Source organism: Nonomuraea sp. NPDC001636, assembly GCF_040298265.1.
Lineage (GTDB): Bacteria > Actinomycetota > Actinomycetes > Streptosporangiales > Streptosporangiaceae > Nonomuraea.
The window spans coordinates 166,839-223,420 of record NZ_JBEOZT010000014.1; the positions used below are offsets into that span (position 1 = coordinate 166,839).

General features: G+C 71.3%; 51 protein-coding genes (2 of these 51 cut by a window edge). 26 read left to right on the forward strand and 25 right to left on the reverse strand.

Translation table 11 applies throughout. The features are described from left to right. Positions 1–158: the beginning of a DinB family protein gene (locus ABT158_RS25830; protein ID WP_352357494.1), read on the reverse strand. Its footprint begins 358 nt before the window's first position; 158 of the gene's 516 nt are visible here — the first part of the coding sequence; the start codon lies at positions 156–158; its stop codon lies off the left edge, out of view. An 89-nt stretch (positions 159–247) separates the two neighbouring features. Here ABT158_RS25830 and lysS point away from each other — a divergent pair, with 89 nt between their 5' ends. The 4 genes from lysS to ABT158_RS25850 are packed head-to-tail and all read left to right on the forward strand — an operon-like array spanning position 248 to position 4,185. Continuing rightward, the gene (gene lysS / locus ABT158_RS25835; protein WP_352357496.1) at positions 248–1,861 is read left to right on the forward strand and encodes a lysine--tRNA ligase; all 1,614 of its coding nucleotides are present in this window, start codon (positions 248–250) and stop codon (positions 1,859–1,861) included. A gap of 13 nt (positions 1,862–1,874) precedes the next feature. After that, positions 1,875–2,414 carry an AAA family ATPase gene (locus ABT158_RS25840; RefSeq protein WP_352357498.1) on the forward strand — a complete coding sequence of 180 codons (540 nt, stop codon included), beginning with the start codon at positions 1,875–1,877 and terminating at the stop codon, positions 2,412–2,414. Between the two features lie 60 nt (positions 2,415–2,474). Beyond that, positions 2,475–3,203: a glycosyltransferase family 2 protein gene (locus ABT158_RS25845; RefSeq protein WP_352321313.1), complete on the forward strand. Its 729-nt coding sequence runs from the start codon at positions 2,475–2,477 to the stop codon at positions 3,201–3,203. 19 nt (positions 3,204–3,222) lie between these two features. Then, on the forward strand, positions 3,223–4,185 hold the full coding sequence (locus ABT158_RS25850; protein ID WP_352357500.1) for a ketopantoate reductase family protein: 963 nt from the start codon (positions 3,223–3,225) through the stop codon (positions 4,183–4,185). On the opposite strand, the gene ABT158_RS25855 is transcribed toward ABT158_RS25850, so the two are convergent. Further along, positions 4,160–4,687, reverse strand: coding sequence for a DUF6886 family protein (locus ABT158_RS25855; RefSeq protein ID WP_352357502.1), 528 nt, complete (start codon positions 4,685–4,687; stop codon positions 4,160–4,162). The genes ABT158_RS25850 and ABT158_RS25855 overlap by 26 nt on opposite strands. A gap of 74 nt (positions 4,688–4,761) precedes the next feature. Here ABT158_RS25855 and ABT158_RS25860 point away from each other — a divergent pair, with 74 nt between their 5' ends. After that, the gene (locus tag ABT158_RS25860; RefSeq protein WP_352357504.1) at positions 4,762–5,217 is read left to right on the forward strand and encodes a hypothetical protein; all 456 of its coding nucleotides are present in this window, start codon (positions 4,762–4,764) and stop codon (positions 5,215–5,217) included. 2 nt (positions 5,218–5,219) lie between these two features. Here ABT158_RS25860 and ABT158_RS25865 read toward each other — a convergent pair whose 3' ends face one another. Further along, the gene (locus ABT158_RS25865; RefSeq protein WP_352357506.1) at positions 5,220–5,633 is read right to left on the reverse strand and encodes a hypothetical protein; all 414 of its coding nucleotides are present in this window, start codon (positions 5,631–5,633) and stop codon (positions 5,220–5,222) included. 116 nt (positions 5,634–5,749) lie between these two features. Between ABT158_RS25865 and ABT158_RS25870 the strand changes: the two genes are divergently transcribed. Then, complete coding sequence (locus ABT158_RS25870) at positions 5,750–7,597, forward strand: sensor histidine kinase (RefSeq protein WP_352357508.1); 1,848 nt, start codon at positions 5,750–5,752, stop codon at positions 7,595–7,597. Here ABT158_RS25870 and ABT158_RS25875 read toward each other — a convergent pair. Genes ABT158_RS25875 through ABT158_RS25890 form a run of 4 tightly spaced genes read right to left on the reverse strand, consistent with a single transcriptional unit; the run spans position 7,556 to position 9,828 of the window. Further along, positions 7,556–8,038, reverse strand: a complete 483-nt coding sequence (locus ABT158_RS25875; RefSeq protein WP_352357510.1) for an NUDIX domain-containing protein — start codon at positions 8,036–8,038, stop codon at positions 7,556–7,558. The two genes, ABT158_RS25870 and ABT158_RS25875, sit on opposite strands and share 42 nt — an antisense overlap. Positions 8,039–8,048: 10 nt before the next feature. Continuing rightward, positions 8,049–8,915 carry a TolB family protein gene (locus ABT158_RS25880; protein WP_352357512.1) on the reverse strand — a complete coding sequence of 289 codons (867 nt, stop codon included), beginning with the start codon at positions 8,913–8,915 and terminating at the stop codon, positions 8,049–8,051. A 24-nt stretch (positions 8,916–8,939) separates the two neighbouring features. Then, positions 8,940–9,677 (reverse strand): MBL fold metallo-hydrolase, encoded by a 738-nt coding sequence (locus ABT158_RS25885; RefSeq protein ID WP_352357514.1) that lies wholly within the window; start codon positions 9,675–9,677, stop codon positions 8,940–8,942. 10 nt (positions 9,678–9,687) lie between these two features. Continuing rightward, positions 9,688–9,828 carry a hypothetical protein gene (locus ABT158_RS25890; protein ID WP_352321299.1) on the reverse strand — a complete coding sequence of 47 codons (141 nt, stop codon included), beginning with the start codon at positions 9,826–9,828 and terminating at the stop codon, positions 9,688–9,690. 390 nt (positions 9,829–10,218) lie between these two features. On the opposite strand from ABT158_RS25890, the gene rho reads away from it, so the two are divergent. From rho to ABT158_RS25905, 3 genes are all read left to right on the forward strand, one after another. Beyond that, complete coding sequence (gene rho, locus ABT158_RS25895) at positions 10,219–11,331, forward strand: transcription termination factor Rho (protein ID WP_352357517.1); 1,113 nt, start codon at positions 10,219–10,221, stop codon at positions 11,329–11,331. A 20-nt stretch (positions 11,332–11,351) separates the two neighbouring features. Then, complete coding sequence (locus ABT158_RS25900; RefSeq protein ID WP_352357519.1) at positions 11,352–12,362, forward strand: putative RNA methyltransferase; 1,011 nt, start codon at positions 11,352–11,354, stop codon at positions 12,360–12,362. A 145-nt stretch (positions 12,363–12,507) separates the two neighbouring features. Further along, positions 12,508–14,274, forward strand: a complete 1,767-nt coding sequence (locus ABT158_RS25905; protein WP_352357521.1) for a S9 family peptidase — start codon at positions 12,508–12,510, stop codon at positions 14,272–14,274. A gap of 50 nt (positions 14,275–14,324) precedes the next feature. Here ABT158_RS25905 and ABT158_RS25910 read toward each other — a convergent pair whose 3' ends face one another. Beyond that, positions 14,325–15,527 (reverse strand): PP2C family protein-serine/threonine phosphatase, encoded by a 1,203-nt coding sequence (locus ABT158_RS25910; RefSeq protein ID WP_352357523.1) that lies wholly within the window; start codon positions 15,525–15,527, stop codon positions 14,325–14,327. A gap of 462 nt (positions 15,528–15,989) precedes the next feature. Between ABT158_RS25910 and ABT158_RS25915 the strand changes: the two genes are divergently transcribed. After that, positions 15,990–20,183, forward strand: coding sequence for a HAMP domain-containing protein (locus ABT158_RS25915; protein ID WP_352357525.1), 4,194 nt, complete (start codon positions 15,990–15,992; stop codon positions 20,181–20,183). Between the two features lie 3 nt (positions 20,184–20,186). After that, positions 20,187–20,816: a response regulator gene (locus tag ABT158_RS25920; protein WP_352357527.1), complete on the forward strand. Its 630-nt coding sequence runs from the start codon at positions 20,187–20,189 to the stop codon at positions 20,814–20,816. Between the two features lie 70 nt (positions 20,817–20,886). Here ABT158_RS25920 and ABT158_RS25925 read toward each other — a convergent pair whose 3' ends face one another. Together ABT158_RS25925 and ABT158_RS25930 are read right to left on the reverse strand one after the other, a co-directional pair. Beyond that, the gene (locus ABT158_RS25925) at positions 20,887–22,134 is read right to left on the reverse strand and encodes an NYN domain-containing protein (RefSeq protein ID WP_352357529.1); all 1,248 of its coding nucleotides are present in this window, start codon (positions 22,132–22,134) and stop codon (positions 20,887–20,889) included. 186 nt (positions 22,135–22,320) lie between these two features. Continuing rightward, on the reverse strand, positions 22,321–24,657 hold the full coding sequence (locus ABT158_RS25930; protein ID WP_352357531.1) for a sigma-70 family RNA polymerase sigma factor: 2,337 nt from the start codon (positions 24,655–24,657) through the stop codon (positions 22,321–22,323). 111 nt (positions 24,658–24,768) lie between these two features. Between ABT158_RS25930 and ABT158_RS25935 the strand changes: the two genes are divergently transcribed. Both ABT158_RS25935 and pyrE read left to right on the forward strand, forming a co-directional pair. Then, positions 24,769–25,467 (forward strand): hypothetical protein, encoded by a 699-nt coding sequence (locus ABT158_RS25935; protein WP_352357533.1) that lies wholly within the window; start codon positions 24,769–24,771, stop codon positions 25,465–25,467. 10 nt (positions 25,468–25,477) lie between these two features. Next, positions 25,478–26,011, forward strand: coding sequence for an orotate phosphoribosyltransferase (gene pyrE, locus ABT158_RS25940; RefSeq protein ID WP_352357535.1), 534 nt, complete (start codon positions 25,478–25,480; stop codon positions 26,009–26,011). On the opposite strand, the gene ABT158_RS25945 is transcribed toward pyrE, so the two are convergent. Further along, entirely contained in the window at positions 25,986–26,246 is a 261-nt protein-coding gene (locus ABT158_RS25945; RefSeq protein ID WP_352357537.1) for a hypothetical protein, read from the reverse strand. The two genes, pyrE and ABT158_RS25945, sit on opposite strands and share 26 nt — an antisense overlap. Positions 26,247–26,348: 102 nt before the next feature. After that, positions 26,349–27,059: a DedA family protein gene (locus ABT158_RS25950; protein WP_352357539.1), complete on the reverse strand. Its 711-nt coding sequence runs from the start codon at positions 27,057–27,059 to the stop codon at positions 26,349–26,351. A gap of 126 nt (positions 27,060–27,185) precedes the next feature. Between ABT158_RS25950 and fbaA the strand changes: the two genes are divergently transcribed. The 3 genes from fbaA to ABT158_RS25965 all read left to right on the forward strand — a co-directional run bounded on the left by fbaA (position 27,186) and on the right by ABT158_RS25965 (position 30,065). Further along, a complete protein-coding gene (gene fbaA, locus ABT158_RS25955; RefSeq protein WP_352357541.1) occupies positions 27,186–28,208 on the forward strand; it encodes a class II fructose-bisphosphate aldolase in 1,023 nt (340 codons plus the stop codon). Between the two features lie 34 nt (positions 28,209–28,242). Beyond that, a complete protein-coding gene (locus ABT158_RS25960; protein WP_352357543.1) occupies positions 28,243–28,653 on the forward strand; it encodes a DUF3151 domain-containing protein in 411 nt (136 codons plus the stop codon). Between the two features lie 128 nt (positions 28,654–28,781). Next, complete coding sequence (locus tag ABT158_RS25965; RefSeq protein WP_352357545.1) at positions 28,782–30,065, forward strand: adenylosuccinate synthase; 1,284 nt, start codon at positions 28,782–28,784, stop codon at positions 30,063–30,065. A gap of 96 nt (positions 30,066–30,161) precedes the next feature. Here the strand turns inward: ABT158_RS25965 and ABT158_RS25970 are convergent, their stop codons facing one another. Next, complete coding sequence (locus ABT158_RS25970; RefSeq protein ID WP_352357547.1) at positions 30,162–30,737, reverse strand: GNAT family N-acetyltransferase; 576 nt, start codon at positions 30,735–30,737, stop codon at positions 30,162–30,164. 266 nt (positions 30,738–31,003) lie between these two features. On the opposite strand from ABT158_RS25970, the gene ABT158_RS25975 reads away from it, so the two are divergent. Then, on the forward strand, positions 31,004–31,912 hold the full coding sequence (locus ABT158_RS25975) for a glycerophosphodiester phosphodiesterase family protein (RefSeq protein ID WP_352357549.1): 909 nt from the start codon (positions 31,004–31,006) through the stop codon (positions 31,910–31,912). A 63-nt stretch (positions 31,913–31,975) separates the two neighbouring features. Here ABT158_RS25975 and corA read toward each other — a convergent pair whose 3' ends face one another. Further along, positions 31,976–32,992 (reverse strand): magnesium/cobalt transporter CorA, encoded by a 1,017-nt coding sequence (gene corA, locus ABT158_RS25980; RefSeq protein ID WP_352357551.1) that lies wholly within the window; start codon positions 32,990–32,992, stop codon positions 31,976–31,978. A gap of 462 nt (positions 32,993–33,454) precedes the next feature. On the opposite strand from corA, the gene purD reads away from it, so the two are divergent. From purD to ABT158_RS26000, 4 genes are all read left to right on the forward strand, one after another. Continuing rightward, positions 33,455–34,672, forward strand: coding sequence for a phosphoribosylamine--glycine ligase (gene purD, locus ABT158_RS25985; protein WP_352357553.1), 1,218 nt, complete (start codon positions 33,455–33,457; stop codon positions 34,670–34,672). Continuing rightward, the gene (locus ABT158_RS25990) at positions 34,669–35,505 is read left to right on the forward strand and encodes a phosphoribosylaminoimidazolesuccinocarboxamide synthase (RefSeq protein ID WP_352357555.1); all 837 of its coding nucleotides are present in this window, start codon (positions 34,669–34,671) and stop codon (positions 35,503–35,505) included. Before purD ends, ABT158_RS25990 begins: the two co-directional genes overlap by 4 nt. 78 nt (positions 35,506–35,583) lie before the next feature. Continuing rightward, the gene (gene murA, locus ABT158_RS25995) at positions 35,584–36,849 is read left to right on the forward strand and encodes a UDP-N-acetylglucosamine 1-carboxyvinyltransferase (protein ID WP_352357557.1); all 1,266 of its coding nucleotides are present in this window, start codon (positions 35,584–35,586) and stop codon (positions 36,847–36,849) included. A 201-nt stretch (positions 36,850–37,050) separates the two neighbouring features. Further along, positions 37,051–38,340 carry a GTP cyclohydrolase IIa gene (locus tag ABT158_RS26000; protein WP_352357559.1) on the forward strand — a complete coding sequence of 430 codons (1,290 nt, stop codon included), beginning with the start codon at positions 37,051–37,053 and terminating at the stop codon, positions 38,338–38,340. 367 nt (positions 38,341–38,707) lie between these two features. Here the strand turns inward: ABT158_RS26000 and ABT158_RS26005 are convergent, their stop codons facing one another. Next, on the reverse strand, positions 38,708–39,166 hold the full coding sequence (locus ABT158_RS26005) for a rhodanese-like domain-containing protein (RefSeq protein WP_352357561.1): 459 nt from the start codon (positions 39,164–39,166) through the stop codon (positions 38,708–38,710). Positions 39,167–39,324: 158 nt separating this feature from the next. On the opposite strand from ABT158_RS26005, the gene ABT158_RS26010 reads away from it, so the two are divergent. Further along, on the forward strand, positions 39,325–40,263 hold the full coding sequence (locus ABT158_RS26010) for an EamA family transporter (protein WP_352357562.1): 939 nt from the start codon (positions 39,325–39,327) through the stop codon (positions 40,261–40,263). Here the strand turns inward: ABT158_RS26010 and hisC are convergent. From hisC to ABT158_RS26045, 7 genes are all read right to left on the reverse strand, one after another. Further along, positions 40,260–41,318 carry a histidinol-phosphate transaminase gene (gene hisC / locus ABT158_RS26015; RefSeq protein WP_352357564.1) on the reverse strand — a complete coding sequence of 353 codons (1,059 nt, stop codon included), beginning with the start codon at positions 41,316–41,318 and terminating at the stop codon, positions 40,260–40,262. The two genes, ABT158_RS26010 and hisC, sit on opposite strands and share 4 nt — an antisense overlap. Before the next feature lie 62 nt (positions 41,319–41,380). Beyond that, positions 41,381–41,878, reverse strand: coding sequence for a GNAT family N-acetyltransferase (locus ABT158_RS26020; protein ID WP_352357566.1), 498 nt, complete (start codon positions 41,876–41,878; stop codon positions 41,381–41,383). Further along, positions 41,875–42,531 (reverse strand): NUDIX hydrolase, encoded by a 657-nt coding sequence (locus ABT158_RS26025; protein WP_352357568.1) that lies wholly within the window; start codon positions 42,529–42,531, stop codon positions 41,875–41,877. Before ABT158_RS26025 ends, ABT158_RS26020 begins: the two co-directional genes overlap by 4 nt. Positions 42,532–42,562: 31 nt before the next feature. Further along, positions 42,563–44,362: a DUF4434 domain-containing protein gene (locus tag ABT158_RS26030; RefSeq protein ID WP_352357570.1), complete on the reverse strand. Its 1,800-nt coding sequence runs from the start codon at positions 44,360–44,362 to the stop codon at positions 42,563–42,565. 43 nt (positions 44,363–44,405) lie between these two features. Next, complete coding sequence (locus ABT158_RS26035; RefSeq protein WP_352318038.1) at positions 44,406–45,494, reverse strand: glycosyltransferase; 1,089 nt, start codon at positions 45,492–45,494, stop codon at positions 44,406–44,408. Between the two features lie 19 nt (positions 45,495–45,513). Then, positions 45,514–46,776, reverse strand: coding sequence for a nucleotide sugar dehydrogenase (locus tag ABT158_RS26040; protein ID WP_352357573.1), 1,263 nt, complete (start codon positions 46,774–46,776; stop codon positions 45,514–45,516). Positions 46,777–46,891: 115 nt separating this feature from the next. Further along, positions 46,892–48,445 carry a glycosyltransferase family 4 protein gene (locus ABT158_RS26045; protein WP_352357575.1) on the reverse strand — a complete coding sequence of 518 codons (1,554 nt, stop codon included), beginning with the start codon at positions 48,443–48,445 and terminating at the stop codon, positions 46,892–46,894. A 176-nt stretch (positions 48,446–48,621) separates the two neighbouring features. On the opposite strand from ABT158_RS26045, the gene wecB reads away from it, so the two are divergent. After that, positions 48,622–49,752 carry a non-hydrolyzing UDP-N-acetylglucosamine 2-epimerase gene (gene wecB, locus ABT158_RS26050; protein WP_352357577.1) on the forward strand — a complete coding sequence of 377 codons (1,131 nt, stop codon included), beginning with the start codon at positions 48,622–48,624 and terminating at the stop codon, positions 49,750–49,752. Positions 49,753–49,806: 54 nt separating this feature from the next. Further along, positions 49,807–51,843, forward strand: a complete 2,037-nt coding sequence (locus ABT158_RS26055; protein ID WP_352357579.1) for a glycosyltransferase family protein — start codon at positions 49,807–49,809, stop codon at positions 51,841–51,843. Between the two features lie 3 nt (positions 51,844–51,846). On the opposite strand, the gene ABT158_RS26060 is transcribed toward ABT158_RS26055, so the two are convergent. From ABT158_RS26060 to ABT158_RS26070, 3 genes are all read right to left on the reverse strand, one after another. After that, positions 51,847–52,494 (reverse strand): hypothetical protein, encoded by a 648-nt coding sequence (locus ABT158_RS26060; RefSeq protein ID WP_352357581.1) that lies wholly within the window; start codon positions 52,492–52,494, stop codon positions 51,847–51,849. Between the two features lie 107 nt (positions 52,495–52,601). Continuing rightward, positions 52,602–54,161: an SPFH domain-containing protein gene (locus tag ABT158_RS26065; protein WP_352357583.1), complete on the reverse strand. Its 1,560-nt coding sequence runs from the start codon at positions 54,159–54,161 to the stop codon at positions 52,602–52,604. Between the two features lie 11 nt (positions 54,162–54,172). After that, positions 54,173–54,373: an NfeD C-terminal domain-containing protein gene (locus tag ABT158_RS26070; RefSeq protein ID WP_352357585.1), complete on the reverse strand. Its 201-nt coding sequence runs from the start codon at positions 54,371–54,373 to the stop codon at positions 54,173–54,175. Positions 54,374–54,579: 206 nt separating this feature from the next. On the opposite strand from ABT158_RS26070, the gene ABT158_RS26075 reads away from it, so the two are divergent. Together ABT158_RS26075 and ABT158_RS26080 are read left to right on the forward strand one after the other, a co-directional pair. Further along, positions 54,580–55,968, forward strand: coding sequence for a hypothetical protein (locus tag ABT158_RS26075; RefSeq protein WP_352357587.1), 1,389 nt, complete (start codon positions 54,580–54,582; stop codon positions 55,966–55,968). Next, a protein-coding gene (locus tag ABT158_RS26080) for a PrsW family intramembrane metalloprotease (protein WP_352357589.1) crosses the window boundary here: on the forward strand, positions 55,965–56,582 show its 5' portion. The gene runs 240 nt beyond the window's last position; 618 of the gene's 858 nt are visible here — the first part of the coding sequence; its start codon is at positions 55,965–55,967; its stop codon lies beyond the right edge, outside the window. The genes ABT158_RS26075 and ABT158_RS26080 overlap by 4 nt, the downstream gene beginning before the upstream one ends.

Below are 56,582 nucleotides of genomic sequence, written 5' to 3' on the forward strand. Positions count from 1 at the left end.
GTCATCAGGGGCGAGGTCGGCAGGACCGGCCGGTGGGCGTCGGCGTCCGACAGCCCCTCGCACTTCCAGTGGACGATCGCGCGCTGCATGTCGAGCCAGCCGACGAGCTGGGTACGTTCGTCGGCCACGAAGGGCGGACGTACACGGGGTGGCGTCATGCGCCGGAGGCTACTGCAGGGCTCACCGGCAACGCACCGGATTATCGGCTGGTTCGCGTATGACCCGGGCGAGCCGCGACAATGGCTCGATGGCGGAAAGTGCAGAGGCCGACTGGGTCTCCAGGTTCGCGGACGAGGTGATCTCCGAGGCGGAGCGTCGCGCCCCGGGCAAACCGATCGTCTGCGCCTCCGGGCTCAGCCCCTCGGGCCCCATCCACCTGGGCAACCTGCGCGAGGTCATGACCCCCCACCTCGTGGCCGACGAGATCAGGCGGCGCGGCCTCGACTGCGTGCACCTGTTGTCCTGGGACGACTACGACCGGTTCCGCAGGGTGCCCGCGGGCGTCGACCCGTCCTGGGCCGAGCACATCGGCAAACCGCTGACCTCGGTGCCCGCCCCGCCGGGCAGCCCGCACGCCAACTGGGCCGAGCACTTCAAGGCGCCGATGACCGCCGCGCTGGCCGAGCTGGGCGTCGACTACCGGGGCATCAGCCAGACCGAGCAGTACACCTCGGGCGCCTACCGGGAGCAGATCCTGCTGGCCGTGCGCGAGCGGTCGCGGATCGACGCGATCCTGGCGGCGTACCGGACCAAGGACGGCGGCCGGGAGGTGGCCGGCTACTTCCCGTACAAGCCGTACTGCGAGCTGTGCGAGCGCGACCTCACGAAGGTCACCGCGTACGACGACGAGACGACCGAGCTGGCCTACACCTGCGAGTGCGGGTTCGGCGAGACCGTGCGCCTGGCCGAGCACGACCGCGGCAAGCTGGTGTGGAAGGTCGACTGGCCGATGCGGTGGGCGTACGAGGGCGTGGTCTTCGAGCCGTCGGGCGTCGACCACCACTCCCCCGGCTCGGCCTGGATCGTCGGCGGCCAGATCGTCGGCGAGGTGTTCGGCGGCGAGCAGCCGATCGGCCCGATGTACGCCTTCGTCGGCATCACCGGCATGGCCAAGATGAGCAGCTCCAAGGGCGACGTGCCGACCCCGGCCGACGCGCTGGAGATCATGGAGGCGCCCGTGCTGCGCTGGCTGTACGCCCGCCGCAAGCCCGCCCAGTCCTTCAAGATCGCCTTCGACCAGGAGATCCAGCGCCTCTACGACGAGTGGGACGCCCTGGCCCGCAAGGTCGCCTCCGGCCAGGCCCAGCCCGCCGAGCTGGCCGCCCACGCCCGCGCCGTGGGCACCGCCGCCGGGCCGCTGCCGGCCACGCCGGTTCCGGTGCCCTACCGCACGCTGGCCTCGATCCTCGACATCACCACCGGCCACGACGAGCAGGCGCTGCGCATCCTGCGCGACCTCGACGCCGTCGACCGGCTCGACCAGGCCCGCCCCCGGCTCGACCGGGCGCAGCGCTGGGTGACCAACCACCTGCCCGCCGACCAGCGCACCCACGTGCGCGAGACGCCCGACCAGGACCTGCTCGACTCCCTCGGCCAGACCGAGCGCGAGTCGTTGCGGCTGCTGGCCGACGGCCTCGACGACTGGACGCTCGACGGCCTCACCAGCCTGGTCTACGGCGTGCCGAAGCTCCAGGCCGGGCTCGACGCCGACGCCAAGCCCACGCCGGAGCTGAAGGCGGCCCAGCGCGCGTTCTTCGTCCTGCTCTACCGGCTGCTGGTGGGCCGCGACACCGGGCCGCGGCTGCCCACGCTGCTCATGGCGGTGGGCGCCGACCGGGTGCGCAAGCTGGTCGGCGGATGAGGGGCGGCCGCGGGTGAAGGGCGTCGTCCTGGTCACCGGGATCTCGGCCGCCGGCAAGTCCACGGTCGCCCAGGCGCTGGCCGAGCGCCTGCCGCGGTCGGCGCACGTCCGGGGCGACGCCTACCGCCGCATGGTCGTGGGCGGCCGGGCCGAGATGGCGCCCGGGTCGGAGGAGGAGGCGGTGCGCCAGTTGCACCTGCGCTACCGGCTCGCGGCCCAAACGGCGGACTTGTATTTCGACGCCGGATTCACAGCAATTGTGCAAGATGTGGTGCTCGGAGAGGACTTGGAGCGGTTCACCGGGTGGATCCGCAGCCGTCCGCTCCGGGTGGTCGTGCTCGCCCCCGACGCCGCCGCCGTCGAGCGCCGCGAGCGCGAACGCGCCAAGACCGGCTACGGCGCCTGGACGATCGCCCAGCTCGACGCCGCCCTGCGGGCCGAAACGCCGCGCATCGGCCTGTGGCTGGACACCTCCGCCCAGTCCCCCGCCGAGACCGTCGAGGAGATCCTCGCGCGGGCGGACGAGGCATTGGTCGGTGGAGATCGCATATAAGTAGGATCACTGCAAGGCAGTGTCAAGTGGGCTGCATGTGTGCAGGTGCACCTTGTACCCATGAACAAGCAGCCCTTCGCCGCCAGTGTCAGTGTCATCGTCCCCGCGATGAACGAAGCCGAGAACCTTCCCCACGTCTTCGCCACGCTGCCCGACTGGATCGACGAGGTGATCCTGGTCGACGGCAACTCGACCGACGACACCGTCGCCGTCGCGCGCAGGCTGCGCCCCGACCTCCGGGTCGTCGTGCAGAGCCGGCGGGGCAAGGGCAACGCCCTCATCGAGGGCTTCCAGGCCGCCCGGGGCGACATCATCGTCATGATCGACGCCGACGGTTCCACCGACGGCAAGGAGATCCGCTCGTTCGTCGAGACCCTCATCGACGGCGCCGACTTCGCCAAGGGCTCCCGGTACGCCCCCGGCGGCGGCTCCGACGACCTCAGCCCCATCCGGTCGCTGGGCAACAAGTTCCTCACCGGCCTGACCAACATGCTGTACGGCACCCGCTTCACCGACCTGTGCTACGGCTACAACGCCTTCTGGCGCGACCACCTGGACGTCATGGAGCTCGACTGCGACGGCTTCGAGATCGAGACCCTCATGAACGTCCGGGCCGCCCAGGCCGGCCTGGTCATCCACGAGGTGCCCAGCCACGAGCGCTCCCGGATCCACGGCGCGAGCAACCTGCACGCGGTGCGCGACGGCTGGCGCGTGCTGAAGACGATCATGCGCGAGCGTACGCGCGGGACCGCCCTGATGCCGCAGACCGAGGTGGCGCTCGCGAAGTAAGAAGTGACATTCTCGGACAATGCGCTACATAGTGATCGGAGCAGGAGCAGTCGGCGGCACCATCGGCGCCCGCCTCCACCAGGGCGGGCACGAGGTCGTGCTCGTCGCGAGAGGCGCGCACCACGAGGCGCTCAAGCGTGACGGACTCCGCCTGATCACCCCCGATTCCGACGAGACCCTGCGCATCCCCGCGGCCTCCGGCCCGATCCCCACCCGCGACGACGACGTGCTGATCCTGGCCACCAAGTCCCAGGACACTTTGGCCGCCCTCGATCCCTGGCCGACGGACCTGCCGGTCGTGTGCGCGCAGAACGGCGTGGCCAACGAGCGCACCGTCCTGCGCAGGTCCGAGCAGGTCTACGGCATGTGCGTGTGGCTGCCGTCCCAGCACCTCGAACCCGGCGTCGTGGCCGCCCACGGCCACCCGTACTCGGGCCTGCTGCACGTCGGGCGCTATCCCCCGGGTGTGGACGACCTCGCCGGGCGAATCGCCGACGACCTCGGCAAACACGGCCTCCTCGCCCGCGCCACCCCCGACGTCATGCGCTGGAAGCACGGCAAGCTGCTCAACAACCTCGGCAACGCCGTCGAAGCCCTCGTCGGGCACGCCGACGGCATGGCCGAACTGGCCGACCGGGCCCGCGCCGAGGCCATGAGCGTGTTCGAGCACGCGGGCATCCCCTACTCCACCGCCGAGGACGAGCGCCGGGTCCGCGGCCACCAGGTGGACGTCGTGCCGATCGAAGGCGTCCGGCGGGGCGGCGGATCGTCCTGGCAGAGCCTGGCCAGGGGCAGCGGCTCGATCGAGGCCGACTACCTCAACGGCGAGATCGTCCTGCTCGGCCGCGAGCACGGCGTGCCCACGCCGGTCAACGAAGTGCTGCGCCGCGAGGCCAACCGGGTCGCCCGCGAGAAGCTGCCGCCCGCCTCGATGCCGGTGGCCGAGCTGACCGCGCTCATCGACGCGCGTTCCGCAGCCTGATCCCGCTGAACTCCATGCTGCTGCCGGTCACCTCGTGCCAGAACGGCCACAGGTTGTCCAGCACGCGCAGCTGGATCCCGGCCTGCTCGTGCAGCTCGAACAGGTCGCCCACCGGCTCGGGCGGCCCGATCGGGACGACCGGCTCCCTCGACACCACGGCGTGCGGCGGGTCGCCGATCGGCGCGAACCCGGCCGCGGGCAGGCGGTAGGCGTACAGGCGGACGTCCATGATGGCCTTGAGCCAGGCGTACTCGACGGCGTGCACGCGGTCGCCGCAGCCCGCGCCGGCGATCCTGGCCACGTCCTCGTCGGTGGTGTCCGGCCCGCGCCAGGCCATCGCCCGCGGGCAGGCGCGCGGGAACCAGTGGTCGGGGCAGCGGTCGTGGCCGACCGCCCACACGTACGGCTCGCCGAGCGAGGACGTCACCGCGGCATGGGGCACGAACCGCTCGATGGTCGGGTCCTCGGAGAAGTGCAGCACCTGGCCGGGCTCGGGTCTCATACCCGCCATCATGCGCATACCCCGTCTCCGTCAGGGCAGAAGAAACGCGCTCTGACGACAAGGGGTGAGTTCGGATGGTCTTATTGGGTCTGATCCTGGTCCTGCTCGCCGGCGGCGCCGTCGCCTTGGTGGCGACGGAGGAGAGTTCCAGGTACATCCTGTTCGGCAACACCTACCAGCTCGACCACGTCCAGATGTTCCTCGCCGGAGCGGTCGTCGCGGCCGCCCTGCTGGCGGGGATCTGGCTGATCGGCGCCGGGTCGCGCAGGACCGCCAGGAAGCGCCGCAGGCTGCGGGCCGCCCGCGCGGAGGAGTCCGACCGGGTCTCCCGCCTGGAGGACGAGAAGCGCGACCTCGAACGGCGGCTCGAACGCGACCGCAACCGCGCCGCGCACGACGGCGTGACGGACGGCGGAACGGACGGCCGCGTCGCGCACGAACGGGTCGCGAGCGAGCGAGCCGCGCACGAACCGGTGGACGGCGACCGGCTGGTGGCCGGCGGCGGCCGCCCCGACGACACCAGGCCGTGAGCTCATGGGCGCGAGGGCAGCAGCTTGCCCTCGCGCCAGAGCGCGAACCCCGTGACCAGCGCTCCCACGCCTTCCCAGAGCCCCACGCCGAAGAACTCGCCCGGCGCCGCCCCCGTCAGCACCAGCGTCGTGAACACCGCGAACGTCACCAGCCGGAACGGAACGGTCCACCGGAAGAACGGCGTGTAGTCGGCGGATGCCGCGAAAACGTAATAGACCCCCATGTTCACCGCCGCCATCGACGAAGCCGCCATGTAGACCAGCGTGTAGTCGCCGGACGGGCGTACGTCGAGCACCTCGAAACCCAGCAGGACCAGCAGGGAGTCCGGCGACAGCAGCCCGACGAGCCCGAGCGCGAAGGCGAGCACGCCGAAGACGCCGATGGTCCAACCGGCGGCGGAACGCGGAAGACGCACAGAAATCCTTCCAAAGGGGGGTGTAATCTGCGAGGCGATCTCATCATGCACCCGGAGGTCGCATGCCCCCCACGCGTGGCCGTCCCATTGCTCTGAAGCTCCTGATCCTCCTGCTCGTGCCCTTGCTGTCCCTGGTCGGGCTGTGGGCGTTCGCGGCGGCCCTGACCGGCGGCGACGGCCTGCGCCTGCTGGAGATCAACAAGCTGGCCTCCAACCTGGCCACGCCGTCGGAGCGGATCAACGCCGAGCTCCAGGACGAGCGGCTGGCCTCGGTCGAGTTCCTGGCCACCCACCGCGGCGCGGACAAGCTGGCCAGGCAGCGCGGGCAGACCGACCGGGCCGTGGCGGCCTTCCGCAAGCTGGCCAAGGACGAGCGCGGGATGTCGCCCGAGATGCGCACGCAGCTCGACGCCCTCAACGCCAAGCTCGACCTGCTGTCCGGCATCCGCGCCGAGGTGGACGGCAACACGGTCGCGCCGCTGGCCGTGATCGACGGCTACAGCCAGATCGTGGACGCCTCCTTCCGCATGTACGACGCGATGGTGCTGGTGCCCGACATGTCGCTGTACCGGCAGGCGCGGGCCGTCACCATGCTCGGCGAGGCCAAGGACCTGGTCTCGCGCGAGCGCGCGATGATCGTCGTGGTGCTGGCCAGAGGGCGGGTCGAGGCCGTCGAGCGGGAGGCGTTCACCGGGATGGTGGCGACCCGGCGGCTGCTGTACTCGCAGGCGCTCTCGCACCTGGACGGCGGCCTGCGCGGCCCGTACGCGCAGCTGGCCACCTCGCCCGTCTACAAGGAGTTCCTCGACGCCGAGGACGCCATCCGGGGCCAGGCCGCGATGAACGGACTGCCCGCCACCGCCGCCACCTGGGAGATCGACGGCCAGAACCTGTGGGCCGTGCTCGAACGCGACCAGGGCCAGGCCGTGGAGGGCATCGTGGCCCGGGTGACGCCGGCCGCCGGCAGCATCCTGATCAAGATCGGCGTGGCCGGCGGCGTGGGCCTGCTGGCCGTGCTCGCCTCGATCCTGCTGTCGCTGCGCTTCCGCAGGCGGCTGGTCCGCGAGCTGGCCGGGCTGCGCGACGCGGCCACCGAACTGGCCGAGGTGCGGCTGACCGGGCTGATCGAGCGGCTGCGCACGAACACCCGCCCGCCCACGGCCGCCGAGGTCGCGCCGCTGGAGGTCAGGACGGAGACCTCCGAGGTCGCCGACATCGTGCGGGCCTTCAACCACGTGCAGTCCACGGCCGTGGAGGCCGCCGTCGACCAGGCCAGGCTGCGGCACGGCGTCAGCCAGGTCTTCGTGAACCTGGCCCGGCGCAACCAGTCGCTGCTGCACCGCCAGCTGCTCCAGCTCGACAGCATGGAGCGGGCCACCGAGGAGCCCGACCTGCTGGCCGACCTGTTCAAGCTGGACCACCTCACCACCCGCATGCGCAGGCACGCCGAGAGCCTGATCATCCTGTCCGACCAGGCCCCCGGGCGCGGCTGGCGCAACCCGGTGGCCGTCCTCGACGTGCTGCGCGCGGCCGTCGCGGAGGTCGAGGAGTACGAGCGCGTCGAGATCCTGCCGCCGCCGCAGACCGCGCTGCTCGGCGCGACCGTCACGGACGTGGCCCACCTGCTGGCCGAGCTGGTCGAGAACGCCACCCTCTTCTCACCCCCGCAGACCAGGGTGGACGTGCGCAGTTCGAGCACCCCGAACGGCCTGATGGTCGAGATCGAGGACCGCGGCCTCGGCCTGCCCCGCGTCGAGCTGGACGAGCTCAACGAGCGGCTGGCCAAGATGCCGGAGTTCGACCTGGCGCAGAGCGACCGGCTGGGCCTGTTCGTGGTCGGCCGGCTGGCCGCCCGGCACGACATCAAGGTCACCCTCGCGCCCTCGCCCTACGGCGGCCTGACCGCGATGGTCTTCCTGCCCTCAGCCCTCCTGGCCGACCAGCCGGTCCTCGCCGGGAGCTAGGTAGGCCGTCCCGCCCGAGGCCCGCGCCCGCGCGGCCGCCAGCAGCCGCCGGTGGCCGTGGGCGGGCAGCAGGCGGGCGGCCTCCTCGTGGGTGTAGAAGCCGTGGTCGTCCAGCTCCTCGGCCTGCAGGGTGATCACCGCGTCCGGCGGCAGCTCGCCGCAGTCGAACATGAAGTTGACCATCGCGTACGGCACGTAGGACAGGCCGTCGACCCAGCTCACGGCGAGCAGCCGGCCGACCTCCAGCACCAGGCCGAGCTCCTCGGCGACCTCCCTGGCGCACGCCTGCGCCGGGTGCTCCCCGGCGTCGATGATGCCGCCGGGGAAGGACCAGTGGTCGCGGTAGTTGGGCTTGACGAGCAGGGCCCGGCCCCGCTCGTCGGTGATGTAGGCCGCGGCCCCGGTGACGACCCGGTTGACGGTGGACCAGAAATCGTTCACCGGGCCAACGTTACGGCAGCACCTGCAGCAGCGCCTGGGTCCTGGCCCTGGCCGGCTCCTCGATCCGCTGGCTCTCCTTGCCCGCCGCGTCCAGCACCACCAGGGTGTTGTGCGCGCCGCCCGCCACGCGGACCACCAGCCGCCCGTCGGCCAGGTAGAACGCGCCGATCAGCCGGCCCTTGACGGCCGGGGTGAGCTGCCGGCCGGTCACCAGGTCGACCACGGCCGGCTTGAAGGCCGCCGGCCAGCTCCCGTCGCCGAGCGCGGCGGGATCGGCGGGGACCGCGACGACCGCGTTGCGGCCGTTCGGCGACAGGCTCTGCACGTGGGTGACGAGCTTGACGCCCTTGCCCCTGGCGGCCTTCCCGGTCTTGACGTCGAGCCGGTAGACGGCGTCGGCCTCGCCGGTGTAGCCCGCGAGGTAACGGCCGCCCGCCGCCCACGCCAGATGGCACACGCCCTTGGACGTGCCGAGCCTGCGCCTGCCGGTGCCGTCGGCCTTGACCGCCATGACGGTCTCGCCCTTGCCGACGTAGGCGACCTGCGTCGAGTCGGGCGACCAGACGGGGGTCAGGCACGGCGTGCCGCCCTGGAGCTTGGTGGCCGCGGTGACGGTCTTGGCGCCGTCCTTGACCTGGAGGTCGCCGCCGTCGGTCACCCAGGCGGCCTTCCTGCCGTCCGGCGAGACGGCGAACTGCGGCAGCGCGCCGATCTTGGCGATGGTGCTCCACTCCCCGCCTTCGTAGCGGGCGAGCCGGTGGCCGTCGTCGGCGTAGACGGCGGCGCCCGAGAGCTCGGGCGCGGTGGCCGCCGACGCCGGGGCGGGGGCCAGCAGCGCGGCGCCGAGGGCGACCCCGGCCACAACACGAATCTTCATGACAGCCAATGGTGCCGTAACGGATCAAAGACGCATGAAAGGCTCGCTGAAGTGCGCGGTGGCGATCGTCGCCCGCTCGGCCCGCAGCGCCGCCAGGACGTCGATGCGCGTGCGCGCGGCCGTCTCCTGGTCGTCGTCGTAGGCGTAGTGGATGCCCGGGTCGGCCAGTTGCACCGGGTGGAGCACGAGGTCGCCGGTGATGGCCAAGTCGCCGACCCTGGCGATCTGGTGGCCGGGGGTGTGGCCGGGCGTGTGCTGGACGTGGATGCCCGGCGCGATCTCGGCCTGCCCCTCGACGACGTGGAGCTGGTCCTTGAGCGGGGTCAGCAGGTCGGACATGGCTCCGGAGGCCGCGTCGACCTCGGCCCGCTGGAGCACGTGGCGGGCGTTCTCGAACACCGGCCGGCCGCCTGCGACCGCGCCGCTCGCGTGGTCGCTGTGCAGGTGAGTGAGGACGACGGTGCCGATGTCGGCGGGCGCGACGCCCACCGCCGCCAGCTCGTCCGTCAGGACGCCGGGCACGGGCGCCCAGCCGGCCGCCGGGGAGTCCTCCCCGCCGATGCCGGTGTCGACGAGGGTGAGGCGGCCTGCGCCGTCACGCAGCAGGTAGCAGTGGAAGTGCAGGACCCACGGATCGTCCGCCGGGCCGGATCCGGGGAACATCTCGGCGAGCGGGAGGCGGATCGCGGGGCCCATCGGGCCCACCGCGTCGCAGAGCGGCGTCACCTCGACGCCGGAGACGGTGATGGGGCTGTGCTTCATCCCGCCTAGGTTAGGCGGCGACGGGCTGCCGCGGAACGTACTCGTTCTCCAGGTCGGCGGCGTAGACGGCGCGGCAGCAGTGGGCGCACCGGTACATGATCGGGCCCTCGTCGAGCGTGTGCTGGCACTGAGGGCAGTGGACGGTGTTCATGGCGTTCCCCCAAGGAGCTCGGATGTGTCCATGGAACCCCCGCCGAGTTGCAGGGGTCCTGCATGTCACTTGACACGGTGCCGCTGCGCTGATGGGGGTTGTGCGTCTTCGCCGCACCGCCGGCCGGGGGTCTTCCGCACGGCCGGGTGCGATGAAGAACATTGTCACGCGTACGGGCCGGGACACGCGGCAGAACACACCAGAACCGTCCGGGAATAGTCCAAGAGGGCTAGGCGTTTGATGGGGCGGAACGTGTGGTATCTTCCCCACAAGCGTTGAGCTTCCGCTCCGCTGGTTCTGCTCCAGCCCCGCCCAGGTTTTCTCCGGGCCCGGCTTCTTCATCGAACTCGCCGATCTCTGGTCGGCGCATCTCCCCCAAAGGGGCTCATCATGTCTGTTCACACCATTCCGCAACAGCGCGCGGAAACGCCCGCAGGGCAGGTGAGCGGCCTCCTCGACGTGCAGGAGAAGTCCGCCTTCATCCGCGCGGAACACCTTCCCGGGCCGGGCGACGTCCGCGTGCCCGCCGACCGGGTCAGGCAGCTCGGGCTGCGGCGCGGCGACCGCGTCGTGGCCACCGTGGCCGGGAACAAGCTGGCCGGCGTCCAGTCCGTCAACGGCCTGACCGAGTGGCGGGACCGGCCGCGGTTCGAGGAGCTGACGCCCGTCCACCCGGACGAGCGGCTGGTCATCGAGACCGGGTCGCTCAGCACCCGGGTCATCGACCTGGTCGCGCCCATCGGCAAGGGACAGCGCGGTCTCATCGTGGCGCCGCCCAAGGCCGGCAAGACGATGGTGCTGCAGGCGCTGGCCGCCGCGGTCACCCGCAACCATCCCGAGGTGCACCTCATGGTCGTGCTCGTGGGCGAGCGGCCCGAGGAGGTGACCGAGATGCGGGCCTCCGTCCAGGGGGAGATCTTCGCCTCCACCTTCGACCACCCCGACCGCGACCACGCCGCCGTCGCCGAGCTGGCACTCGAACGCGCCAAGCGTCTGGTGGAGGGCGGCCGCGACGTCGTGCTGCTGCTCGACTCGCTGACCCGGCTCGGCCGGGCCTACAACAACCTCGCGCCCGGCGGCGGCCGGGTGCTCACCGGCGGCATCGACGCCCGCGCCCTCTACCCGCCCAAGCGCTTCTTCGGCGCGGCGCGCAACGTCGAGGGCGGCGGCTCGCTGACCATCCTCGCCAGCGCCCTCGTGGACACCGGCTCCCGCATGGACAACAGCCTGTACGAGGAGTTCAAGGGCACCGGCAACATGGAGCTTCACCTCGCCCGCGACCTGGCCGAGCGACGTCTGTTCCCGGCGGTCGACCTGGAGGCCTCCGGCACCAGGCGCGAGGAGATGCTGCTGCACCCGCAGGAGCGGCAGGTGATCTGGCGGCTGCGCCGCACGCTGGCCGGGCTGGACCGGCAGCAGGCCCTGGAGACGCTCGTCGGCAAGCTGCGCGCGACGCCGTCCAACGCCGCGTTCCTGCTGGAGGCGCTGCGCGCGGCGGCGTGAGGCCGCTGGAGAATGGGCGCATGCTGGCCGACATCGTCGAACACCTGATCTGCCCCGTCTGCCACGCGGACGTGGAGCTCGCCGAGGGCGCACTGCGGTGCGCGCGTGGGCACTCCTTCGACGTGGCCAAGCAGGGGTACGTCAGCCTGCTCACCGGGTCACGCCCGCCCGGCACCGCCGACAGCCCCGCGATGGTGGCCGCGCGGGCCGAGTTCCTGGCGGCCGGTCACTACGCCCCGCTGGCGCAGGCGCTTGCGGAAACCGTACGCGTACGGGTGGCGGCCGGAGAAAAACGTGAATCTTCTACTGAATCGAATGACGAAACCGGGCCGGAAGCGTACGGTGGGGCGGGAGTGGAGGCCGGTCCGCAGGGTGGGCCGGTGACCGTCGAAGGTCTCGGCGCGGCGGGCAGGGTCGCACCGCTGATCGTCGACGCCGGCACGGGCACCGGGCACTATCTGGCGGCCGTGCTCAATGCGGTGGACGATGGCATCGGGATGGCGTTCGACGTCTCCAAGCACGCCGTACGGCGGGCGGCGCGGGCGCATCCGAGGCTGGGGGCGTTCGTGGCGGACGTGTGGCGGCCGCTCCCGATCCGGCATGGGGTGGCCGATGTGGTGATCGATGTGTTCGCGCCCAGGAACGGGCCCGAGTTCCGGCGGATCCTGCGCCCTGGAGGGGCGGCCATTGTCGCGACCCCCGCGGCGGCGCACCTGAGCCCGCTGGTCGAGGAGCTGGGGCTGCTCTCGGTGGACGAGGAGAAGGATCGCCGGGTCGCCCGCAGCATGCAGGGGTTCGCCCGGGCCGGGCGGCGCACGATCGAGTTCGACATGGAGCTCGGACCGGACGAGCTGGTGCAGGTCGTGGGAATGGGCCCGAGCGCGTGGCACACTGATTCCGCCGAGCTGGCCGCCCGCATATCCGGTTATTTCAGCCGGCATGCCAAGAATGGCCAGAATAAAGTTACGGTCAGAGCCGCGTTTCATCTGTCTATCTTCGAGCCTGAGCCCCGTTCAAGACCTGTTCCTTGACGGGCATCTGCGACTGGTGTTACTGATGGGGCATTTAGTCCGAAATTCCCCCACATTCCCCGAGTATTTCCCCGACTCAGGCGCAATACTGGACGGCATCCCGCACCCAGAGGGCGTGGGCCATCGATGGGAGGGGGCGCGCCGGATGAAGGCGGAGGAACGCTGGCAGGCCAGGTTCCGCGCGTCGCGCATGACGTTGCCGGCCTGGGCCCGCCAGGCCCCGAACCGCTCCATCTACCGCTCCAACGCCACCGGGACGTGGGAGGTCTACGCCTGGGACCGGGCGACGGGCGCCGTGCGCCAGGTCACCGACCGGCCCAAGGGCACCGCGCACGCGGCGATCGACCCGGCGGGACAGTGGATCTACTGGTTCGCCGACACCGACGGCGACGAGTTCGGCACCTGGTGGCGCCAGCCGTTCACCGGCGGTCCGAGCGAGCCGGCCGCGCCCGGCCTGCCGCCGGGCCAGCCGGGCGGCATCGCGTTGTCGGCCACCGGCCTGGCCGCCATCAGCCTGGCCAGCGAGGGCACGTTCCGGATCCACCTGGTACGCCCCGGCGCGCCGGCCGAGCTGCTGTACGAGCACGCCGAGGCCGCCTGGGTGACCGACATGTCCCTCGACGGCTCCCTCATCGCCATCAACCACGGCGAGTACGGCGACTTCCGGCGTCCGGCGCTGCGCGTCGTCGACCAGCACGGCGAGACCGTCGGCGAGCTCTACGACGGCCCCGACAAGGGCGTGCACGGCCTCCGCTTCGCCCCGGTGCTCGGCGACCGCCGCCTGCTGACCCTGCACGAGCGCCGCCAGCGCCACGAGCCCCTGGTCTGGGACCCGGTCACCGACGAGCAGCGCGAGATCTGGCTGAAGGACCCCGGCGACCTGGCCGCCGAATGGTTCGACGACGGCCGCGGCCTGCTGATCGTGCGCGACCACCGCGCCCGCAGCTATTTGCACCGCTACGACCTGGCGGGCGGCGTCCTGACGCTCATCGACACCCCGCACGGCGTGATCGACGAGGCCGCGCCGCGGCCCGGCGGCCACATCGAGTACTCCTGGTCCAGCGGCTCGCGCCCGCCGGTCATCCGGTCGAGCAACGGCCAGGTCGTGCTGCACGCGGCCGGCCCGTCGGCGCCGCCGAGCGTCCCCGTCGAGGACCTCGACGTCGAAGGGCCCGGCGGGCGCATCCACGCCCTGGTGTCCAAGCCCGAGACCGGCGCGGCGCCCTACCCTGCGGTCTTCCTCATGCACGGCGGCCCGACCGACCACGACCGCGACGCCTTCTCCCCCGAGGTCGCGGCCTGGGTCGACGCGGGCTTCGCCGTCGTCCGCGTCAACTACCGCGGCTCGACCGGCTACGGCTCGGCCTGGCGGGACGCGCTGCACGGCGACGTCGGGCACATCGAGCTGGCCGACATCGCCGCCGTCCGCCAGGCGCTGGTGGACCGGGGCACGATCGACCCCGCCCGGCTGATCCTGGCCGGCACCGCCTGGGGCGGTTACCTCTCGCTGCTCGGCCTCGGCGTCCAGCCGGGCCTGTGGGCCGCGGGCATCGCCGCGGTGCCCATCGCCTGCCACCAGACCTGCTACGAGGACGAGGCAGAGAGCCTGCGCGCCTACCAGCGCGCCCTGCTCGGCGGCTCGCCCGACGAGCAGCCCGAGCGGTACGCGTTCTGCTCGCCGATCACGTACGTGGACCAGATCAAGAGCCCGCTGCTGATCCTCGCCGGCGAGAACGACACCCGCTGCCCGCTGCGCCAGATCGAGAAGTACGTGGCCAAGCTCGCCGAGCACGGCCGCGAGCACGAGCTGTACACCTACGGCGCCATCCGCGGCTCGCTCGTGGTCGCCGAACGCATCGCGCAGACGGCCCTGCAACTGGAGTTCGCCCGCAAGCACGTGCACGCCGGCTGACCTCTCGCGCACGTCGTGGGAGCGCTCCTGCGGGGGCGCTCCCGCGCGGGTCAGCGCGCGCGCAGGACCACGATGGCGAGGTCGTCGGCGCTCGGCTCGGCGGCGAACTCCGCCGCGCCCCTGCGGATGCGCTCGGCCACCGCCCTGGCCGACAGGCCGGCGCACTCGGCCAGCAGCTTGGCCAGACCGCCGTCGTCGTCGAGCAGCCGGCCGCCCGAGCGCCGCTCGGTCACGCCGTCGGTCACCGCCAGCAGCACGTCGCCGTGGTCGAGATGGATGGTGTCGGCCTCGAACACGACCTCGTGGAAGACGCCGAGCAGCGACTGCGGCGTGGTCACCGCCTCCACCTTGCCGCTCGGCCTGAGCCGCAGCGCCTCGGGATGGCCGGCGGACACCAGCCGCACCTCCAGGCCGGACTCCACGGGCGTGATGTCGCCGTGGAGCAGCGTGAGGAACCTGGCGCGCTCGCCCTCCTCCAGGATCGCCTGGTTGAGCCGGCCGAGCACCGCGGCGACGCCGTAGCCCTCGCGGGCCAGCAGGCGCAGCGTGTGACGGGCCAGGCCGGTCACCGCGGCGGCCTCGGGGCCGGTGCCGCAGACGTCGCCGATGGCGAAGCGCCAGGAGTCGTCGCCCGCCTTGAACAGGTCGTAGAAGTCGCCGCCGACCTCGTTGGCCTCGCCGGCGGGCTCGTAGATGACGCCGTAGTCGAGGCCGGGCACCTCCGGCTCGTTGGGCGGCAGGAGGCTGCGCTGCAGCGCCCGGTTGGCCGCGGCCTGCTGGGCGTAGAGCCGGGCGTTGTCCATGGCCAGCGCGGCGCGCCTGCCGATGTCGTCGGCGAACTGGATGACCTCGTCGGGGAAGCGGTCGGACCGGCCCAGGCACATCATGCCGAGCCCGCGGCCGCGCGCGGTGAGCGGCACGGCCAGCACCTGGGAGTCGTTCAGGTGGATGACGGACGTGGCCCTGGTGTCGGCCGCGCCGACGTCCATGTCCGTGAGCTGCTCGCGCAGGCCGTCGATGCGGGCCTCGTCGGCGTGCCAGAGGTAGACCAGCCGCAGCGGGCCGCCCGAGTTGCCGGCGGTGTAGACCGCGCACCAGCTCGCCAGGCGCGGCACGACGATCTGGGCGATGATCGCCGGGACCATGTCGGGGTCGAGGGTGCCGGCCAGCAGGTCGCTGGCGTCGGCCAGGAAGCCGAGCCAGTGGGGGCCCCGAGCGCTCTCCTCCGCCCATTCGGCGGCCACCTGGTCCACGGAGCCGGGTAGCGTGAGCCTTGCCCAATGGACACGGGAATCGCCCGCGAAGGTGACTCCCCACTCCTCCACGTTCACGGAAGGAGCTTTCGGGTCACCGTGCGCGGTGATCCGCTGCCGCAGTTCGACCTGGACTGCGTCCCCGTAATGCTTCCAAATCACCTCAAACGGCTCGTCAGAGACCTGCTCCGCCAGATCACCGGCCACCTGCTCGGCGGTATGGAGCACGCTGACGGTGGCCCACGCGGTCATCACCTCGCGCGTGAACCTCATCGCAGCCGTCACAGCGGTATCGCCAGGCGCGAAGGTCGCGGCCAGGACCGCGTGGGGAGAAGCAGTCATCCCATCGTGCCTACCACACTTCTCACTGACTTGGGGTAAATCCAAGGGCAGGACTACGAGCTACTCATCGTGACAGACTTGAATCACTCGCCGGGACCCGTCGCGAGTGAAGGAGGCCCCATGACCACGGCCAAGGCCGCATCGAGCCCGGAGGAGCGGACCTATACAGAATCGGATCTCGTTCCCGTGCTGGAGACACTCTTCTCCTGGCGTGACGGCGATTTCCGGCGTCGGGTCCCGCACGCTCCTCCCGGCATCCTCAGCGAAGTGCGCCTGCTGCTGAACGAAGTGGCCGACCGCCGCGAACACCTCGCGAACGAGCTGGCGAGAGTTCGCAAAGAAGTCGTCAAGGAAGGGCGCTTCGGCGAGCGGCTGACGCCCGGCCCGGGCGTCGGGGCGTGGTCCGAGAGCGTCGAGTCGGTCAACATGCTGATCGACGCCCTGGTGAGCCCGGTCAGCGGCGCGGCCGACGTGATCGACGCGGTGGCCAAGGGCGACCTGTCGCGGCGCATCGACCTCGACCGGTCGGCCCGCGGCGAGGTGCGCCGCCTGGGCAAGGCCATCAACGGCATGGTCGACCAGCTCGCCCTGTTCAACTCCGAGGTCACCAGGGTCGCCCGCGAGGCGGGGACCGAGGGCCGGCTGGGCGGCAGCGCCAACCTGCGGGGCATGTCGGGAAGCTGGCGCGACCTCACCGAGGCCGTCAACACGATGTCCTCGCGCGTGGCCGCGCAGGTCCGCGACATCGCCGTGGTCACCACGGCGGTCGCCAAGGGCGACCTGAGCCGCAAGGTCACGGTCGACGCCGTGGGCGAGATGTTCGAGCTGAAGAACACCGTCAACACGATGGTCGACCAGCTCTCGGGCTTCGCCGAGGAGGTCACCCGCGTGGCCCGCGAGGTCGGCACCGAAGGCCAGCTGGGCGGCCAGGCGCAGGTCACCGGCGTGTCGGGCGTCTGGAAGGACCTCACCGACAACGTCAACTTCATGGCCAACAACCTGACCTCGCAGGTGCGCTCGATCGCCACCGTCGCGACGGCGGTCGCCCAGGGCAACCTGTCGAAGAAGATCACGGTTGACGCCGAGGGCGAGATCCTGCAGCTCAAGGACACCCTCAACACGATGGTCGACCAGCTGTCGTCCTTCGCCGACGAGGTCACCCGCGTGGCCCGCGAGGTCGGCACCGAGGGCAAGCTCGGCGGGCGCGCCGAGGTGAAGGGCGTGTCGGGCGTCTGGAAGGACCTCACCGACAACGTCAACTCGATGGCCAACAACCTGACCTACCAGGTGCGCAACATCGCCCAGGTGACCACGGCCGTGGCCAACGGCGACCTCACCCGCAAGATCGACGTCGACGCCCAGGGCGAGATCCTCGAACTCAAGTCGACCATGAACACGATGGTCGAGCAGCTGTCCTCGTTCGCCTCCGAGGTCACCCGCGTGGCCCGCGAGGTGGGCACGGAAGGCCAGCTCGGCGGGCAGGCGCAGGTGCGCGGCGTGTCCGGGGTCTGGAAGGACCTCACCGACAACGTCAACTCGATGGCCAACAACCTCACCTCGCAGGTGCGCCAGATCGCGGCCGTCTCGTCCGCGGTGGCGCAGGGCAACCTGTCGAAGAAGATCACCGTTGACGCGCAGGGCGAGATCCTGCAGCTCAAGGACACCCTCAACACGATGGTCGACCAGCTGTCGTCCTTCGCCGACGAGGTCACCCGCGTGGCCCGCGAGGTGGGCACGCAGGGGCAGCTCGGCGGCCAGGCGCGGGTGCAGGGCGTGTCGGGCGTGTGGAAGGACCTCACCGACAACGTCAACTTCATGGCGAACAACCTGACCTATCAGGTGCGCAACATCGCCGAGGTCACCACGGCCGTGGCCAACGGCGACCTCACCCGCAAGATCGACGTCGACGCCCAGGGCGAGATCCTGGCGCTGAAGACCACCATCAACCGGATGGTCGACCAGCTGTCCTCCTTCGCCTCCGAGGTCACCCGCGTGGCCCGCGAGGTGGGCTCGGAGGGCCAGCTCGGCGGCCAGGCCCGGGTCGAGGGCGTCGAGGGCACCTGGAAGCGGCTCACCGAGAGCGTCAACGAGCTGGCCGGCAACCTGACCACGCAGGTGCGCGCCATCGCGACCGTCACCAGCGCCGTGGCCCGGGGCGACCTGACCCGGTCGATCGCCGTCGAGGCGCAGGGCGAGCTGGCGGAGCTGAAGGACAACATCAACTCGATGGTGGCCAACCTCCGCGAGACCACCCAGGCCAACCAGGAACAGGACTGGCTCAAGTCCAACCTGGCCCGCATCTCCCGGCTCATGCAGGGCCACCGCGACCTGTTCGAGGTGGCCAAGCTGACGATGAGCGAGCTGACCCCGCTGGTCTCGGCCCGCTACGGCGCCTTCTACGGCATCGACCCCGAGGGCGACCACGAGCTGACGCTGATCGGCGGCTACGGCGTGCGTCCCGACCGGGGGCCGCGCCGGCGCTTCGCGATCGGCGAGGGCATCGTCGGCCAGGCGGCGGCCGAGGGCAGGCACATCATCCTCGACGACGTGCCGCCGCAGTTCATCACCATCGACAGCGGGCTCAGCCAGTCCACGCCCGCGCAGATCGTCGTGCTGCCGATCCTGTTCGAGAACCGCGTGCTCGGCGTGCTGGAGCTGGCCTCCTTCACCCCGTTCGGCGAGGTGCACCTCGACTTCCTGACGCAGCTCGTCGAGACCATCGGCGTCACGATGAACACGATCATCGCCAACTCCCGCACCGAAGACCTGCTGACCGAGTCCCAGCGGCTCACCCGCGAGCTGCAGGAGCGCTCCGACGAGCTCCAGCGGCAGCAGGAGGAGCTGCGCAGGTCCAACGCCGAGCTGGAGGACAAGGCGGCGCTGCTGGCCAAGCAGAACCGCGCGATCGAGATCCAGAACTTCCAGATCGAGCAGGCCCGCCGCACCCTGGAGGAGCGCGCCGAGCAGCTCGCGGTCTCCTCGCGGTACAAGTCCGAGTTCCTCGCGAACATGTCCCACGAGCTGCGCACGCCGCTCAACAGCCTGCTGGTGCTGGCCAAGCTGCTGACCGAGAACGCCGAGGGCAACCTGACGTCCCAGCAGGTCGAGTTCGCCCGCACGATCCACAGCGCGGGCTCGGCGCTGCTGCAGCTCATCAACGACATGCTCGACCTGTCGAAGGTCGAGGCGGGCCGGATGGACATCCATCCGATCCAGGTGTCGCTGCCCAAGATGGTCGACCTGCTGGAGGCGGCCTTCGCGCCGCTGGCCCAGGACAAGGGGTTGTCCTTCGGCGTCGAGGTGGCCTCCGACGTGCCGAGCGAGCTGCGGGCCGACGAGCAGCGCCTGCAGCAGGTGCTGCGCAACCTGCTGTCCAACGCGGTGAAGTTCACCCCGAAGGGCGAGGTCAAGCTGCGGGTCGCGGCGGCGCCCCGAGGGGTCGACTTCGACGACGACACCCTCCACGACGCCACCGACCTGCTGGCCTTCCAGGTGATCGACACCGGCATCGGCATCGCGCCCGACAAGCGCGAGGTCATCTTCGAGGCGTTCCGGCAGGCCGACGGCACCACCAGCCGCAAGTACGGCGGCACCGGCCTCGGCCTGGCCATCTGCCGCGACATCGCCCGGCTGCTCGGCGGCGAGATCCACGTCGAGAGCGAGCTGGGCAAGGGCAGCACGTTCACCCTCTACCTGCCGGCCTCCTACACCGGCCCGCTGGCCGCCACCGACGGCAGCACGGCCCCGCGCCGGCAGCTCATGACCTCGCCCGCCGAGGAGCAGGCCGCCGCCGCGACCCTGCCCGAGCCGCCGCCGCCGCTCGACATGCCGATGCCCGAGCTGGTCGAGCCGCCGGTGGAGACGCCCGTCCAGTGGCAGGGCGACGACCCGCTCAACGGCGCCAAGATCCTCATCGTCGACGACGACATCCGCAACGTGTTCGCCCTCACCAGCGTGCTGGAACGACACGGATCGACGGTCGTCTACGCCGAGAACGGCCGCGAGGGGATCGAGCAGCTCGAACGGAACGAAGACGTCGCGCTCGTGCTGATGGACATCATGATGCCGGAGATGGACGGCTGGGCCACGACCTCGGCCATCCGGCGCATGCCCCAGTTCGCCGACCTGCCGATCATCGCGCTGACCGCTAAGGTCATGCGTGGTGATCGCGAGAAGAGCATCGCCTCGGGCGCGTCCGACTACGTGCCCAAGCCGGTCGACGTCGATCGCCTGCTCGAACGGCTGCGCGGCTGGCTCAGCCGTGGGCGGGGAGCCACGACCGACTCGTCGCCCTCAACCGCTGAAGGGTCGTGATCGATGCCGGACCGTGCAAAGATTCTCCTGGTCGACGACCGCGAGGAGAACCTGATCGCCCTGGAGGCGATCCTCAGCTCGCTCGACCTGGTGCCCGTACGCGCCAGGTCCGGCGAGGAGGCGCTCAAGGCGCTGCTCAACACCGAGTTCGCGCTGATCCTGCTCGACGTCCGGATGCCGGGCATGGACGGCTTCGAGACGGCCGCCCACATCAAGCGGCGGGAGCGGACCAGGAACATCCCGATCATCTTCCTGACCGTGGTCGACAGCGCCCCCGACTACGCCTTCCGCGGATACGCGGCGGGGGCGGTCGACTATCTCACCAAGCCGTTCGACCCCTGGGTGCTGCGGGCGAAGGTGTCGGTGTTCACCGAGCTCTACAACATGAACAAGCGCCTGGCCGAGCAGGCGTCGTTGCTGCGCGAGCGGGTGACCGGCGAGCTGCCGCCCGGAGCGGGTGACCACGCGTCGGTCCTGCCGGAGTTGTCCCGGCGGCTGACGGCGGTGGAGGACGAGCTGGCCCGGGTGCGGGAGCTGGCCCGCAAGTCGCAGGATCCGGCGCTTTCCGTGCCGCTGGCCGACCTGGGCGATCGGGTCGCCCACCTGCGCGCCGGCTTCGACGCGCTGTCCTGATCTCGTCCCGTCCGACGCCCGGGTCGCCGCTCATGGCGCCCGGGCGTCTGGCTTGCCGTGCGGGAGAGGGTCAGTGGCGGGCGCGTTCGAGGGCGTCCCAGAAGCCGCGGCGCAGGGCGTGGCGGACCTCGTCGTGCAGGAGGAAGTCGATCGGCAGCGACGAGCCCTGCAGGAGGCGGGCCTCCAGGTCGGAGGGCATGCGCGGCTTGCGGGCCAGCACCGCCTCCAGCCACAGCGCGGGCGCGTCGCGGGCCACGGACTCGCCGAAGTCGTGCCCTTCGCGATGGGCGGCCTTCACGGCGTCGGCCAGCGTGGTGGCCCCGGCGGTGGCGGCGGGCGGCGGGGAGACGGGCGCGGCCTGCGGCCCGGTGTACGGCCCGAGCTGCGCCGGCTGGTAGGCGCCCCCCGAGGACGGCGTGGCGAACTGCCCGGTGCTGGGCGAGGCGGACTGCGGCTGCTGCAGCGGCCCGGTCGCCGGCGCGGCCGGCGGCACGGACGGCGGGATCGACGGCGGCTGCTCCTGGTACCCCGAGTACGAGGGCAGCACCGGCGGCGTGGCCGACCGCCCGCCCGAGGACGCCTGCCCGTTGGCGGACGAGGCGCCGGAGGAGGGGGCCGCGTGGCTCCCGGAGTGCTGCCCGGCCGCGTGGCTGCCCGAGGACGACGCCGGCGGCAGCGAGGCCGTCGGGGTCGCCGGGGTCGCCGGGGTCGCGGGCGGCAGCGAGGGGGCGGCGTGCCCGTTGCTGAGCGGCTGGTGGTGGCCGTTGGAGGACTCAGTGACGCCGCTCACCATCGTGACGTAGGGCCGCAGGTGGGCGTTGCCCAGCTCGACCAGGTCGTCGCACTCCTGCCGCAGCGACCGGGACACGGCCCACCCGCCGTCGGCGGCGATGTGGATGACGGTGACCCTGATGCCGAGGTCCTGGGCGTCGCACACCACCTGGGCGAGGTCTTCGTCGCCGCTGACGACGACGGCGTCGCAGATGGCGTTGTTGCGGGCGAGGGTCATGAGGTCGCGATGGACCTGGGCGTCGACGCCTTCGCGGCGGCCCGGCCGGATGCGCGACAGCCTGAGCTTGAGGCCCGGGATGTCGGCCAGCGCGTCGTGCTCCGGGGTGCGGCGGCCCTCGACGGTCGCCTCGTACCAGTAGCACCGCAGCAGCGGCAGGCCCGTGCGTTCGCGCGACAGGTTGGTCATCAGCTGGAGGAGCCCGGGATAGTCCCAGGCGACGGCCTCTCGATGGCGAGTGCCGTGCACGGCCATCGCTCCGTCTGCCAGCAGATAGCCGGCGTCCACGAACAGCGCACAGCGATCCACTGACACCGCCCCTTTCCTGGTGGTCCGACCTTGCTGGCTCTGCACCGTCAGAGACCGGACTCGGCGGCCCTCTTTCAGGGTAATGAAAGCAGGTGATCGCGCGAGGGTGAATCCCGACGATTCGACCGCGGGCCGCCGTGCAGCCAGACCATTTAGGCAGACCGTACCAGTTCGTCCTGTTTGCGGTCATGAGCGTGCCCTGACGGTCAGCGCGGCCGCTCCGAAGAGCACGACGTCCTTGTCGGTCACGATCGTCAGCGCCGGATCGCGGCCCAGCTCGGCCTCGACCGTGTCGACGTCGACGCCGAAGGTCATGCCACTGGCGCCGTTGGCGGAGCCGTCGAAGACGTTGCCGCGCTCGCGGTCGCCGCCCTCCGGGACGATCGCGCCGGTGCCGAGCGAGACCTTGTCGCCCTGAAGATCGGCGTCGCCCTCCCAGGTCACCAGCTCGGCCCTGGCCGGCGCGGCGGCCGGGCCCAGGCCGCCGAGCGGCATGCGCACCTTCCTGTCCGCGCCGCCGATCACGGTCGCCGTGTCGAGCACCACGGCCTGGCTGTACGGCTGCCGCGGCCCGGTCACGACCACCACCAGGCTCCACCCGGCGTGGCTGGAGGCCCCCTCCGCCATCGGCGCGTCGGCCGCCCACCACAGGCCGCCCTGCCGCGCCTGCCCGGCCAGCGCCGTGACGTCGGCGAACGCCTGGTAGGCCGGGCCCAGCGGCATGTCGAGGGCCGTGACGTGGTCGGGACGGACCGACACGTACGTGCGCCGGCCCGGCGCCCTGACCTTGACGGGCCCCGCCGCCGCGCCGCTCGCCGACCAGTAGAGGCCGGCCCACACGACCCGGCTGTCCTTGGGCAGAGTGAGCCGGGCCGCGCTGGAGGCGCTGGTGGCCGGGCTGGCGTCCTGGTCGAGGGGGGTCATCGGCCACAGGTCGTTGTCGCGCTGGTCGCCCTGGCGGCGCCTGGCCTCGGGACAGCCGTCGTGCTCCTCGGGACAGCTCAGCAGCGTGTTGCCGATCGCCCGGACGGCCACCCTGCCCTCGGTGGCGAACCTGGCCGACGCCCCCACCGTGCGCACGCCCTGCGCCGCCCGCGCGTTGACGTGAAGGTCGTCGGCGTCGACGCGCACGGCGGGCCCGGCGCCCTCCGGAGCCAGCTCCGACACCAGCACGCGCAGGAACACCGCCGTGCCCTGCCCGGCGGCCAGCGGCTGCCTGGCGCACCGCGCGCCCTGCCCGGCCTGCCGGCAGGACCAGCCGTCGACCGTGCCCACGGGTTCGAGCAGCGCCACGCCGTGGCCGCGCCTGGCCGGCGGCAGGAGGGTCACGCCGGGCGGCAGCTCGACGGTCGCGGCCAGCTCGCCGCTCGGGCCGTCGCCGTCGTTGCGCAGGCGCATGCCGACGATGCCGGGCTGGGCGCGGACGAGGGCGCCGAGCGCGCCGATCGTGGCCCGCAGCCGCGCCCTGCCCCGCGGCTCCCTCCGCGGCGGCGGGACGCGCGCCGGCGACTCGCTCGCCACGGGCAGCGGCACCGGCCGCACCGACACCGGGGACTGGGCCACCGGCGTCGGCGTGGCCACCGGCCGCTCGGCCACCGGCGACTCCCCCGACACCAGCACGAACGCCGCCACCGCCGCGGACGCGACCGCGACACTGCCCGCCGCCACGACCTGCTGCCGCGAGGGCGCCCGCCGCAACCAGCCGAACAGCCGCAGCAGCCAGCCCGCTCCGCCGCCGGCCGCGCCCGCCTTGGCCAGCGCCGCGGCGTAGCCGCCGAACACCGGGCCGGCGATCAGCGGGCCGACGATGACGCGCAGGCCGCGGTTGACGTCGGTCAGTTCGAGCAGGACGCCGTGGCACTCCTCGCAGTCGTTGACGTGGTCGTCGACCGCGCGCGAGTCGCGCCTGGCCAGGCCGCCCCTGACGTAGGCGCCCATCTTGCCGAGCACCGGACGGCACTCGTGCTGCGGCGCCGCGCGCAGGTGCATCTGCAGGTACGCCTGCCGCAGCCCCTCGCGCGCCCGGTAGGCCAGCGCCGCCACCCCGTTGGCCGACAGGCCGAGCAGCGGCGCGACCTCGGCGGGCTTGCACTTCTCCACCTCGGTGTGCCAGAGCACCGCCCGCCACCGCTCGGGCAGCGACAGGAACGCGCGCGAGATCATCGACCGCTCCAGGCCGACCAGCGCGGGATCGACGAAGGGCACGCCCGCGTCGTAGCGCTCGATCTCGCCGGTGGTCACCTGGCGGCTCTCGACCCGGCCGCGGTCGTAGACGGTACGGCGCACGACGGTCAGCAGGTACGTGCGGAACCCCGACTCGGGCCCGCCTCCCCTGCCCACCAGGTCGAGGATCTTCGTGAACGACTCGGCCACGACGTCCTCGACCTCGGACTCGCCCCTGACGAGCTGCCTGGCCAGCGCGCGGGCCGCGGCCACGTGACGCTCGTAGAGCCGTCCGTACGCGGTCGCGTCGCCGGCGCGGACCTCCTTCAGCAGGTCCGCATCGCTTCGCGGCGATTCCACACTCATTGTGACCTCACGATTACAGGGGGTTGCCCCGCGCAATCATTCCGCATTCTCCGTCATGACTAAACCGGAGCGCCGTCTTTACCTCTGAGGACCACGGGAGGACGCATGGACGAGGACGTGCTGTCGCGCTGGCGCGGACGGAGCATGACGGAGGGCTGGTCGCTGGCCGACGACTGGTGGACCCCGGCGGTGGCGTACGCGATCAAGGCCGTGACGGACGGCGGCGACCTGCCGCGCGCCTGCGAGGAACTGGGCGCGGCGCGGGCGGGAGCCGGGGTGGGGATCACCGAGGGGCTGGGCGACCTGGCGGCGCTGTTCGCCGTCACCGATCGAGGAGAGCCGACGTTCCCGCTGGTGCGGGCGTACGCGGCCGGGTGGGCCGAGCAGAGCTTCGCGCCCATGAACGACCTGCAGTGCGAGGACCCGCTGACCGGCCTGGCCACGGTGGCCTACCTGCGGACCAGGCTGGGCGAGCTCTACCGGGGGGCGGTCGCGGGCGGGCACCTGCTGGTGGTGGCCGAGCCGTACGGGCAGATCGCCGAACTGGCCGAGCGGCTGGCGGCGGCGCTCAACCTGGCCACGGCGCTGCGCAAGGCGTTCACCGGCGACGAGACGCTGGCGCTGCTCGCGCCCACCCGCGTCGGCGCGGTGACCAGGGAGGACGATCGGCTGGCCGGCAAGGTCGCCGACCTGCGCGCCACGGAGATCCTGCACGGCCGCCACCCCCGCGTCCGGGTGCGCCGGCTCCCCCGCGCGCACGCGCAGGCCCTGGCTCTCATCAGGACGCTGAGCCTGGGACCCTAAGCTTGGGCGCATGACAGACCGCGACAACCTGCTGGCCGAGATCAAGCGCAAGGCCGTCGTCCACGGCAAGGTCACGCTCTCCTCGGGCAAGGAGGCCGACTTCTACCTCGACCTGCGGCGGATCACGCTCGACGGGGTGGCCGCGCCGCTCGTCGGCAAGGTGATGCTCGACCTGACGGACGATCTCGACTTCGACGCCGTCGGCGGGCTCACGATGGGGGCCGACCCGGTGGCCTGCGCGATGCTGCACGCGGCGGCGGCGCGCGGGCGCACGCTCGACGCGTTCGTGGTGCGCAAGGCGCAGAAGTCGCACGGCATGCAGCGCCGGATCGAGGGGCCCGAGGTGAAGGGCCGCCGGGTGCTGGCCGTGGAGGACACCTCGACGACCGGCGGCTCGCCGCTGACCGCCGTGGAGGCGCTGCGGGAGGCGGGCGCCGAGGTGGTGGCCGTGGCCACGATCGTCGACCGGGGCGCGGGCGCGCGGATGGCGGAGGAGGGGCTCGACTACCGCACCGCCTTCACCCTCCAGGACCTCGGGCTGTGAAGGCCTCCCTCGCGCCCTGCTCGCCGGGCGCGCGGGGGCTGCCGTTCTCGATGCGCACGGTCGGCGCCCGGCCCTCGCTCGCCCGCGCGACCGCTGACCCTGCCGTGGAGGCCGGCCGCTCCGGCTGCGCGCCGGACGAGCCGGACGAGCCGATCAGGGCGCGCACGCCGACGACCGCCAGCGTCACCACGGCCCCCACCGCGAGGACGACGAGGGCGGATCGGGCGATTCCCATCGGATCTGACCTGTGGCGTCCCACGGGGGGCACTGTACCCGGTGGTCACTCAAGGGCCCTGGTCAAGCGCCGGGGGCCCTTGGCTGGTGTCAGTGCTGGGGGTCAGTGCTGGGGGTCGGTGCTGGAGGGCACGCGGTGGTGCTTGCCGTTGGGCAGCGGCAGCCGCTTGCGCTCGCGGCGCTTCTTGACGACCTCGATGATGATCGGGATCAGCGAGATGAAGACGATGATGAACACGCCCGGCAGGATGTACTTGTCGATCTGCTTGGGATCGACCTTGCTGCCGAGGAAGTAGCCGAGCAGCACCAGGCCCTCGACCCAGACCACGCCGCCGATGACGTTCCACACGAAGAAGCGCCTGGCGGGCATCTCCAGGACGCCGGCCACCGGGTTCATGAACGTGCGGACGATCGGCACGAACCGCGCCAGCACGACCGCCCGCGCCGGGCCGAACTTCTGGAAGAACTCCTCGGCGCGGGCCACGTGTTCGCGTTTGAACAGCCGCGAGTCGGGCCGGTCGAACATCTTCCTGCCGAACCTGGCCCCCAGGAAGTGGCCGAGCTGGGCGCCCGCGATGGCGCACAACGGTGTGCCGATCACCAGGACGGGGAAGGAGATCGGCGGCGGCTCGCCCACGACCAGCGACGCGGAACTGAAGATCCCCGCCGCCACCAGCAGCGAGTCGCCCGGCAGGAAGAAGCCGAGCAGCAGACCCGTCTCGGCGAAGATGATCGCCAGGACGCCGATGGTGGCGAAGGCGCCGAGGATGGTGAGCCACCACGTCGGGTCGAGGAGATTCCAGAGCCAGTCCACCCCGTGAGCCTACCTGGAGCCGAGCGAATCGGATGTGGCCATCCGGCACGCGTTGTCACTACCAGTTGTGGTGAGGAGCCGGGATACTGGGCAGGCGCGAAGCCGTACTTCTCAGGGAGATGACTCATGCCCATCGCGACTCCAGAGGTCTACGCCGAGATGCTCGACCGTGCCAAGGCGGGCGGGTTCGCCTATCCGGCGATCAACGTGACCTCTTCTCAGACCTTGAACGCCGCGCTGCGCGGGTTCGCCGAGGCCGAGAGCGACGGCATCGTGCAGGTGTCCACCGGCGGCGCCGAGTTCCTCTCCGGCACGACGGTCAAGGACATGGTGACGGGCGCGACCGCGCTGGCCGAGTACGCGCGGGTGGTGGCCGCCAAGTACCCGGTCACGGTGGCGCTGCACACCGACCACTGCCCGAAGGACAAGCTCGACGGCTACATGCGGCCGCTGATCGACATCTCGCTGGAGCGGGTGTCCAAGGGCCTCGACCCGCTCTTCCAGTCGCACATGTGGGACGGCTCGGCCGTGCCGCTGGAGGAGAACCTGGAGATCGCCAAGGAGCTCCTGGACAAGTGCGCCCGCGCCCGGATCATCATGGAGATGGAGATCGGCGTCGTCGGCGGCGAGGAGGACGGCGTCGTCGGCGAGATCAACGAGAAGCTCTACACCACCGCCGAGGACGCGCTGGCCACGGCCGAGGCCGTCGGCGTCGGCGACCGGGGCCGCTACATGCTGGCCGCCACGTTCGGCAACGTGCACGGCGTCTACAAGCCGGGCCACGTGAAGCTGCGGCCGAGCGTGCTGAAGGAGATCCAGGACGCGGTCGGCGCCAAGTACGGCAAGGACAAGCCGTTCGACCTGGTCTTCCACGGCGGCTCCGGCTCGCTGCTGGAGGAGATCCACGAGGCCATCTCCTACGGCGTGGTGAAGATGAACGTCGACACCGACACCCAGTACGCCTTCACCAGGCCGATCGCCGACCACATGTTCCGCAACTACGACGGCGTGCTGAAGGTCGACGGCGAGGTCGGCAACAAGAAGGCCTACGACCCGCGCGCCTACGGCAAGAGCGCCGAGACCGGCATGGCGGCCCGCGTGGCGGAGGCCTGCCACAACCTCAAGAGCAGTGGGACGAAGATCTCCTAGCCACTTGGGCGGCACGGCGGGTATGACTTGTCCTATGGATAACCTTCTCGCCGGGCCGCCCCCGACTCACCTGCCGGACCTGCCCGAGGCCAGGGAGGCGCTGGAATCCGGGGCCAAGGCCGCCGACGTGGCCGCCCGCTTCCCCGCCCACCCGGCGGCCTGGGCCGCGCTCGCGGAGGAGTACTTCGCGCAGGGCCATGCCGTCACCTCCTACGCCTTCGCCCGCACGGGCTACCATCGCGGCCTCGACCAGCTGCGCAGGAACGGCTGGAAGGGCCACGGCCCCATCCCTTGGGAGCACGAGCCCAACCGCGGCTTCCTGCGCTGCCTGCACGCCCTGTCCAGGGCGGCGCAGTCCATCGGCGAGAAGGACGAGGCCGAGCGCTGCCTGCAGTTCCTCAAGGACAGCAGCGAGACCGGATATGAGGCGCTGACCAGGAGTTAGCAGCGCATTGGGCCCGCATTGGGCCCACGCGCCTTGGGACGAATGGGCAGACTCGGGTAGTCTCTCTACGCAAGAGCCCCTGTCGCACTTGCGCCAGGGGTTTCGTTTTGTGCTCGGGAGACTGAACAATGCCGGCTGCCGTTCTCGTTGGGGCCCAGTGGGGCGATGAGGGCAAGGGCAAGGCCACCGACCTGCTCGGTGGCGACGTCGACTACGTCGTCCGTTATCAGGGTGGCAACAACGCGGGACACACCGTCGTCATCGGTGACCAGAAATACGCTCTGCATCTTCTGCCGACGGGGATCCTGTCGCCGGACGTCGTGCCGGTGATCGGCAACGGTGTGGTGATCGACCCGGGGGTGCTGCTGAGCGAGATCGACGGGCTGGCCGCGCGGGGCATCTCCGCCGAACGCCTGCTGATCTCCTCCAACGCGCACCTGATCATGCCGCACCACAAGGCGCTGGACAAGGTCACCGAGCGCTATCTGGGCAAGGCCAAGATCGGCACCACCGGACGCGGCATCGGCCCCGCGTACGGCGACAAGATCGCCCGGATGGGCGTGCGGGTCCAGGACCTGCTCGACCCGGGCATCCTGGCCAAGAAGATCGAGGTCGCCCTGACCGAGAAGAACCAGGTGCTGACCAAGGTCTACAACCGGCGCGGCATCGACCCGGCCGCCGTGCTGGAGGAGTACCTGGCCTACGCCGAACGGCTCAAGCCGCACATCGCCGACACCTCGCTGGTGCTCTCCAAGGCGCTGGACGAGGGCAAGTTCGTGCTGCTGGAGGGCGGTCAGGGCACGCTGCTGGACATCGACCACGGCACGTACCCGTTCGTCACCTCCTCCTCGCCGACGTCCGGGGGCGCGTGCGCCGGGGCGGGCATCCCGCCGAACCGGCTCACGAAGATCATCGGGATCCTGAAGGCGTACACCACCCGCGTGGGCTCGGGGCCGTTCCCGACCGAGCTGACCGACGAGACGGGCGAGTGGCTGCGCAGGACCGGCGGCGAGTACGGCGTCACCACCGGCCGCGACCGTCGCTGCGGCTGGTTCGACGCGGTGATCGCCCGCTACGCGACCCGGATCAACGGGATCACCGACTACTTCCTCACCAAGCTCGACATCCTGTCGGGGCTGGAGCGCATCCCGGTGTGCGTGGCCTACGAGGTCGACGGCGTGCGGTTCGACGAGATCCCGATGACCCAGACCGACTTCCACCACGCGGTCCCGGTCTACGAGGAGCTGCCGGGCTGGAAGGAGGACATCTCCAACGCCAAGTCGTTCGACGACCTGCCGCCGAACGCGCAGTCGTACGTGCGGGCGCTGGAGGAGATGAGCGGGGCGCCCATCTCGGCGATCGGCGTCGGCCCCGGCCGCGACCAGACCGTGGTGGTGCGGTCGCTGGTCTGACCGGCACGTGACGAGGGGCCCGGCGCGAGAACGCGCCGGGCCCCTCGCGTGTCAGGGGCCCACGGCCGGACGGCGGGCTCCCCGCATGCCGCCGGACTACGGCCGGACGGCGGGCTCGTCCTTCGCCGGGCCCTCGGCGGTGAGGACGGCGGCGGTCATCGGGGTGTGCAGGGTCCAGCCCAGGGTCTCGTACAGGGCCTGGCCCGCCTCGGTGGCGACCAGGATGCCCGTGCGGGCGCCCCGGGAGACGGCGGCGGCGGCGAGCGCGGCCATGACGACCGTGCCGAGGCCGCGCCGGCGGTGTTCGGCGGCCGTCTCCACCTGGTCGATCACGGCGGCCCGGTCCGCGACGGCGAACTGGCCGCGCGCCGCGACCTCGCCCGCGGCCGTGAGCAGCCGGGCCACGGTCACCCCCGCCCTGGTGGTGATCGCCAGGGTGTACCCCGCGGGGGCCTTCGGGGTGGTCCGGGCCAGGGACGCGGTGGTCATCATGTACTCCTGCTCCTGCACGGACCACCGCGGGGGCAGGGAGGGGGCGACCGCCTCGGCTGGGGCGCAGAGCTTGAGCCAGGTGCCGGGGACGATGAGGGTGCCGGTCAGATGGTCCAGGATCTCCGCGGTAGGGGTGGGGACGACGTGCCGCGCCACGTGGCCGGGAAGGCCGACGTCCACTCTGAGGCCCCACGGTTCGGGTACGGGCCGCGGGGCGTTGCGGGAGATCACCCAGCCGTCCACCCATGCCCGGACTGTTGCTGAATGGGCATGTTTGAGAACCTCCGTCATGAGCTCCAGCTTATTGCAAGGTAGTTGCATTTATCGCGCAATAAGGGGGCGGAGAGTCCTCTTGGCCGCCTTCGCCTCCGACCGGGCGTAGCAGGATAAAAAGGACACGGCGTGGCACTGCCTCAGCGGGGCTCGCGCCGGGTAGTGTCCCCGGTGTGCGCGTTGAGATTCATGGTCACCGAGGAGCGCGGGGCCTGTGGCCGGAGAACACCCTGCCAGGGCTGAGCCGCACGATGGAGCTGGGCGTTCACGCGCTTGAGCTCGACGTCGCCCTCACCGCCGATCGCCGCCTCGTGCTCACGCACGACCTCACAGTCTCGGCCGTCACCAGTGCCGACCGCCGTCCGCTGCGGCAGGGCGATCCGCTCTTCCCGTACGTCGGCAAGCCGATCAACGCGCTCAGCCTCGCCCAGCTGCGCACGCTCGACGTGGGCGTACGCCTGCCGCGCCACCTCGACGACCCGTTCGCGCTCACCCAGGTCGCCATGCCGGAGACCAGGATGCCGACGCTCGGCGCGGTGCTCGGGCTGGTCAACGCCTACGAGGCCGAGCACGTGCGGCTGCACGTCGAGCTGAAGTCCGACCCGACCAGGCCGGAGCTGACGGCCGACCCGGAGATGTTCACCGAGCTGGTGGTCGAGGAGCTCGACCGGCACGGCAGGCTGGGCAACGCCGCCGTCCTCAGCTTCGACTGGCGCGTCATCAGGCACGCGGCCCGGCTGGCGCCGTCGGCCAGGCGGTTCGCGCTGATCGAGCTCGACACGCTCCACTGGCACGAGGGCGGGCTGGGCGACGACATCCCGGCCGCCGCCCGCGAGGCCGGGGCCACCACGCTCTCGCCCGAACACGTCATGGTCGACGAGAAGCTGATGGCCCAGGCGGCCGCGGCGGGCCTCGACGTGGCGGTCTGGACGGTCAACGACCAGGCCCTGGCCGGACGCATGATCGACCTCGGCGTGGCCGGGATCGTGACCGACTACCCCGACCGCATGCGGGCGCTGTGGCGCGAGCGCGGCCTCGATCTGCCGGAGGGCGTCCGGCCGCTCAAGCCCGTGAGCGTCTGAGCACCGCTGAAGCCCCCGAGCGTCTGAGCGCCGCGCAGGCCGCCGAGCATTCGGACGCGTCGTTCAGAGCCAGCCGTTGCGGCGGAAGCCGCGGTGCAGCAGCACGCAGGCCGTGATCATCACGGCCAGCACCGCCGGATAACCCCAGACCTGCTTGGTCTCGGGCATGAAGTCGAAGTTCATGCCGTAGATGCCGGCGATCATCGTCGGCACGGCCAGGATGGCGACCCACGACGAGATCTTGCGCATGTCCTCGTTGGCCAGGGCGTTCGAGCGGGCCAGGGCGGCCTGCAGGATCGAGCTGCACAGTTCGTTGGAGGACTCGACCTGCTCGCACACGCGGGACAGGTGGTCGCCGACGTCGCGGAAGTACTCGCGCATCTCCGAGGGGATGACGCGGCGCTGCGGCAGCGCCGACAGCGGCGACTGCAGCGGGGTCACGGCCCGCTTCATCTCCAGCATCTCCCGCTTGAGCTGGTAGATCCGGTTGATGTCGCGGGAGCTGACGTCGGCGAAGACGGTCGCCTCGACCTCTTCCAGCTCCAGCTGCATCAGGTCGGCCACCTGGAGGTACTGGTCGACGACGTGGTCGGCGATGGCGTGCAGCACGCCGGCCGGGCCGCGGTTCATCAGCTTGGGCTTGTCCTCAAGGCGCTCGCGGACCAGGGTGAGCGGGCAGTGCTCGCCGTGGCGCACGGTGACCACGAAGTCGACCCCGAGGAACACCATGATCTCGCCGGTGGCGATGATCTCGCTGTTGGCCGTCAGCTCGTCGTGGTCGAGGTAGGCGACCGTCTTCAGCACCATGAACAGCGACTCGCCGTAGCGCTCGACCTTGGGACGCTGGTGGGCCTTGACCGCGTCCTCGACGGCCAGCGGGTGCAGCCCGAAGACCTCGGACAACCACTCCACCTCGGGCGCCTCGGGCTCGTGCAGCCCGACCCAGACGAACGCGTTCGCGCCGTCGGAGTTCTTGTTGTGCTCGCGGACGAGGTCGAGGGACTCGACGATGCCCGGGGCGCAGACCTTCTTGCCCTGGATGTAGGCGCCGAATTCGACGATGGAGTCGACAGGGGGCACGCAGACCTCACGCACCGGCTTGGTGAGCGGGCGTGCGGCGTGCGGCTGAACAGGGTGACGGTTGATGCGACGGAAAAGCGTGGACGAGCGCATGGCAGTCCCTTTCCGCCCGACCTGGCACGCTCCACGCGCGATGAAAAGTCACCTCAATCGACACAAATGCGTGGAGGCACGATCAGGCTGCCGGATTGGAGTGGTCGGGGGTAACTGGGGCGTACGTGGGAGAGCACGTACTGCTGGGATCACCAGGTTTCATCCCGGACCACCTCCAATCACAAGAGACGCCGCAAAGCCGCCTTAACCTACCACAGGCGGGTGAACCCAAACGACGATACTCGCCGGCGGGCGCTCGGTTCAGGTAGAACCGCACAAAGATGCGGGCTTGATCCGGCATTCGACGTGCCCGCAACCCGCCCGGGACCCGCGCCGGGCGAGGGGGCCGGGCCTGCGACAATGGGGCACGTGCGCGTTCTAGTCATTGGTTCCGGAGGGCGTGAGCACGCCCTGTGCCGTTCGCTCAAACTCGATCCCCAGGTCAGCGAGCTCCACTGTGCTCCCGGTAACGCGGGCATCGAAGGCGTCGCGACCGTTCATCCCGTCGATCCCGTCGATCCCGCGCAGGTGGCCGAGCTGGCCGGGCGGCTGGGGGCCGACCTCGTCGTCATCGGGCCGGAGGCGCCGCTCGTCGCGGGCGTGGCCGACGCCGTGCGCGAGGCCGGCATCGCCTGCTTCGGGCCGACCCGTGAGGCGGCCATGCTCGAAGGCTCCAAGGCGTTCGCCAAGGAGATCATGAAGGCCGCCGACGTGCCCACCGCCCGCGCCTACACCTGCGAGACCGAGGAGGAGGCCGCCGCCGCGCTCGACGAGTTCGGCGCCCCCTACGTCGTCAAGGACGACGGCCTGGCCGCGGGCAAGGGCGTGGTCGTCACGCGCGACCGCGACCAGGCGCTGGAGCACGCGCGGGCCTGCGAGCGGGTGGTCATCGAGGAGTTCCTCGACGGGCCCGAGGTGTCGCTGTTCGCGCTCTGCGACGGCAGCACGGCGGTGCCGCTCCAGCTCGCCCAGGACTTCAAGCGCGCCTACGACGGCGACGAGGGGCCCAACACCGGCGGCATGGGCGCGTACACGCCGCTCCCCTGGGCTCCGGAAGGGCTGACCGAGCAGGTCATGCGCGAGGTCGTGCACCCGACGATCGCCGAGCTGGGGCGGCGCGGGCTGCCGTACCAGGGGGTGCTCTACGTGGGCCTGGCCCTGACCGAGAAGGGGCCGAAGGTGGTCGAGTTCAACGCCCGGTTCGGCGACCCCGAGACGCAGGTGCTGCTCGACCGGCTGGAGACGCCGCTCGGCGGGCTGCTGATGGCCTGCGCCACCGGCGAGCTCGGCCCCGACCCGGTGTTCAAGGACGGCTCGGCGGTGACCGTGGTGATCGCTGCGGAGAACTACCCCGACTCCCCGGTCAAGGGCGACGTGATCACCGGCCTGACCGAGACGGAGAACGCGTACGTCATCCACGCCGGCACCACGCGCGGCCCCGGCGGCGAGGTCGTCTCCAACGGCGGCCGGGTGCTGACCGTCGTCGGCCACGGTCCCGACCAGGCGAGCGCCCGCCGCAACGCCTACGACCTCGTCGACCGCGTCGAGCTGCGCGGCTCGCACCACAGGACGGACATCGCCCGATGAAGCATCTGCACTCCGGCAAGGTACGCGATCTCTACGAGACCGACGAGGGCCTGCTGCTGATGGTCGCCTCCGACCGCATCTCGGCCTTCGACTACGTGCTGGAGCCCGGCATCCCCGACAAGGGCGCCATCCTCACGCAGATGTCGCTGTGGTGGTTCGACCAGCTCAAGGACGTCGTGCCCAACCACATCCTGGCCAGGGGCGACGACGCGCGCAGCGTGGTGTGCAAGCCGCTGCGCATGGTCCAGGTGGAGTGCGTGGCCCGCGGCTACCTGGCCGGCGGCGGCCTGTCGGAGTACCGCGCGACCGGCACGGTCTCCGGGGTGCCGCTGCCCCCCGGCCTGGAGGACGGCTCCCGCCTGCCGGAGCCGATCTTCACCCCCTCGACGAAGGCCCCCCAGGGTGAGCACGACGAGCCGATCTCCTTCGAGCAGGTGGTCGCCGAGGTCGGCGCGGAGACGGCCGCCGAGCTGCGGCGCATCACGCTCGACGTCTACACGCGCGGCGCGGAGATCGCCCGCGAGCGCGGCATCATCCTGGCCGACACCAAGATCGAGCTGGGCTGGGACGCCGACGGCGTGCTGACCCTGGGCGACGAGGTGCTGACGCCGGACTCGTCGCGGTTCTGGCCGGCCGACGAATGGCAGCCGGGCAGGGCGCAACCTTCTTTCGATAAGCAATATGTACGTGATTGGCTGCTCTCGCCCGAATCCGGATGGGACAAATCCTCCGGAAACCCCCCACCTCGACTTCCCGAGCACGTTGTCGAGCGCACAAGGCAGCGATACCTAGAAGCGTATGAGCGCGTCACGGGGGCGCCGTTTAGCGGATGATTCGGCTGGGTCACCTGGTGTCAGCCACTACTGTTGGCCCGATCGAGCCTGACCGTTGATTTCAAGGAGCCGCACGAAATGGTCCGTTACCGCGTGCGCGGTGGCAACGCACTGCGTGGAACCGCGTTCATCCAGGGCGCGAAGAACGCCGTGCTTCCCATGATCGGTGCGGCTCTGCTGGCCGCCAAGGGCCGTACCGTGCTGCGGAACGTGCCGATCATCGAAGACGTCCGGCGCGCGGTCGAGCTGGCCGAGGCGATCGGCGCGTACGTGGAGCTGCACGAGTCCGAGCGCACGCTGGTCATCGACGCCTCCCGGCTGAGCAGCCCCGTGCTGCCGGCCGAGATCGCGCGCCGGTTCCGCGGCTCGGTGCTGTTCACCCCCGCGCTGCTCCACCGGCTGGGCGAGGCGATCGTGGAGGGCGTGGGCGGCTGCAACCTCGGCAGCCGCAACCTCGACTTCCACTACCTCGGCTACAAGCGGCTGGGCGCGGTCGTCGACGAGGGCGAGACCGTCATCCACGTCAAGGCCAGCGGCCTGACCGGCGCCACGCTCTACCTGGACACGCCCTCCCACACCGGCACCGAGAACCTGATCATGGCCGCCGCCCTGGCCAAGGGCACGACGGTGATCGAGAACGCGGCCCTTGAGCCGGAAGTGCTCGACGTCATCGACATGCTCACCAAGATGGGCGCGCGCATCAGCGGCGGCGGCACCGGGTTCATCACCGTCGAGGGCGTGGAGGAGCTGCACGCCGTCGAGCACACCGTGATGCCCGACCGGCTCGACGCGGGCGTGTTCGCGATGGCCGCGGCGATCACCGGCGGCGAGCTCAGCCTGGTGGGCACCGGCCTCGACCTGGGCGTCGTCCGCTACAAGCTGGAGCAGATGGGCGTCGACTTCGCCCGGCAGGGCGCGGTGCTGCACGTGCGGTGCGACCGTCCGCTGCGGCCCATCAACATCATCACCGACACCTATCCCGGGTTCGCGACCGACCTGCAGTCGCCGATGATGACGGTGGCCGCCCTGGCCGACGGCACGAGCTACATCCACGAGCGCATCTTCGACGGCCGTTTCGCCCTGGCCGGCGAGCTCAACAAGATGGGCGCCGACGTCGAGGTCGACGGCAACAGGGCCGTGGTGCGCGGGCGCACGCCGCTCAAGGGCGCGCAAGTCACGGCGCACGATCTGCGCTCCGGTATCGCGCTCGTGCTCGCCGGTCTGGCGGCCGAAGGAGAGACCGTCATCGAGTCCGGATACCTCATCGATCGCGGCCACGCACATCTCGCGGCGCGAATGCGCGCGCTCGGCGCGGACATTACACGAGAGATTTCTGAGCGCTAAAAAACATGAGAAAAACCGCGTTGAGCTGCTGAGACATCTTGTCGGGCGGTCAACCAGAACGACTTTCCGGAAAAGTCGGGCGTGACATTACGGCCCCCGCGAGCGATCGTTCCAAAAGAGAGCACTGCAACGGACGGCAGGATGGGACGAACATTGGTCGAGAGGGCCGAAGAAACTCCCCGAGTGTCACGCCCGGGCGCCATGACACCGGACCTCACCATCGGCGTGGTCGGACCCCACGACCTGGTCGAGCGAGTCATGCTGATGGGTCACGCCGCGGCACCGCTGCCGTGTCGCCTGGTCGCGGCCGCGTACCGCGATGAGCAGGAGGCGCCCGACAAGGTGACGCGGCTCGGTCCCGGTGTCGACGCGTGCCTGTTCGCCAGCCCGGTCCCTTATGACCTGGCCAGGCGATCAGGCGTGCTGACGATGCCCGCGACCTACGTGCAACTCGGCGGAGCGGCATTGGTGGCGGCGCTGGCGAAGGCCGCACTTGACACTCGGATGGACCCGCAACGGGTCAGCGTGGACGTGGTCAGCAGGGCGGATGTCGAGGAGGCGTACACCGACCTCGGCATACCGGCCACGGACGTGCACAGCCGCGACGAGCCCGGAGCCACGGGCACGATCGCGGCCTACCACGAACGGCTGGCCCGCCAGGGCGCCACCTCGGGGGCACTGACGTGCCTGCCCGCGGTGGCCGAACGCCTGCACGCCGCCGGCGTGCCGGTCATCAGGATCAGGCCGACCTCGGCCGCGGTCCGGACGGCGCTGCACACCGCGGCGCTGCTCGGGGCGCATCACCGGCTGGAGGAGTCGCAGCTCACCGTGGTGCTGGTGGAGGTGCCGACGCTGCGCGAGCCCGTGCGGCGCGCGGCGCCACGCTACTGGCGCGACGAGCTGCGGCTGTCGCTGCACCGGTTACTGGTCCAGGAGGCGAACCGGATCAACGCGACCGTCTGGCCGATCGACGATCACAGTTACCTGGTCACCGCGACCAGGGGCTCGATCGCCGCGGCCACCGACGGGTTCAGGGTGCTGCCCTTCGCGGCCAGGATCCGGGACGAACTCGGGCTGGCGGTCGAGGTGGGCGTCGGCATGGGACGGACGACGCACGACGCGGAGTCGCACGCGCGGGCCGCGCTGGCCCGCACCCAAGCGGGCAAGCAGGCCCAGGGGTTCGCGGTGGACCGCGAGGGCCGGGCCCTCATCCCGGCCCCCCGGATGCCACCCTCCGGGTCGACCGCGCTCAAGCCGAAGGGCGTGGAGGTGCTGGCCAGGCTGGCGGCCAAGCTCGAAGGCGGCGACACGGTGGTCGACGCCGAGGGCGCGGGCAAGATGCTCGGGGTGACGCCGCGCACGGCTCGGCGGTTGCTGCGCACGCTGGTTGACGAGGGACTCGCGTGGCCGCTTCCGCCGAACCGCACCCCGCAGCCGGGGCGTCCGCGCCAGCTCTACCGGCTCATCGTGGAGAAGCTCGGACCGCGGTGACCGTACGGGGCCCGTCGCCCCATTTCAGGGGCGACGGGTGCCGAGTTCTTGACCTGAGGAGTCAAAGGCACAGACAATCCGCCTGACTCTTGTGGTCTTATTGGTTGACCCGAGTAGATACGGGTATGTTCTCCCACGCCCCCGATCGACGGGATTCGGACGGGGGCGCCAAACTTTCCCGCACAGCCCCTTCGCCGCCGCCCTTTTTACGGAAGGCGTCCGGACGGGGCTGTGAGGCCGTTTGGCGGCACTGCCAGACCGGCGGGCATGTCCGGATATAGCCGGTCACCACAACCCGCCTGGGACGCCTTCAGCAGGCGCCCGCCATCGCCCGCTCAGCAGGCGCACGCGATCGCCCACACCGCTTTCAGCAGGCGCACGCGATTCCCGACACCGGCGCAGTCAGGGCGTCGATCGGTCGCCGGGTCACGCCCGACGCCGTCTCGACCGGAAAGCCCTCCCTGGCCCAGTACTCGAAGCCGCCGAGCATCTCCTTGACCGCGTAGCCGAGCCGGGCGAACTCCAGGGCGGCCCGCGTGGCGCCGTTGCAGCCGGGGCCCCAGCAGTAGGTGACGACGGTGGCGTCCCGGGGGATCAGCGCGGCGGCGCCGGCGGCGATCTCGGCCGTCGGCAGGTGCACCGCCCCCTCGACGTGCCCCTGCTCCCAGCTCTCCCGGCTGCGCGAGTCCACGACCACGACGCCCGGCGCGCCGGCGGCCAGGTCGGCGGCCACGTCCGAGACGTCGGTCTCGAAGGCCAGGCGGGCGGCGAAGTGGGCGAGGGCGGCGGCGTTGGGGGCGGCCGGGGTGGAGGTGACGGCTGACATCTACGACATTCCCTTCATTGCTGGTCAGTTCCGATCGTCTCAACCGGCCCGCCCACTCAACAGTGGCACGAAAGCCGCCTGTCGCTAATATCGCGCCAAATCCCTAAGTCCGAGACCCGCAGGTGCTTTGTCGGAGTCGCCGGATAAGGTCATGACCCATGAGTGCGAACACCACTGACAGCCGGGCTCCCGTCCTCGTCTGGAGCGCCCTGGCGATCGTGTACGTGGTGTGGGGCTCGACCTACCTCGGCATCAGGATCGCCATCGAGACCATGCCCCCCATGCTGAGCGGCGCGCTGCGGTTCGTGACGGCCGCGCTGCTGCTCGGCGGCTTCCTGCTGATCAGGAAGGGCCTGGAGCCGTTCCGGGTGTCGTGGCGGCAGGTCTGCGGGGCCGGGCTGGTCGGCCTGCTCCTGCTGACCAGCGGCAACGGCATGGTGGCCGTGGCCGAGCAGCACATCTCCAGCGGCCTGGCCGCGCTGCTCGTGGCCTCGGTGCCGCTCTGGCTCGTCGTGTTCCGGATCCTGGTCAGGGACCGGCCGGCCGTGCTGACGCTGGCCGGCGTGCTCGTCGGGTTCGCCGGCGTCGCGGCGTTGTCGCTGACCGGCGGCCAGTCGGTGGACACCACCGGGATCGTGGTGATCCTGGTGGCCTCGTTCTCGTGGTCGGTCGGCTCGTTCCTGTCGGCGCGCATCCCCATGCCCGCCAACCCCTTCGCGGCCAGCTCGATCGAGATGCTGGTCGGCGGCGCCGGCCTGGCCGTGACCGGCACGGTGCTCGGCGAACGGCTCGACCTGGCGGCGGTCTCCGGACGTTCCTGGGCGGCGCTGGCCTACCTGGTGCTGGTCGGCTCGCTGGTCGGCTTCACCGCCTACACCTGGCTGCTGGGCAACGCGCCGATCTCGCTGGTGTCCACCTACGCCTACGTCAACCCGGTCGTCGCCGTGATCCTCGGCGTGCTGGTCGTGAACGAGCACGTGACCCCGCAGATCATCGCCGGCGGGGCGGTGATCCTGGTGGGCGTCGCCCTGGTGGTCTCCACCGAGCGACGCGCCAAGGCCAGGACCGCGACCCTCGCGGAGGAGGTCAGCGCCTAACCGCGGAACTCCTTGGCGGCGGCGAGGAAGGCGTCGTTGGCCTCGGGGTCGCCGATGGACACCCGGGCCCCCTCGCCCGCGAACGGCCGTACGGCCACGCCCTCCACCGCGCAGGCGGCGGCGAAGTCGAGGGTGCGCTCGCCGAGCCGCAGCCAGACGAAGTTCGCCTCGGTCGGCGGCACCGTCCAGCCCTGCTCGATCAGCGACTCGCGGACCCGGCCGCGCTCCTTGACCACCCGCTCGACCCGCTCCAGCAGCTCGTCCTCGGCCTTCAGCGAGGCGATGGCGGCGACCTGCGCGAGGTGGTTGACGGCGAACGGGATGATCGTCTTGCGGACGGCCGCCGCCACGGGCTCGTGCCCGATCAGGTAGCCGACCCGCAGGCCCGCCAGCCCGTACGCCTTGGAGAAGGTGCGCAGCACGCAGACGTTCGGCCGGTCGCGGTAGAGCGTCAGGCCGTCGGGGACGTCCTCGTCGCGGACGTACTCGCGGTAGGCCTCGTCCAGCACGACGAGCACGTTCTCCGGCACGCGGTCGAGGAAGGACACCAGGGCGTCGCGGCGGATCGCGGTGCCGGTGGGGTTGTTGGGGTTGCACACGAAGACCATGCGGGTGCGGTCGGTGATCGCCTCGGCCATGGCGTCCAGGTCGTGGTCCTCGCCCGCCAGCGGCACCTGGACGGACGTGACCCCCGACAGGTCCGCCAGCAACGGGTACGCCTCGAACGACCGCCACGCGTAGACGACCTCGACGCCGGGCTCGCCGACCGTCTCGAACAGCTGCTGGGCCACCGTGACCGAGCCGGCGCCCAGCGCGATGTGCTCGACCGGCACGTCGTACCGCTCGGCGATGGCCTCGGTCAGCGCCACGGCGCCGGGGTCGGGATAGCGGTTGATCTGCCGGGCTCCCTCGGCGACGGCCTCGACCACGGAGGGCAGCGGGTCGTAGGGGGATTCGTTCGAGGAGAGCTTGTACGACCGGCCGTCGGCGGAGACCACGGCCTTGCCCGGCTTGTAGGGGGGCATGGTGTCCAGGATGTGGCGGAAACGAGGCATAGAACTACCTTAAAAGGCCACGCCCGATGAAGCATCCGCCAGCCCCCGCACGTCGGGAAGGCTCACGGCCGGACGCGTTCCCAGCGCGTCTCCCCGTCGTGCACGAGGTCGGTGGGGTGGAGGCCGGCGTGGGCGGCGACCGCGGCGGAGGCCGCGTGGCCGGGGTGGATGTGGGCGACGACCGTGCCGATGTCGTGGGCGTCGCACCAGGAGACCAGGGCGCGGGCGGCCTCGGCGGCCAGGCCGCGGCCCTGCCAGGGCACGCCGACCACCCAGGCGATCTCGGCCGTGCCAGCCTCTACGGTCGCCTGCACGTAGCCGGTCAGCCGGCCGTCGGCGCGCAGGCGGAGCACCCAGTTGCGCCAGCCGGGCGGGCCAGCGACCAGGCGTTCGTAGCGGGCGCGCAGTTCCTGCTCGGTGGCGGGGGCGCCGCCGATGAACTCGTGCAGGCGCGGGTCGGCGAGCACGGCCGCCATCTCCGCGGCGTGCTCGGCCCGCAGGGGCACGAGCGACAGGCGAGAGGTCTCGATGACGTCGACGAGGTCGTTCGGGATGGTCACTCCTGGAGCATGGGCGGGTGGAGGAGTTCGGCGGGGCCGCGGCGGAAGAGCTTGGCGGGACGGCCGCCGTCTCTGGTGGTGGTGGCGCCCGTCTCCACCAGGAAGCCCTCCGCCTTGGTGACCTTCCGGTGGAAGTTGCGGGGATCGAGCGGACGCCCCCAGACGATCTCGTACACCCGGCGCAGGTCCGCGACGGTGAACTCCGGCGGGCAGAAGGCCGCCCCCAGGGACGTGTACTCCAGCTTGGCGCGGGCGCGGTCGACGCCGTCGAGCATGATGCGGCGGTGGTCGAAGGCCATGACGGACAGCGCCTCGACCGGCTGCCAGCTCATGTGCGCCTGCTCCGAGGCCGGCAGGTCGGGGGCCAGCCCCAGGTAGGCGACGCTCAGCACGCGCTGGCGCGGGTCGCGGTCGGGGTATCCGTACGTCTGGAGCTGCTCCAGGTGCACCGGGGCGCCCGGGAGCCCGGCCCGCTCGGCCAGCACGCGGTGGGCGGCGGCCGGCAGGTCCTCGTCGAGCTGGATGAACCCGCCCGGCAGCGACCAGCGGCGCAGGAACGGCGGGTTGTCGCGCCGCCACACCAGGGCGCTCAGGGCATGGTTGCGCACGGTGAGCACGACCAGGTCGACGCTGACCGGGATGCTCGGGACCATGGACGGCACGTTACACGGAGTCCCGTCTGCCCTATGCGGATATGCGTACGTGGAGGGGCGTCGTGGCCTCCTTGCCGGACGCCCCCTTGATCCCTATCTTGACCCATTCCCCGGGCGGCACCTGGGTCCAGTCGAACGGCACCCAGGCCGTCGCCATCCGGGCCGGGTGCTCGTCCAGCGGGTCCTTGTCCAGCCAGCCGACGGCCGCGACCACCAGTTCCTTGGTGCCGCCGGACCATTCGACGAGCACGGTGCTGCCGTCGAGGTTGTAGCCGCGCACCTCGACGCCGTCCTGGGGGTCGCGGGGCCGCCTGATGGCGTCCACCGCGATCGGGCGCTGCCAGTCGCCGGCGATCTCGTCCTGGAGCGAGGGGTCGCCGCAGGTCATGAAGTCGCTCCACATGTAGGAGACGATCTTCTGGACGTACCGGCCGGCCATCGTGACGGCCTGGTCGAGGCGCTTCTTGTCGGTCTGGCCGCGGGTGCCCTGCGGGGCGCACGGCTGCTTGCCGGACGGCTCGAACGCCTCCACGTTCGCCCACAGCTCCACCTCGTGACCGGCCTGCAGCATCTCGTCGCGGGCCTTGGCCATCTCCCGGTAGTAGTCGCGGGTCGAGCCGTGGTACGCGGTGCCGTACGTGGCCTCGCCGACCACCGGACGCAGCCGGTCGTCCACCTCGGTGTCGCGCTCGTCCGGCCAGAACAGGCCGACCTTGCCGGTCCCCCGGCTGTCCTGCGGGGCGATGATGCCGACGCCGGTCCGGGCCAGCGCCTTGAACGCCTCGGCCACCTGCGCCGGCGTCTGGCCGAAGCCGACCCGCTTGCGCGCGTCCAGGTACGGGCTGATCAGGATCGGCTTGCCCAGCTCCTGCTCGACGATCCGGTGCTGGTCGGCGTACACCTCAAGGGTGGGGTTGGTGGCCAGCGTGGCCCCCATCTGGACCTCGAACGGCTGGTAGACGCCGCCCAGGGCCTGCCGGTCGGCGAAGCGCACGCCGTAGTCCTGCAGGATGCGCCGGGTAAGCGTGGTGAGGGTGCCGAGGTGCCGCTTGTTCGCCCTGGTCGGCGTCTCGGAGTCGCGCGGGGCGAGCGGCAGCGCCGGGAAGACCCGCATGCTGAACTGGTCGGCCAGGTCGAGCAGCTCGGCCAGGCTGTCCTTGGCCGAGCCGGCCACCAGGATCAGGTCGTACGACGTGGCCTTCTTGGTGAAGTCGCAGGTGGCGTCGTCGGAGCCGTCCGGTGGGGCGACCATGCGGTAGTAGATGCGGTCGCCGGCCTTGACGGCGTGTTCCATCGTGGGGCAGCGGAACAGGTCGCCGCCGAACGCCTCGTCGGTGCGGTAGACGTACGTGCGCCCGATCCGGTTGCCGGGGTTGGCCTTGCGCAGGTCCCGTTCGGCCGCGTCGTGGCAGCTCAGGCCGTCCTCTTCGCACGCCTTGTACAGCGGGTCGAGCGTCCCGTCCTTCGCCAGCACCTCGCCGGTGTCGTCGGAGACGCTGCGGTACTGCAGGCCGTACCCGATCCTGATGATCGTGTCGCCGCCGGCGCGGTGGATCTCCTGGAGCTGGTGACGCCAGGTGCACGGGTTCGACTTCGGCGTGATCCAGTAGCCGGTGACGGCGTAGAAGTTCTTGGTCGTGGTGTCGAACGTGCCGCAGGGGTCGGTGAACTCCTTGACCTTCGGCGGCGGCGGCGTCGAGACGGTCCTGGACGGCTTCGGCGTGCTCGACGAGGACGCGACCGGCCGCTCGGACGACGACGGGAAGAGGATGATCGCCACCGCGACCACGGCCAGGACGGCTGCGCCCACGAGCAGGAAGAGCCATCGCACGTTCAGGAACCTACCGCTCTCGTGATCTGCCGGAGATGAACCGCTATCGCGTGATCCCGGCCCATGCCTCAAGCTGGGTCACGAACCGCTTGGCCGAGTTCGGCCAGTGGTGGTTCGCACGGGCCGCGGCGTACCCGCGAGCGCCCTGCGCCCGCCGCTCGCGCACGTCGTCGCGCAGCGTCAGCACCGCCTGCGCGACGGCCTTCGGGTCCTCCCAGGGCACGACGACGCCGCTGTCGTACCGCTCCACGAGCTCGACCGCGCGCGGCGACGGCGTCGTGATGACCGGGATGCCGTGCGCCATGTACTCCACGATCTTGGTCGGCATCGAGTGCCGGTAGTTGGGCTCGTCGTGCAGCAGCGACAGCCCGGCCAGTGCCCCGTCGAGCCGCTTGAGCGCCTCGTCGTTGGGCATGAAGTCACGCCACTCCAGCAGGCCGTCGGCGACGGCCTGGTTGAGCATCGGACGGCTCTGCGGATCGGCGTACCCGATGAGCTCCACCGTCACCCGGTACGGCTGCAGCAGCTTGGCCACCTCGACGGCCTCGAACACCCCGCGCGCCCGCGACAACCACCCGAGGTAGACCACCCGGTCGTCGCCCGGAGGCGTCACCGAGTCCGGCACCCAGGTCTCGTTCGGCACGATCAGATGGGCGTGCTTGAACCGGCCCGCGTAGGCGGTCTCGGCCAGCAGCAGATGCATGTGCCGCTCGGCCGTGCCCTCCAGCATGCGCGCGAAGAAGCGCACCGGCGGGCGCAGGAACGAGGGCAGCCACGGCTTGAGCGACAACGTCGCCGGGGTGTCCTCGTGCACGTCCCAGACGACCGGCGGCCGGTTGCGCACGCCCCAGACCGCGAACAGCAGCTCCGGGTCGTGGATCAGGACCAGGTCGACCTTGTTCCGCATGCGCTTGAACAGCCGCCGGGCAGCCCAGACGGCCGCCATGCGTTTGCGCTGGGCGGCCCTGGGCAGATCGACGCCGTTGACCCATGGACGCGGTACGACCCCGTGCGCCGAGAAGGAGGCGGCATACGTGACCTCATGACCGGCATCCACGAGGGCACGGATCTGCCGATGCAGAATTCTCGCGTCCTCGGGGTTATGCACCACCGTCATGACGAGCACGTGCACTGCGCGCAGCCCTCCGTCGCTACAGCCGCTCGACGCGTTCACCCTCGGTGAGCACACCGCGGGTGTCCAGCACGAGCTTGGCCTTCGCCTCGACCATGGCCAGGTCGAACGCGGCGTGCTGCTGCAGCAGCAGCGTCACGTCGGCGTTGACCACGGCCTCGGTCAGATCCTCTTCCCGTGGCACCGGAGTGCCGTCGACCGACCACTCCTTGACGTACGGATCGGCGAACGAGAGGTCGGCCCCCAGTTCCAGCAGCGCACGCGCCACAGGCAGAGCCGGAGTTTCCCGTTCGTCGGCGATATCCGGTTTGTACGTGACGCCGAGCATAACCACTCGGGCGCCGTTCACGGGCTTCTTGTGTCTGTTCAGCAGTCGCTGGACGCGCGCCACCACGTAGGACGGCATGCGCTCGTTGATCTCCTGGGCCAGCTCCACGAACCTGAACGGGTAGCCGAGCTTGCGCACGGTGTAGGACAGGTACGAGGGGTCCACGGGGATGCAGTGACCGCCGACGCCCGGCCCCGGCAGGAACTTCTGGAAGCCGAACGGCTTGGTGGCCGCGGCCTCGATCGATTCCCACAGGTTGATGCCGAGCTCGTCGCAGAAGATCGCCATCTCGTTGACGAGGGCGATGTTGACGTGCCGGTAGGTGTTCTCCAGCAGCTTGGCCATCTCGGCCTCGCGGGTGCCGCTGACCGGCACCACCTGCTCGATGAACTGCTTGTAGAACGCCGTCGCCCGGTCGCGGCAGACCGGCGTGTAGCCGCCCACGACCTTCGGGGTGTTCTTGAGCCCGAACTTCGGGTTGCCCGGGTCGATGCGCTCGGGCGAGAAGGCCAGGTGGAAGTCCACGCCGGCGGCCAGGCCCGACTGCTCCAGCAGCGGGCGGGCCACCTCGTCGGTGGTGCCGGGCCAGGTGGTGGATTCGAGCACGACGAGCGTGCCCTTGCTGAGGTTGCGGGCGACGGCCTTGGTCGCGCCCTCGACCGCGGACAGGTCGGGACGGTGGTCCTCGTCCAGCGGGGTGGGTACGCAGATGACGATCGTGTTGCTTCTGGCCAGCACGGACTCGTCCAGCGTCGCGCTGAATCCGTTCGCCAGCATGTGATCGAGGTCAGCGTCGGTCAGGTCATCGATGTAGGACTGCCCGGCGTTGAGCGCGTCGACCTTCCGGGGGTCCACGTCCACGCCGACGACCCGCAGCCCGGCGGCAACCGCTTCCTTCGCAAGCGGCATACCGACGTAGCCCAGGCCGATGACAGCCAAGTCGATTTCTGTCACAGCAGTGCCTTCGAGAGCCGGAAACAACACTTCATGGTCGCAAAGGTTATCTCAAGTCCACCTAGCTCACGCCTAATGCGACCGAACCCGTCACAACGTACAGGCAACGTGGAGGTCATCTTTCGGCAAGCGATCGGTATAGAGCTTGATAAGTCTCGGCAACGCGGCTCCAGGTCCGCTTCGCGGCGACTTCGGCGCGTCCGGCCTCGCCCATCTCCGCCCGCCTGGCCGGGTCCTCCCGCAGGCCGGCGATCGCCTTGGCCAGCGCGGCCGGGTCGCCGGCGGGCACCAGCAGGCCGGCCCCGTCGGAGCCGACGAGCTCGGAGAGCGCGGGCAGATCGCTGAGCACCACCGGCTTGCCGAGCGCCATCGCCTCGACGGGCTTCAGGGGCGTGACGAGCCGGCAGACCCGCAGGTCCTCACGCGGGCAGGCGAAGATGTCGATGGCGTCCTGGGCCTGCAGCGCCTCGTCGGGGCCGACCCGGCCGGGCAGGACGGCGTCGCGCAGCCCCAGCTCCTCGACCAGGGCGAGCAGGTTCTCCCGCTCGGCGCCGTCGCCCACGATGAGCACCCGCACCGGCGTGCGGTCGTCGCGCAGCAGCGCGGCGGCGCGCAGCAGGGTCGCGAAGCCCTCGTAGGCCACGATGCTGGACACCGAGCCGACCACGATCTCGCCGGGAGCGATGCCGTACGCGTCGCGGAACGAGGCGCCGTCGTAGTGGGCCGACAGCAGGGTGTCGTCGACGGCGTTGGGCGCCAGGTGGATGCGTTCCCTGGGCACGCCGCGCTCGACGATCTCGGTGGCCATCGTCTCGGCCAGCGTGACGACCGCGTCGGCCTCGCGCATGAGGAACGCCTCGCGCTCGCGCTGGAGCACGTGCCGCTGGCTGCCGACCCGGATGGGGTCGCGGGAGGCCCACGTCTCCTCCAGGAAGCCGCGCACCTCGTAGACGAACGGGGTGCCCGTCCGGTCGCGGACGGCGTGGGCGACCGAGCCGTTGCGGTGGTCGGTGGCGGCGTGCAGGACCTGCGGGCGCAGCTGCTCGACCAGGCGGGTGACGCCGTCGGCGCCCTTGACCATGCGGCCGCGCATCTCGAACGGCACCTCGCCGTGCCCGTCGGGCAGCAGGCGGTAGTACGGGATGCCGTCGATCTCCTCCTGCGCGGGCGCGTCGGCGTGCCCCTGGAGCATGGGCCAGCCCCAGCTCGTCACGACGTGCGGGTCGAGCCCGGCCGCCTTCTGGGAGGTGACGATCCGGTGGGTGCGCACGGTGTAACCGGCCTGCGTGTACGGCAGCGCGTTGGTGACCAGGTGCAGCACGCGGCCCTCGACGCGCCCGGCGACGGCGACCTTCGGACCCGGCGGGATCGGGTCGGGGCTGATGGCGGCCAGCTCACCGCGGTAGTAGGCGGCCCTGCGCTTGACGAAGGGGTATTTGGTGTACGCGTCGAGCACCTCGGCGGCCTGGGAGACCCGGCCGGCGTCCCAGTGGGCCTTCGCCTCGTTCCACGGCGCCTTGATCATGCGCATGCCGAGCTTGCGGACCATGCGCCGGGCCCCGCGGGCGGCCGGCCAGGCCACGCTGCCGACGATCGGGCGCAGCTTGGGCGGGAGCGCGTCGGCGGCGGCCTGCGCCACGCGGACGGGGTCGGACTTGACCTTGGTCACGACGACGCGGGAAACGATGACGGGGTGCTGGACGAAGCCTTTGAGAAGTCCCCCGACGCCGGCCCGGGCGGACTTCGCGGAAACCTTTGAGGAGTCTTGACGACTGGCGTCGGATGCCACGCTGGGACCGTACCATAGGCAGCGTTTTTTCCCTTCCGCTATGAAAGGCGAGGTCAATGAGGGAGAACCCCCTGGTCCTGCACGTTTTGGGTGCTCGTCCCAATTTCGTGAAAGCGGCCCCGGTGGTGCGTGCACTCGGTGAACTCGGCGTGCGGCAGGGCATCATCCACACCGGTCAGCACTACGACGCGCTGATGTCGGACGTCTTCTTCGCCGATCTCGGCCTGCCCGAGCCGGTGGCCAACCTGGCGGTCGGCTCCGGCACGCACGCCAGGCAGACCGCGGCCCTGCTCGTGGGCCTGGAGGACGTCTTCGTCGCCCAGGAGCCGGACCTCGTCGTGGTCTACGGCGACGTGAACTCGACGCTGGCCGCGATCCTGGTCGCCGCCAAGCTCGGCATCAGGACCGCGCACGTCGAGGCCGGGCTGCGCTCGTTCGACCGGGGCATGCCCGAGGAGGTCAACCGGGTCGTCACCGACGCGCTGGCCGACCTGCTGTTCGTCACCTCGCCCGAGGCGCTCGCCTATCTGGCCTCGGAGGGCGTGCCGCCCGCGAAGGTGCACCTGGTGGGCAACCCGATGATCGACAGCCTGTTCGCCGCGCTGCCCTCGCTGGACCCGGCGCCGGTGGTGGCGCGGCTCGGCCTGCCGTCCCGGTACGCCGTGGCGACCCTGCACCGCCCGGCCAACGTGGACACCGCCGAGGCCGCCAGGGAGCTGGTCGAGGCGGTGCTGGAGGTGTCGCGGCGGACGCCGGTCGTGGTGCCGGTGCACCCGCGCGGCAAGGCGCGGCTGGCCGAGGCGGGTCTGGTGGACGGCGACACGATCAAGGTCATCGAGCCGCTGGGTTATGTGGACTTCCTCTCACTCGTCCGGGGCGCGGTGCTGGTCGTCACCGACTCCGGCGGCGTGCAGGAGGAGACGACCATGCTCGGCGTCCCCTGCCTGACGCTGCGGCCCAACACCGAGCGGCCGATCACGATCACGCACGGCACGAACCGCCTGGTCACGCCCGCACTGCTGCCCGCCGCGGCGGAGAAGGCGCTCGCCGACGGCGCCGCCACGCCGGCCGGCGAGCTGCCGGTGCTGTGGGACGGCAAGGCCGGTCCGCGCATCGCGACGGTGATCGCGGCGTGGCTGAAGGGCGACAACCTGGCTCCCGCTTCCCAGGCCAAACGCCCCGAATAGCGGTTGAATCCGCCGTACTATGACATACCTCCGCTGAGCGATAGGCGTATCACCATGGCCGAAAACCCTGAGCCCCCCGCGTTCCAGCGACTGGGACCCGTCAACTGGCTGCCCGAGGAGCGCAAGCTCATCGAGCGGTACGAGGCCGAGGTCAGGGAGCTGCGGCGGCGGCTGGAGATCGCCGAGGCCAAGGCCGCGTACGCCGGCTGGAAGCTGGAGGCCACCCAGGCCAAGCGCACGTTCAAGCTCGGCGAGGCCCTGGGCTCGAAGAGCCCGGGGAAGATCGTCGAGGCGGTCAGGTCGAAGGACAAGGCGCCCAAGCCGCCCATGCCGGTCACCGAGGCGGTCGAGCTCGCCAACCACCGCCCCCCGCTGGTCGAGGTGCCGGCGGCGAAGTGGCCGCTCGGCCCGGTCAACCGCCCCGACCTCAAGGTGGCGGTCATCCTGGACGACTTCTCCAGGATGGCCTTCAGGTACGAGTGGGACCAGATCGAGTTCGGCCTCAAGGACTGGCCGGAGATCTTCGCCGACAAGCGCCCCGACCTGCTGTTCTGCGAGTCGGCCTGGCACGGCAACCAGGGCCGCTGGCGCTACCAGATGACCGGCACGAACGCCCCCAAGGAGCCGCTGCGCGACCTGGTCGCCTGGTGCCGCGCCGAGGGCATCCCCACGGTCTTCTGGAACAAGGAGGACCCGCCGAACTTCGACTTCTTCATCGACACGGCCAAGCTGTTCGACTACGTGTTCACCTGCGACGGCGACATGGTGCCGAAGTACCGCGAGGTGCTCGGCCACGACCGGGTCGACGTGCTGCAGTTCGCCGCCCAGCCGCGGGTGCACAACCCGATCCAGCAGAAGCAGGGCCGGCTGCACGACGTGGTGTTCGCCGGCATGTACTTCCGCGACAAGCACCCCGAGCGGCGCGAGCAGATGGAGGTCGTCCTCGACCCGGTGCGCGAGCTGGGCCTGCACATCTTCGCCCGCAACGGCGAGGTGGACGAGAAGTACGCCTGGCCGGAGAAGTACCGGCCGCACATCGTGGGCGAGCTGCCCTACGACCAGATGCTGGCCGCGTACCGGATGTACAAGGTCTTCCTCAACGTCAACTCGGTGCTCGACTCGCCGACCATGTGCGCCCGGCGTGTCTTCGAGCTGTCGGCGTGCGCGACCCCGGTGGTGTCGGGGTGGTCGCGGGCGATCGAGGAGACGTTCGGCGAGCTGGTGCCGATCGCGCGCGAGCCGGTCGAGTCGTACAACCAGGTGCTGCACCTGATCAACAGCCCCGAGCTGCGGGCCAGGATGGGCCACCTGGCGATGCGGGAGGTCTTCGACAAGCACCTGTTCTCGCACCGGGTGGACCAGATCCTGCAGAACCTCGGCCAGGCCACCACGCCCCGGTCCCGCTCGATCTCTGTCGTGCTGCCGACCAACCGGGCCGCGCAGATCGAGCACGCGATCTCGTCGGTGGCCCGGCAGCTCCACCGGCCGCTGCAGCTCGTCATGGTCCTGCACGGGCTGGACATCGACCCGGTGGTGGTCGCCGACAAGGCCCGGATGGCCGGCATCACGGACGTCGTCGTCCTGCCCGCCGCCCCGGAGCTGACGCTCGGCGCCTGCATGAACCTGGGCATCGCCGCCGCCGAGGGCGACCTGATCGCCAAGATGGACGACGACAACCTCTACGGCGAGCACTACCTGTCGGACCTGGTGCGCGCGTTCGACTACTCCGACGCCGAGCTGGTCGGCAAGGGGGCACACTACGCGTACTTCGAGGGCAGCAACACCACCATGCTCCGGCTGCCCGGCCTGGAGCACCGGTACTCCTTCCTCGTCCAGGGCGGCACGTTCCTCGGCAAGGCGGACATGTTCCGCTCGTACGGCTTCGCGGACATCACGCGGGGGGAGGACACCCAGCTGGTACGCCGGCTGAAGGAGGACTCCGTCAAGATCTACTCGGCCGACCGGTTCAACTTCGTCTACTGGCGCAGCGCCGACGCCTCGATGCACACCTGGCAGGCCGACCACATCAAGCTGACGCGCAACGCGCAGTTCTCCTTCGTCGGCCGCCCGGACGACCACGTGCTCATCTGAGCCTCAGCGGGTGACGCGGGCCAGGTTCTGGTCGGCCAGGCGGGCCAGCTCGTACAGGCCGGCCGCCTTCACCTTCTCCCCGACGACGAGCATGCTCATGACCAGATGGGCCCGCCTGATCACGACCGACCCGATCTGGGCGCGCTTGTCGCCGCCGGAGGCCGTCGTCAGGTAGGCCCGCGACTCGTCGCCCCTGGCCGGCATGGCCAGCTTGGCGGTGCGGTAGGTCACGTCCGCGCCCTCGACGGTGGCCTTGTACAGGGCGCACTGCGGCGGCAGCGGCGCGGGCATGGACGCCGACGGCATCGACACGACGGCCTGCGTGATCGAGCCGCGCGCGGCGGAGAAGGCGATCACGGCGGCGGGCGCCTGGGCGACCTCCGGCTTGGCCGCGTCGAGCTGGGCGGCCCCGGCGCACTCCGGACGTTCCAGCTTGGCCTGCTGGATGGCGGCCAGCCCCTCCTGGGTGGACTTGAGCGAGCCGAACGCCCCCATCTCCGGCCCGTACGCGATGCGCATGCCCTTGGGCACGGGCAGCAGGGCGGCGCGCAGCCGGGCCGCCTCCACCGCCGAGGAGGACGCGGCGGGCTGCGCCGACCCGGCGGCCTGATTGTCGGCCTCGCCGGCGGAACATCCGGCGACGACCATCATGCTCAGACATACCCCCGAAATAGCCTTAAGCACGAATTCTCCCCTTGCTCTAGCGGCTTTTTCGAAAACGCTAGAGGAAGGGCCGAGTAAGGAGCCGAGTAACGTCGCTATTCACGGAATTCGGCGGGTTCGCGAGGGATTTCAGGCTCGCGAGAGGTTTTGGGCCCGCGCGGGACTTCAGGCTCGCGAGAGGTTCTGGGCCCGCGCGGGGCTTCAGGCTCGCGAGAGGTTCTGGGGTCGCGGGGGGCTTCGGGTTCGGCGCCGTTCCGGCTTCCGCCGTTGAGCAGCGCCCTGGCCAGGCCGATCCCGGTGCCGCCGAGCGTGAGCGCCTTGGCCAGCAGCTCCTCCACGCCCTGGGCGCCGTTCAGCACCACCATGTGGTCCACGTTCCCGAACGCCTTCGCGCCCGCCTCGACGACCTCCGGCCAGCGCTCGGCGAGCTGCTGGGCGATGACCGCCTCCTGGTTCTCCTTCAGCGCCTCGGCCCGCGCCCTGATCGCCTCGGCCTCGGCCAGGCCCAGCGCCCTGGCCGCCTGCGCCTCGGCCAGCCCGCGCGCCTGGGCGGCCTGGGCCTCCGCCTCACCCGCGATCTTGGTGGCCGCGCCGGCCGCCTCGCCGCGCAGCCGTACGGACTCGGCCTCGGCGGCGGCGGCCAGCTTGACCTGGCTCGCCTGGGCCCCGGCGCGCAGCTCGGTCTCCTGGGCCTCGGCCTGGGCCTGGGCGATCCGGGCGTCCCGGTCGGCCTGCGCGAGCGTGACGGTCTCGTACGCCTTGGCGTCGGCGGGCTTGCGCACCTGCGACTGGAGCCGCTGCTCGGCGAGCTGGGCCTCCAGCTCGGCCGCCCTGGTCTCCTGAACGACGACCTCCTGCCGGGCGGTGGCCTCCGACAGCGGCCCCGCCTGCCGGGTCGTGGCCTGCGCCCGGTCGATCTCGGCCTGGTAGGCGGCCCGCTTGAGCTGCGCGTCGCGCTGGGCGGCGGCCTTGTTGGCGGCGGCGATCTGCTCGGCCTCGGTGGCCTCCTGGTCGCGCTGGGCCTGGGCGATGCGGGCGACGGCGGCGACCCTGGCGGCGTGCGGCTTGCCGAGGTTGGCGATGTAGCCGGTCTCGTCGTCGATCTCCTGGATCTGCAGCGAGTCGACGATCAGCCCGAGCTTGCTCATCTCGTCGGCCGCCGAGGCCCTGGTCTCGCTGGTCAGGCGCTCGCGGTTGAGTATCAGGTCCTCGATGGTGAGGTTGCCGATGATCGAGCGCAGGTGCCCGGTGAACAGCTCGTGGATCGCGCTGGTCATGAAGTCCTGCTGGTCGAGGAAGCGGCGGGCGGCGTTGGCGATCGAGGCCAGGTCGTCGCCGACCTTGTAGATGACCACGCCGCGGATGTGCACGGGGATGCCCTGCTGGGTGACGCAGGAGACCTGGAGATTGGCCGCCCTGGTGTCCAGGCGCAGCCGCCGGGCGGCCTGGAAGCCGGGCAGCACGGCCGTGCCCTTACCTGTGATGATCTTGAAGCCCAGGCTGTCGACGCCCTCGCCCCGGCGGCGCGCCCCCAGACCGGAGATGATCAGCGCCTCGTTGGGCTCGGCGACCCGCCAGACGGCCTTGAACAGCAGAATCACGATGACGACCGCGACGACCGCGGCTCCGGCGACGATGAAGACCTCGGGGGACATCCGGCCCTTCCCTAGACGAGTGCTCTGGCCACGTAAACCGTCCGCGGGGGGAAGTAGTCCACCACGACCACGATGGTTGCCAGGCCGAACTCCTCGTCGGGCACGCTGGGGTGGGCGTAGAAGGCCTCCACCCCGCCCCTGACCGGGATCATGACCTCGCCGACGAGCCCTGGGCCGATCTTTCCGGTGACCCTGCCCTGCTTGCCGACCACCGCGCTCCCCCCGCTCGCTTCCGTTCCGGACGCTACTCCAAACGGGCATTCGCGGTAATAGGCCACGCAAAATGTTTCTCGAACCGCTGCGCGCCCCTGTGAGGCATTTGGCCGAAGTGCTGATGATCGCCCTCATGAGCAGGAATCCTCGCGACCTCGGGATGGATGTGCCCATTTCCCGCCGTGACTTGTTCGACGGGATTGCGGTGAGCGCTCTGGGCTGCACGGCGGCGAAGGCCGCTGTCAATGCCGCGGAACCGGCCGGCGGGCTGCGCGGGGACACCGCGCAGGCGGTCGCCGTGCCGCACGCGCTGCGCGACGGCCGCTTCTGGCGGCACGCGGGCCCGCCCGAGCCCACCGGCGAGAGCTACGACCTCGTGGTGGTGGGCGGCGGTCGCAGCGGTCTCAGCGCGGCGGCGGAGTGGCTGCGCCGGGAGCCGAGGGCCCGCGTGCTCGTGCTGGACAACCGCGACCCCGGCGAGCACGGCGGCCCGGCGGGGTTCGGCGCGGGCCCGGCCGTGCACGTGATGTGCGACAGGGAGAGCTTCGGCGCCGACACGCTGGTCCCGGCCGGCCGGCCGGCGGAGCTGCCGCTCGCCGCGCGGGCCGTCGACGACCTGCGCATGCTGCGCGACGACCCGCCTGACTGGTTCCCCGGGCTGTCGCAGGAGGACAAGCAGGAGCGCCTGGCCGGGCTGACCTACTCCCGGTTCCTGCTGGAGGTCTGCGGCGCGCATCCCGACGCGGAACGGTTCTGCCGGACGCTGCCGTGCGCCGAACGCGCCTACGACGGCCGGGCGCTCGGGGCGGTGGACGCCTGGGCCGCCGGCTACCCGGGGTTCGGCGGCCTGGGGCTCGACAAGCCCTCGCGGTACGCCTCGGCGGCCGGGCCCGCGACGACAGGGCCGCCCGGGGCCGCGCGGGCGGTGCTGCGGCCGTCCAGCCCGGTGGTCTCGGTCCGGCACGGGGACGCGTCCGTGGTGGTCGCGTACTTCGACGGGCATCGGGTCAGGACCGTCGGCGCGGAGTCGGTGATCATGGCCTGCTGGAGCGCGGATGTGCCGCGCCTGGTGCCCGACCTGCCCGAGCAGCAGCGGCGGGCGTTGGGCCAGGCGGCCCGGCTGCCGGTCCTGGAGGCCACCGTCCGGCTGCGCGGGGGCCGGGCGCGGATCGGGCGCACCCGCTGGACGGGCGCGTTCTGGTGCCTGAGCGAGCCCGCGCCCGAGGGGCTGCGCCTGCTGGCCACGCCGTGCCGGTCGGAGCTCGGGCCCGTGGCGGGGGCGGCGGCGGGCCGGCGGGAGATGATGGCGACGCCGTACGACCGGCTGGCGGACGGCGTGCGCGACCAGGTGGCCCGGCTGCTGGGCCCCCGGGCCGGCGTCGAGGCGGTCACCGTCCACCGCTGGGGGCACGGGCTGCCGGTGGCGTACTGCCGGCCCTGGCACCCCTTCTACCCCGACGGCCCCTTCCCCGCCGACGTCGCCCGCAGGAGGTTCGGCCGCATCGCCATCGCCGGGTCGGACACCGAACCGGCGGCCGGCGGCGACGCGGCCGTGGTGGCCGCGCACCGGGCCGTGCGCGAGCTCACCGCATGAGGCCCTGGCTGCGGGTCTTCCTCGGCGGGCTGGTCCTGTGGCTGGCCACGGTCGCCGTCACGGCCTGGACGGCGAACTCCAACCTGGTGCCGACCGTCGTGCTGTTCGGCAGCTTCCTGATCCCGGTGACGTTCGTGGTGTGGGCGCACGGGCGCGACCGCTCGCCGGTGGTCACGGTGGAGCTGCAGTTCCGGGCGTTCGTGGTCGGCGGCGTGCTCGGGGTGCTCGGCGCGTCGCTGCTGGAGAGCTGGCTGATCCGGCCCTCGTTCCTCATGTACGCGCTGGTCGGCCTGATCGAGGAGGGCGTGAAGCTGGCCGCGCTGATGTACGTCACCCGGCACGCGGTCCGGCGCTCGTCCAGGGACGGCGTGGTGCTCGGCGCGACGGTCGGCTTCGGCTTCGCCGCCTTCGAGAGCTCCGGCTACGCCTTCAACGCCCTGTTCACCGCCGACGGCCTGTCGCTGGCGCAGCTCGTCGAGACCGAGATCCTGCGGGGCCTCCTGGCACCGGTGGGCCACGGCCTGTGGACCGCGATACTCGGCGGCGTGCTGTTCGCCGCCCACGGACGCCTCACCGGGCACGTCGTGTGGTGCTACCTCGGCGTCTCGCTGCTG

What these genes read in the sequence shown, in the direction of transcription:
- lysS (WP_352357496.1), top strand. Translation starts at nt 248, where the DNA reads ATGGCGGAAAGTGCAGAGGCCGACTGGGTCTCCAGGTTCGCGGACGAG.
- ABT158_RS25845 (WP_352321313.1), top strand. Translation starts at nt 2,475, where the DNA reads ATGAACAAGCAGCCCTTCGCCGCCAGTGTCAGTGTCATCGTCCCCGCG.
- ABT158_RS25850 (WP_352357500.1), top strand. Translation starts at nt 3,223, where the DNA reads ATGCGCTACATAGTGATCGGAGCAGGAGCAGTCGGCGGCACCATCGGC.
- ABT158_RS25855 (WP_352357502.1), bottom strand. Translation starts at nt 4,687, where the DNA reads ATGAGACCCGAGCCCGGCCAGGTGCTGCACTTCTCCGAGGACCCGACC.
- ABT158_RS25860 (WP_352357504.1), top strand. Translation starts at nt 4,762, where the DNA reads ATGGTCTTATTGGGTCTGATCCTGGTCCTGCTCGCCGGCGGCGCCGTC.
- ABT158_RS25880 (WP_352357512.1), bottom strand. Translation starts at nt 8,915, where the DNA reads ATGAAGATTCGTGTTGTGGCCGGGGTCGCCCTCGGCGCCGCGCTGCTG.
- ABT158_RS25885 (WP_352357514.1), bottom strand. Translation starts at nt 9,677, where the DNA reads ATGAAGCACAGCCCCATCACCGTCTCCGGCGTCGAGGTGACGCCGCTC.
- ABT158_RS25890 (WP_352321299.1), bottom strand. Translation starts at nt 9,828, where the DNA reads ATGAACACCGTCCACTGCCCTCAGTGCCAGCACACGCTCGACGAGGGC.
- rho (WP_352357517.1), top strand. Translation starts at nt 10,219, where the DNA reads ATGTCTGTTCACACCATTCCGCAACAGCGCGCGGAAACGCCCGCAGGG.
- ABT158_RS25900 (WP_352357519.1), top strand. Translation starts at nt 11,352, where the DNA reads ATGCTGGCCGACATCGTCGAACACCTGATCTGCCCCGTCTGCCACGCG.
- ABT158_RS25905 (WP_352357521.1), top strand. Translation starts at nt 12,508, where the DNA reads ATGAAGGCGGAGGAACGCTGGCAGGCCAGGTTCCGCGCGTCGCGCATG.
- ABT158_RS25915 (WP_352357525.1), top strand. Translation starts at nt 15,990, where the DNA reads ATGACCACGGCCAAGGCCGCATCGAGCCCGGAGGAGCGGACCTATACA.
- ABT158_RS25920 (WP_352357527.1), top strand. Translation starts at nt 20,187, where the DNA reads ATGCCGGACCGTGCAAAGATTCTCCTGGTCGACGACCGCGAGGAGAAC.
- ABT158_RS25935 (WP_352357533.1), top strand. Translation starts at nt 24,769, where the DNA reads ATGGACGAGGACGTGCTGTCGCGCTGGCGCGGACGGAGCATGACGGAG.
- pyrE (WP_352357535.1), top strand. Translation starts at nt 25,478, where the DNA reads ATGACAGACCGCGACAACCTGCTGGCCGAGATCAAGCGCAAGGCCGTC.
- ABT158_RS25945 (WP_352357537.1), bottom strand. Translation starts at nt 26,246, where the DNA reads ATGGGAATCGCCCGATCCGCCCTCGTCGTCCTCGCGGTGGGGGCCGTG.
- fbaA (WP_352357541.1), top strand. Translation starts at nt 27,186, where the DNA reads ATGCCCATCGCGACTCCAGAGGTCTACGCCGAGATGCTCGACCGTGCC.
- ABT158_RS25960 (WP_352357543.1), top strand. Translation starts at nt 28,243, where the DNA reads ATGGATAACCTTCTCGCCGGGCCGCCCCCGACTCACCTGCCGGACCTG.
- ABT158_RS25965 (WP_352357545.1), top strand. Translation starts at nt 28,782, where the DNA reads ATGCCGGCTGCCGTTCTCGTTGGGGCCCAGTGGGGCGATGAGGGCAAG.
- ABT158_RS25990 (WP_352357555.1), top strand. Translation starts at nt 34,669, where the DNA reads ATGAAGCATCTGCACTCCGGCAAGGTACGCGATCTCTACGAGACCGAC.
- murA (WP_352357557.1), top strand. Translation starts at nt 35,584, where the DNA reads ATGGTCCGTTACCGCGTGCGCGGTGGCAACGCACTGCGTGGAACCGCG.
- ABT158_RS26000 (WP_352357559.1), top strand. Translation starts at nt 37,051, where the DNA reads ATGACACCGGACCTCACCATCGGCGTGGTCGGACCCCACGACCTGGTC.
- ABT158_RS26005 (WP_352357561.1), bottom strand. Translation starts at nt 39,166, where the DNA reads ATGTCAGCCGTCACCTCCACCCCGGCCGCCCCCAACGCCGCCGCCCTC.
- ABT158_RS26010 (WP_352357562.1), top strand. Translation starts at nt 39,325, where the DNA reads ATGAGTGCGAACACCACTGACAGCCGGGCTCCCGTCCTCGTCTGGAGC.
- hisC (WP_352357564.1), bottom strand. Translation starts at nt 41,318, where the DNA reads ATGCCTCGTTTCCGCCACATCCTGGACACCATGCCCCCCTACAAGCCG.
- ABT158_RS26025 (WP_352357568.1), bottom strand. Translation starts at nt 42,531, where the DNA reads ATGGTCCCGAGCATCCCGGTCAGCGTCGACCTGGTCGTGCTCACCGTG.
- wecB (WP_352357577.1), top strand. Translation starts at nt 48,622, where the DNA reads ATGAGGGAGAACCCCCTGGTCCTGCACGTTTTGGGTGCTCGTCCCAAT.
- ABT158_RS26055 (WP_352357579.1), top strand. Translation starts at nt 49,807, where the DNA reads ATGGCCGAAAACCCTGAGCCCCCCGCGTTCCAGCGACTGGGACCCGTC.
- ABT158_RS26060 (WP_352357581.1), bottom strand. Translation starts at nt 52,494, where the DNA reads ATGATGGTCGTCGCCGGATGTTCCGCCGGCGAGGCCGACAATCAGGCC.
- ABT158_RS26065 (WP_352357583.1), bottom strand. Translation starts at nt 54,161, where the DNA reads ATGTCCCCCGAGGTCTTCATCGTCGCCGGAGCCGCGGTCGTCGCGGTC.